This window comes from Bradyrhizobium sp. AS23.2 (assembly GCF_001908185.1).
Classification (GTDB): Bacteria; Pseudomonadota; Alphaproteobacteria; order Rhizobiales; family Xanthobacteraceae; genus Bradyrhizobium.
In genome coordinates, this window is sequence record NZ_LGHM01000148.1 from 1 (window position 1) to 54,513 (window position 54,513).

Sequence of the window (54,513 nt, forward strand, 5' to 3'; positions counted from 1 at the left end):
CCGAACACGACGGCGCCGATGCGGTCGCCGATGCCGCAGCACCCGCCACGCCCCGATCGCGGCGGCCTCGGCCGCCGTCACCGACTTCATTGCGCGGCGGCTGCCGAAGAACATCGACAGGCGCTGGTCGACCACGATGATCGTCTGCCGGTCGCGCTCCTCGTTGAAGACGCGGATATGCGGCTTGCGCAGGCGCGCGGTTACCTTCCAGTCGATCGAGCGGACGTCGTCACCTGCGCGATAGTCCCTGATCTCCTCGAAGTTCAGACCGCGGCCGCGCATGCGCGAGGCGAAGCGGCCGGAGAGCAGGCTGTGCACCGGCTGGCGCGGCAGGAACGAGACCTTGCGTCCGCGATATTCAAGCGCGATCAGGTCGTCGAGACCGACATAGACACCCGGAAATCTGACTGATGTCCCGGTCATGGCGGCCTCAGGCTGCTGCGACCAGCTCGGTGATCTTGTCGATCACCTGGTCGGGCGTGACCCCCTGGGACACTGCCTCATAGCTGAGGATGATGCGGTGCCGCAGGCAGTCGTGGATCACCGCGCGCACGTGGTCGGGTGTCACGAAGTCATACTCATCGAGCCAGGCGCGGGCGCGTGCGCAGCGGTCGAGTGCGAGGCTGCCGCGCGGGCTGGCGCCGACCTGGATCCATTTGCTCAAGGGCTCGCCATAGCGGTCGGGGAAGCGCGTCGCGTAGACGACGTCGACCATGTATTTTTCGGCGAGGTCCGACACGAAGATGCCGTCGATCTCGCCGCGCGTATCCAGGATCGCCTGTTGCGGGATCGGCGATGGCTCGGAGGTGTGGTCCTTCGGTGCCTGCGCGTTCTCGGTGCGGTTGAGCCTGATGATCTCGCCTTCCGTCGCTTCGTCCGGATAGGTGATGACAACATGCATCAGGAAGCGGTCGAGCTGCGCTTCGGGGAGGGGGTAGGTGCCTTCCTGCTCGATCGGGTTCTCGGTCGCGAGCACCATGAACAGCGCAGGCATCTTGTAAGTCTTGCCGGCGACGGTGACCTGGCGCTCCTCCATCGCTTCCAGCAGTGCGGACTGCACCTTGGCTGGCGCGCGGTTGATCTCGTCGGCCAGGACCAGATTGGCGAAGATCGGCCCCTTCTGGAATTGGAACTCGCCGCCCTTGTCGGTCTGGATGTAGATCTCCGCACCGGTCACGTCCGATGGCAAGAGGTCCGGCGTGAACTGCACGCGCGACAGGTCGGCAGCCAGATGCCTTGCCAGCGTCTTGACCGCGCGCGTCTTGGCAAGGCCGGGCAGGCTCTCGATCAGAAGATTGCCGTTGGCAAGCAGCCCGATCAGCATGCTCTCGACCAGATGATCCTGGCCGAGAACGGACTTTCCGATCCGCGACTTCAATTCGAGCACCGCGTCGCGGGCCGGCGAGCTCTTCTTACCTTCGGGCTCTGTCAAGACTTTCAACTGGTTTCCGCGGGAATCGGGCATGGCTGGAATGAATGGACTGGCATGAACTCCGGCCGCCGGGATGGGCGGACGGAGCGTACGTGCTCGTCGGATTATTTCGGCGCCGTCTTATCCAGAGTCTTCATCAGCGCATCGATCATCTGGTCGATGCTGAAGCTCGCCGGCCGCTGGCTCGGCGGATACTCCTTGAAGGTCTGAAGGAACGGAGCAACACGCCAGACGCCGTACTGGATCAGATAGGCGTTCTTCGCCAACCAATCGTAGTATTGATCGGAGACGATGTCGGCGCGCTCGAACGGATCCATTCGCAGGTTGAACACCTTGGGTGCGCGCAAGCAGGTGAACGGGTTCGCCCAGACCTCGAAGCCGCCCGGCTTGCGCTGTTCGCAGAACACGATCTTCCAGTCGTTGTAACGATAGGCGACCATGTTGCCGTCATCGTCGAAATAGTAGAACTCGGTCCGCGCCGATTTCGGCTGCTGCCCCGTCAAATAGGGCAGCTGATTGTAGCCATCGAGATGCACCTTGAAGGTCTTGCCGCCAAGATCGGCGCCCTTGAGCAAACGATCCTTGACGTCGGTATTGCCGGCCGCGGCGAGCAGTGTCGGAAACCAGTCGAGGCCGGAGACCATCTCGTTGGAGACTTCACCTGCCTTGATGTGGCCGGGCCAGCGGACCATCGCGGGAACGCGGAACGCGCCTTCCCAGTTCGTGTCCTTCTCGCTGCGGAACGGCGTCGTCGCCGCATCCGGCCATGACCATTGGTTGGGACCGTTGTCGGTCGTATAGACCACGATGGTGTTGTTGGCGATACCGAGATCGTCGAGCGCCTTGAGAAGCTTCCCGACATCTCCATCGTGCTCGATCATGCCATCAGCATATTCGTTGCCCGGCATGCCGCTCTGTCCCCGCATTGACGGGCGCACATGAGTGAACACGTGCATGCGCGTCGTATTCATCCAGGTGAAAAACGGCTTGTTGGCCTTCGCCTGCCGCTGCATGAAATCAATCGCCGCGTCCGTGGTCTCGTCGTCGACGGTTTCCATTCGCTTGCGGTTGAGCGGACCGGTATCCTCGATCTTGCCGTCGGCTGAGGCCTTGAGCACGCCACGCGGCGAATTACTCTTGGTGAAGGTGGTATCGTTCTTGGGATAGTAGGGACGCTCCGGCTCCTCCTCGGCGTTGAGATGGTAGAGGTTGCCGTAGAACTCGTCGAAGCCGTGCGTGACCGGCAGATATTCGTCACGGTCACCAAGATGGTTCTTGCCGAACTGGCCGGTCGCGTAGCCGAGCGGCTTCAGCGCTTGGGCGATGGTGATGTCGCGATCCTGCAGGCCCACGGCCGCCCCGGGAATCCCGACCTTGCAGAGGCCGGTGCGCAAGCAGACCTGCCCCGTGATGAAGGTAGACCGGCCGGCGGTACAGCTGTTCTCCGCGTAGTAGTCAGTGAAGATCATGCCTTCATTGGCGATGCGGTCGATGTTCGGAGTCTTGTAGCCCATCACCCCCCGCGTATAGGCGCTGATGTTGGACTGGCCGATATCGTCACCAAAGATGACGAGGATGTTGGGCTTGGCCGTGTTTGGCTGCTGCGCGATTGCAGGCGTCTTGGCGAAGGGAGACAGGCTTGTCGCGACCAGAGCCGCTGTCAGCAGGCCGCGAAGCAGCGGCGTCCGGCGGCCAGCGGCCTGTGCCCTAGCTCTTTTTTTTGTTTTTGACGTCGTCGCGCATTTCATACTCCCTGCTTACCGGAAAGTCCTTGTGACGGCGGAGGATCGGGCCGCCGCACCACACATCTGAACCCGACATGACTGGTCGAGGTATCGACAGGTTCGGCGTGACGCGCGGCCGGACGATAGCGGCGGCAGTAGTTCGGCGCGCAGAGATGCGAGCCGCCTTTCAGGACTTTCCGCGGGATGCGGACGTTCGGCTGACATGGATCAAAGCTCGCCTCCTCACGTCCCCCGCGCGGGTTGCGTGGAATGCAACAGGGCTTCGCAGCGTCCGCCTGGTGCTTCTCCGACCACCAGTCGGAGGTCCATTCCCAGACATTGCCGATCATGTCGTAGAGACCATACCCGTTCGGCGGGAAGGCCATGACCGGCGAGGTACGCTCGAACCCATCCTCGCCAAGGTTCTGGACGGGGAAGTTGCCCTGCCAGGTGTTGGCCATGTGCTTGCCGCCCGGCATCAGAGCATCGCCCCAGGCGAACTCCTCGCCATCGAGACCGCCGCGCGCGGCGAACTCCCACTCCGCCTCCGTCGGCAGATCCTTGCCGGCCCAGCGGGCGTAAGCCTCCGCGTCGCTGTAGGAGACGTGGACGACAGGATGATCGTCGAGCCCTTTGATGTTGCTGTGAGGACCATAGGGACGGCGCCAGTTGGCGCCGCGCATGAAGGTCCACCACTGGCTCCAGTCCTTGAGATCGGTGATGCGCGGCAGTGGCGAGAACACCAGCGAGCCGGCGTAGAGCATTTCCTTCAATGCGCCGGGATAGTTCTTTGGATCGGGAACGATTTGCGCTTCAGTGACATGGCCGGTCGCGTTGACGAATTGCTTGAACTGCCGGTTGGTGACCGGCGTGCGATCGATCCAGAAGCCGTCGACGGAGACGCGATGGCTCGGCTTCTCCTCGGGATAATGGTGATCGGATCCCATGCGAAACGTGCCGCCGGGAATGAAAACCATCTCGCCGGTCTTCACGTCATCCGGCAACCACTCGCAGTGATCGAGATCCGCCCTCAGCATGGTGGAAACTCCAATACGCGCATTCCACTTGGTGCTACGGCTCGGAATTCAGCAGATTTCGGCTACGGCACGTCACCCGGCACGTTGGACGCATTATCTGTTCCCCCTTCCTTAGTGCGCGGGTTAGAAGATCGAGATGCTGCATTGCGTCAACATGCCTTCCTCTTTCGCGCGCACGTCTTCGAGCACGCGGCAAACCCCTGCCGCGCGCGCTCTGCACCCGCAGAGCGGTTCCGATGAAAAACGCTAAGGTTGCAAACGGTATCCGAAGATAGGGCGGCTGTGATGTGCAGTTTGTGCCACTGCGCCGGAGGGGCCGGTGAGGCTTAACGCCCCATGTCGAAAACCGCTCAATCGGCAGCGTCGTGCGGATATCTGGCGTCAAATTCAGCAATGATTTGCCTCAAAGGTGAAGTCAGTTTGTCGTCCCCAATTCGCGTTGTGGTGGTATTGTACTCCCATCTGCCGCAGAATTGTCGCGCTTCAGTAACAGGGTACGACATGGGGCAATTTCTTCTCGTCGATTCGCGTAGGCTCGACGGCTTTGAAGGTCTTCGCGAGGCTGTTCACGGCTCGCATGTCGACGTGATGCAGCTCGGACGCGGAAGGTTGCGCGGGACGCTGTCCCATGTCGGCATCGGGGACTTCTCGCTCAGCATCGGCAGCTTCAATGTCGGCATGCGCACACAGCGTATCTCGAGCGATGACAAGCTGATTGTCGGAATGCTGCTGGCGGCCGAAGAGCGCGTCGCCCACTGGTCGTTCGACATGCAGCTCAACGACGTGCTCGTCATTCCGCCGCTGCTTGAGCATGACGGGGTCTTTCACGGCGCGTCCGCTTACGCCGCGATGCGCTTCGACCTCACCGAGGTCGCATCCCTGTTCGGCGGCGAAGCTCGGCTGAGCGATCCTGATACCTGGCGTAGCCGCGGCCATTTCCGCGCGGACCCCGAGACCGGCGCGATCGCCTCACGCCGTCTGGTCCGGATCATGTCGCATCTGCGCACCCATCAGCACCGACTGACGCCGTCGACAGCCGATTTCTGGAAGCGATCGATTGTCGAATGCATGGGGGCCAACGTCATGTCGTCGCTGCCGCCCGATGATGCGGGCTGGCTGCCGTCGGCAAGGCGGTTGATCCGCAGGGTCGAAGACTATCTCGACGAGGCCGGCACGCGCCCGGTGCATGTTTCGGAGATCTGTGCGGCACTCGGCGTATCGCGACGAACCTTGCATCGCGCTTTTCAGGAGGTGTTCGGCCTCGGCCCGGTCAGCTTCCTCAGGCACAAGCGCCTGTGTGCCGTTCATTCCATCCTGCACGAGAGTGCTCCGGGTTCGACTACCGTGGCGGCCGTCGCCATGGACCAGGGCTTCTACGAGCTCGGGCGGTTCTCGCAGTACTACTTTGCGATGTTCGGGGAGCGTCCGTCGCAGACCCTTGGAATTGCCACAGTGCAGACAGCTGGGACGACATCGCGAGAGCCGAGCGCGGTCGGCTGATCGCGCCCACGCCCGGTGTCACGACGGAGCGCGAACTCCCAGGCGTTCGACCAAGCGCACCAGGTAGCCATCCGGATCCTGCACGAGGAATTCACGCTGACCGTAGTCCTGGTCGCCGACCCGATACCAGGCTTCGTTCGGTTGCTCGTAGAGGGGCCATTTGGCATCGTCGAGAGCGTTCAGGACGGGTTCGATACGATCCACGACCATCTGGAAATTGATGCCGCGTCCGAACGGCCGCTGCATCTCGGCCGTCTCCCAGCGCCCGTTCAGTTCGCAGAGCATCAATTGCAAGCGCCCCCTGACGAGATACGCAAACCGGGCATCGGGGCGGTCATAAGCGACTTCGAAACCGAGCAGGTCCCGCCAGAATGACAGGCTGTCCTGAATGTTCGAAACGCTAAGTTCGGGCACGAGATCGGCAAAGCCGCCTTGCGGCGCGCGTCCCGTGCTGTCGGACGCCGCGCGAGCGCCGGGGTCTGAGAGCAGCGGCTTGTTCATTGCGGCATCGCCTGGTGTCATGATCGATATTCGCGGCGTTTATCGCAGCAAATTGGACCGAAGGCTAGCAGTGGAATGGGGCGGACGAATGCTCGCTGGGCAACGCCATCTCACGCAATCCGCAGCGCAAGGTCGTTGCCTTCCGTTTCGGCAAAGCCCGCCTGCAAGACCTCTTCGCGCTTGTGGCGAAGATGCGCACGCAGGATGTGCGAGAGGCCGGCGCCATCGCGCCGCTGGAGCGCGTTCAGGATCGCCTCATGCTCCTTCACGGCGAGCGCCCAGCGCTGCGGCGTCATCGGCGTGACGTAGCGGGCACGGCGAATGCGGGCGGTCACGGAGGCATAGAGCCCGACCAGTACCGGGTTTCCGGCCGCGGTGACGATCGCCTCGTGAATGGCGCGGTTGCCGCGGTAATACTGAATCAGGTCGCCCTCGCGATAGTGCCGCACCATGTCGGCGTGTGCGGCGGCGATCTCGTCGATCTCGGCATCGGTGATGCGCTCGCAGGCAAGCTCGCCGGCGAGGGCCTCGAGACCCTGGCAGACCTCGAACAGGTCGCGCATGTCCTTGTCGGTCAGTTTCGCCGCGCGCGAGCCGCGATGCGGCAGCAATTGCACCAAGCCTTCGGCGGCGAGCACCTTGAGCGCCTCGCGCAGTGGCGTGCGCGAGATCTGAAGCCGATCGCACAGCTCACGCTCGGGAATCCGTGCGCCCGGCGGAATTTCGCCGTCGAGCAGAATGGCGCGGATCCGGCCGACGACCTCCTCATGAAGCATAGGATCAGGCTCCATTTTGAATGCAAAACTAAAGTCATGTGCTGAAGATTGAAAGTTTCAGCTTGAATATCCCAGATTTTGCATTCAAAAATACAAAAAAGCAAAAGGGACGTGAGGAAATGGACCAGGCCGCGGAGGCGGAAGACCTCGTTTTCGAGCGCAAGGACGGCATCGGGCGGATCACCTTCAACCGTCCGCAGGCCCGCAATGCCTTCACTTTCGCCATGTACGAGCGGCTCGCGGCGATCTGCGAAGAGGCCAACCGCGATCATTCGCTCAAGGTGCTGGTGCTGCGCGGTGCGGGCGACAAGGCCTTTGCCTCGGGCACGGACATCAACCAGTTCCGCGAATTCAAGACGCCGCAGGATGCCATCGACTACGAGAACCGCATCGACCGGGTGCTCACCACGCTCGAGCAGTGCCGGGTTCCGACCATCGCGGCGATCAACGGGTTCTGCACCGGAGGCGGGGCGGGGATTGCCGCGGCCTGCGACCTGCGCATCGGTACGAGAAGCGCAAAAATCGGATTCCCGATCGCCCGGACGCTCGGCAATTGCCTGTCGATGTCCAATGTGAGCCGTCTCACCGCGCTCATTGGCACTGCACGTGTCAAGGATCTGATCTTCACCGCGCGTCTCGTCGACGCCGCGGAAGCCGCGAGCGTCGGCCTGCTCGGCGAGGTCGTCGAGGATCTTGCAACGCTCGACAGGCGCGCCGATGAGGTCGCCCGGCTGCTGGCCAGTCACGCGCCGCTGACGCTGACCGCGACCAAGCAGGCGGTCGCCCGCCTGCAAAGGCGGCTCACGCGAGACGAGGGGGAAGACCTCATTCTGATGTGCTACACGAGCCAGGATTTTCGCGAAGGGCTCGATGCTTTCCTCAACAAGCGCGCGCCGCAGTGGCGCGGCCAATAGGACAGGCCGATGCAAAGCGATCGATCGCAATCCACCTCCCGCCGTTCGGGCCCGCTTGCCGGCCTCAAGGTCATCGATCTCACCCACGTCATGGCCGGGCCGACCTGCACCTTGATGCTCGCCGATATGGGCGCCGACGTCATCAAGATCGAGAAATGGCCGAACGGTGATGACACCCGCCATTCGGTGCCGCCGAAGATCGGCGAGGAGGCGGCATCGTTCCTGATGATGAACCGCAACAAGCGCGGCATCGTGCTGGACCTGAAGACCGAAGGGGGCAAGGAGGTCTTGCGGCGGCTGATCGCGGACGCCGACGTGCTGGTCGAGAACTTTGCGCCGGGGGCCATGGAGCGCCTGGGCTTTGGCTACCAAGAACTCCACAAGCAGTTTCCGGCGCTGATCTACTGCTCGCTGTCGGGTTTTGGCCGCACCGGCCCCTACAAGCACCGCCGGGGCTTCGATCTGGTCGCACAGGCCATGAGCGGCATCATGAGCTTCACCGGCGAGCGTCCCGATGGTCCGCCCGTCAAGTGCGGTCCGCCGCTGTCCGACATCACCGCCGGCCTGCTCGCGAGCATGGGCATTCTCGCGGCCTATACCCACCGCCTCAAGACCGGCGAAGGGCAGTGGGTCGAGACCTCGCTGTATGAGGCGGCCCTGGTGCAGACCTATTGGCAGTCGACGATCGCGCTGGCCGCGGGCACCGCGCCGCGCGCGATGGGCTCGGCCCATCCGCTCAACGCGCCGTATCAGGCATTCGAGGCCTCGGACGGCTGGCTTGTGGTCGGCGGTGCCAACAAGAAGCATTGGCTGTTGATGCTGGAAGCGCTCGGTGCGAGCGAGCTTGCCTCTGATCCGCGCTTCGTTACCGGCGCCGACCGGATGGCGAACCTGAAGGAGCTCGAAGCCGTGCTGAGCGAGCGCTTCCGCACCCAGTCGCGCTCGCATTGGCTCGCAGCGCTGGACGAGAAGGGCGTGCCGTGCGGACCCGTGCACGACATGCTGGAGGCGTTGAGCGATCCGCAGACGCTGGCGCGCGAGATGGTCGTCGAGGTCGAGCACTCCACGCTCGGCCCCGTGAAGACGATCGGTCTTCCCATCAAGTTTTCGGAGACCCCAGGCAAAGTGTGCTCCGGCGCGCCGGTCTACGGTGAGCACACAAGCGAGGTGCTCGCCGAGCACGGGTTCGACCAGAAGCAGATCGAGGCGCTCGAAAAGGAAGGCGCAATCGTTACGGCCTCAGGAAGGCGCGAGGAGCGCGTCGCCTGACCGAACGTCGATACGACAAATAAAACAACACACAAAAAAGCTGGCAGGAAATCATGGGTCGCACGTCAACACTTCTGCTTTCCGCAGCCGCGGCTGTGCTCGCCGGCGCGATGCCGGCGGTTGCAGCCTGGCAACCGCAAAAACCGATCGAGTTCGTGGCCACCGCCGGGCCGGGCGGCGGGACCGACAATCTCGCGCGCGCCGTGCAGAACATCGTCACCAAGTACAAGCTGACGGAGCAGCCGATCGTCGTCGTCAACAAGGGCGGCGGCAGCGGCGCGGAAGGCTATGTCTACGGCAAGGCGTCCGCAGGCGATCCCTACAAGGTGATCTTCGGAACATCGAACGCCTGGCAGCAACCGCTCGTCTCCAAGGTCGCCTTCAACTACACCGACCTCACCCCGATTGCGGCGATGGCGCAGGACGAGTTCCTGCTCTGGGTCAAGCAGGACGCGCCCTACAAGACGGCAGGCGACTATCTGAAGGCGGCCGCATCGGGGGAATTCAAGATGGGCGGCGCGCAATCAAAGGACACCGACGAGGTGCTCACCCGCATGATCGAGAAGGCCGGTCACGTCAAGCTGACCTACATCCCCTTCAAGAGCGGCGCGGAGACCGCCGTGCAACTCGCCGGCGGACATCTCGACTCCCACGTCAACAATCCCAGCGAAAGCCTCGGGCAATGGCGCGGTGGAACGCAGCGCCCGCTTTGCGTCTTCAGCCCGAAGCGGCTGCCGCAGGGCGCCAAGATCACGGCGACCGAAGGCTGGGGCGATGTTCCGACCTGCACCGAGCAGGGGCTCGACATCAAGCAATACGAGCAGCCGCGGACGGTGTGGCTGCCCGGCAAGGTCACGCCGGACCAGGCCTCGTATTACGTAGACCTCATGAAGAAGGTGCAGGCGACGGCTGAATGGAAGGACTACATCGAGAAGACCTCTCAGGTCGACACGTTCCTGACCGGTGCCGAGTTCGACAAGTTCATCAAGGAGGACCTCGAGCACGTCAAGCGGGTCGCGGGCGAGCAGGGCTGGCTGGTCAAGTGAGGCGGGCAGGCACCGCGCCATGACGTCCTGTCGTCCCTCGCCACCAGGAGCCCTTGATGATATCGCGCCGCGCTCTTGAACTTGCGACCGCTGTCCTCACCGGCAGCTTTGGTGTGGCAGTCGTCGTTTCCAGCCTCGACAACGGCATCGGCTGGTCGAGCGCGGGTGTGGACGCCGGCACGTTCCCGTTCTTGACCGGTGTAATCATTGTGGTCGGAAGCCTCTACAATCTGGTGCGGGGTGTGCTGCCGGCTGCAACACTCGCAAACGTTCCCATCGCGATCACGCCGATCGAGCTGCGCCGGCTTGCCGGCCTGTTCGTGCCGGCTGCGATCTTCATTGCCGCGATCCCGCTGGCCGGGATGTATCTCGCCTCGGCCCTGTACGTCTTCGCAGTGCTGGCGATCCCCAGACACCAATCCGTGCCACGTGCGCTGGCCATGGCGGCAGCAACGGCGCTGGCGCTCTACGTCGTGTTCGAGCGCATCTTCCAGGTCAGCCTGCCGCACGGCGTGCTCGCCGCGGCGCTCGGCTTCTGACGGAGAGGCCGATGGACAATCTTGGGGAGCTTTTGCACGGCTTCACCATCGCGCTCACCATGCCGCATCTGCTCCTGATGGCGGTCGGCGTGCTGCTCGGCATTCTCGTCGGCGTGCTGCCGGGGCTGGGCGCGCCGAACGGGGTGTCGCTCTTGCTGCCGCTGACCTTCGGCATGCAGCCGGTGTCTGCGATCATCCTGCTCTCCAGCATGTATTGGGGTGCGCTGTTCGGCGGCTCGGTCACCTCGATCCTGTTCAATATTCCGGGCGAGCCGTCGTCTGTCGCGACCACCTTCGACGGCTATCCGATGGCGCGTGATGGCCGGCCGACGACGGCGCTCGCAACCGCCTTCGGCTCGGCGGCGTTCGGCGCGCTGATCGGCGTCATCCTGATTACCTTCCTCGCATCCTGGGTGGCGCAGGTCGCACTGGCCTTCGGGCCGCCGGAATATTTTGCGGTCTATTTCCTGGCCTTTGCCAGCTTCGTCGGCATGGGCGGTGCGGCACCGATCAAGACGGTCGTGGCCCTGGCCATCGGGTTTGCGATCGCTGCGATCGGCATCGACACCGTGTCCGGCAGCGTCCGCCTCACCATGGGAATCGACGAACTGGTCAAGGGCGTGAACTTCGTCGTCGCGGTGATGGGCCTGTTCGGAATCGGCGAGCTCCTGGTCGCCGTCGAAGAAGAGCTTCATGCCCGCGCGGTCTCATCGAGGATCGATTGGGGCGAGGTGTTTCGCGCCGTCGTTCGCCTGCCGCGGCATGGCGTTGCGCTGCTGCGCAGCGCCGCGATCGGGTGCTGGATGGGGATCACGCCGGGCGGCCCGACCGCGGCGTCCTTCATGAGCTACGGCATTGCCCGCCGCTTCTCGCGCCGGGGCCGGTATTTCGGCACGGGGGGAGGTCGAAGGCATCATCTCGCCTGAGACGGCCGATCACGCCGCTGGCACCAGCGCCCTGCTGCCGATGCTCTCGCTCGGCATTCCCGGCTCGGCGACCGCGGCCGTCATGATGGGCGGGCTGATGATCTGGGGCCTCAATCCCGGGCCGATGCTGTTCGTCGACCAGAAGGACTTCGTCTGGGGCCTGATCGCCTCGATGTATGTCGGCAACATCGTCGCGGTTGCGCTGGTGCTGCTGACCGTGCCGGTCTTCGCCGCCTTGATGCGGATTCCATTCGTGATCATCGCGCCCCTGATCGTGATCATCTGCGTCGTCGGCGCCTATTCGGTGTCGAACTCCTATCTAGACGTGGTCATGATGCTCGGCTTCGGGATCGTCGGCTATCTCTTCAAGAAGCTGTTCTATCCGCTGGCGCCGCTCGTGCTCGCGATCGTCATCGGCGACAAGGCCGAGGACGCGTTCCGGCAGTCGATGCTGATGTCGAAGGGATCGCTCGGCATCTTCTTTGCGAACAAGCTGGTGACGTGCCTGATCGTGGCCGGCATCGCGCTGTTGCTGCTTCCGCTCGCGTTGCAGCTCGCGCGCTTGCTGCGCAAGCCGGCGCCGCCCACCGGTGAGACGACAGCCCAGGAGAAGGCGATCATATGACCGCAAAGCCGCTGATTGCGCTGGCGATGGGAGATCCCGCCGGCATCAGCCCGGAGCTGACCGCGAAGCTCGCGGCGCAGGACGATATCCGTGCCCGCAGCCGGCTCGTCGTGATCGGCGACCACCGCGTCTTCGACGAGGGCGCGCGGATTGCTGGCGTCAAGCCGGAGCTGCGGATGGTGGAGCAGGGCGCTGACCTCCGGGCCGCCGATGGAGATGCGCTCTTTGTCGATCTCGGCCATCTCGATCCTGCCGATGTCGAGCGGGGAATAGCGAGCCTCGCCGGCGGACGCTTCGCGCTGGCGAATTACCGGCACGCGCTCGAACTCGGCCGCGATGGCCGCGTCGACGCCGTCTGTTTCACCCCCTTCAACAAGCAGGCGATGCGGCTCGCCCGCGCCGAGTATGACGACGAGATCGCGTTTTCGGCCGAGATGGTCGGTCTCAAGACCGCGGCGAGCGAATTCAACGTGCTTGGCGAGCTCTGGAATGCGCGCGTCACCTCGCACATTCCGCTCAGGGATGTCGCTGCAAAGCTGTCCAGCGAACGCATCCACCGCGCGCTGAAGCTGACTGATGCCTGCATGCGCAACGCCGGCTTCGTCCGCCCGCGTATTGCGGTCGCGGGTCTCAATCCGCATGCCGGTGACGGCGGCAATTTCGGCCGCGAGGAGATCGACGTCATTGCGCCTGTGGTCGCGGCCGGCCAGCGCGAGGGCATCGCGGCCGAGGGGCCGTTTCCCGCCGATACCGTATTCCTGCGCGCCAAGAGCGGCGCCTTCGATGCGGTGCTGACGATGTATCACGACCAGGGCCAGATCGCGATGAAGCTGATGGGCTTCGACCGCGGCGTGACATTGCTCGGCGGCTTTCCGTTCCCGATCTGCACGCCCGCGCACGGCACCGCCTACGACATCGCAGGACAGGGTGTCGCGTCGATCGGTGCGAGCCGCGCCGCGCTGCTGCTCGCGGCAGAGATGACCGCCCGCCGCGTCGACAGGGGCGGCGCTTGAGCCGCCCCGTGGCATCGTGCTGAATCTTACCGACAGACGTGCATCAGGCCGTCTTCGCCCTTGAAGGTGGAGCCTGGGGCGCAGACGATTCCGGCGCGCGCCTTATAGTCCGGCCATCCGTTGTAGCCGTACCAGGGGCCATTCCCGTAGTAGGCCCGATGCAGATAAAACTCGTTGGTCTGGATGGGGCCGTGTTGATTTACGTCAAGGGCACGCCGCCATCGGGGAGGCATGCGTCACTCAAGCCGCGCTACAGCAGGAGGCCTCGGTGCTTTTCGAACCTCACAACGAGCCAACACGCTCGACGCACTCCAGAGCATTCGAGCGGTGGACGGGACTCGCATTCTTTCTTGGAATTATCGCGTTCGTCCTGGCCTTGGTATATGTGATTGATCTCTAAGGATCGGTTGCTGGCCGTGCACGCTTGCGGCGGTTGCCTGCGCTCGATTGCTTCGTCAGCTTTGCGGCTGCCAAAGTGACCGGGACGACGCATGCTGTTGCGTCTCATTCATCGCGTTTCGCGACGATCTTGAGGCCCTCGGCCTCGAGCGCCCGAAGGATCACCGCGGTGAGGTGCGAGCATTCGTCGGGTTTGATCCAGCTGGGGCTTCTCCAATCGGGATCGTCTTCCCGTGGGTAGTTGACAAAAGCTGACCGAATAGCGGCGCTGATGATCTCTGTAGGATCTGGCATCGGAGTTACCGCCATCGTTCTCGAGGGCACCTGGTTCGTACATCGGATAACCATCAGCGCGGCCGTTGCGCTAGATCAAGGTTCGCTGGAGTGTTTCCGAACAACGCCAACATCGCTGACGTATCGAAGTGGCGGCACCTAGACCGGACCATGCGAACCCGGCGGGATCATGTAGAGGGTCATCGCGAAAATCGCATAGATGAAAAGCAGGAGAGCGCCGATGAACCAGGCCGATCGTCCGCTATTGGTGACGAAGCTTGTCACCACGGTCGCAATCATCACCATGGTCACCGCGCCGGGCCAGAACTGAAGATCCATGGGGTGCGGTCCGACCAAATAGCTTAGCAGCACGAGGACCGGTGCAACGAACAGCGCGATCTGAGACGCGCTTCCGAGCGCGATACTTACGCTGAGGTCGAGCCGGTTGCGACGTGCCGCGGAGAATGCCACCGCCATTTCGGCCGCTGCGCCAACCAGCGCCACGACGATGAAGCCGACGAAGGCGGGGCTCATGCCGAGCGTTTCGGCGGCCTTCTGCACCGATTCCACGAAGATCTCGCTCACGATCGCAACGAGCACGGTCACGAGCAGCAGGGTCGGAATGGCAACCCCGATCGGCAGCACCGGCCCGGCCGTTTCGCCATGATCGGCGCTGGCGAACAACTCCTTGTGCGTCTTCAGCGAGAACAGCAGGCTGAGACCGTAGGCCGCAATCAACAGGATCGCCAGGGCGAAGCTCAATCGTTGCACCGCGGTCTCCTCTCCGGGGAAGTCGAGGTCGGCGATGGCGGAGGGCGAGAGCAGGGCGATCGTCGCCATCAGCAGCAAGGCGGAATAGAGCCTGCCGCCGGCACGGTTGTACTCCTGTGTGGAGTATCTCAGCCCGCCCAGGAGCAAGGATGCGCCCAACATGAACAGCGAGTTGGTCACGATGGCGCCCGCAATGGAGGCCTTCACCAGCATATATTGACCGGCCTGCAGGGCCGCGATCGCGATGATGAGCTCGGTCAAATTGCCGAGCGTGGCATTCAACAGCCCGCCAATCGCATCCCCCGTCTTCTCGGCGATGGCCTCCGTCGCATGGCTGAGCAGGCTAGCTAGGGGAATGATGGCAATCACGGCCAGCACGAACAGCAGCGTGTGGGCGTCCGGCATGATCCGCGCGAGAGCGATCACCACCGGCACGAAGACCAGGAGCCAGAGCAACGGGGTATGCCGAATTTCCTTGAGCAGCAGATTCATGCGCCGTCCCCTGCGGGAATGCGTCGAGGCTGCCGTGAGGGCAGGAAGCGAAGGTTGATCTAGCTCAACGGTTGCTTCCGGCCGGAGATGAAGACCGCGCCTTTGCCAAGCCCGGCGGATAGGGCGCCCGATTGGCTCGGGCGGGCGCGTGCGCCGCCCCGACCTGATCTGGCAGCTCATCACGCCATCTGCATCGCAATTGTCTCCCCTGACTGTTTGAGATGGTGGGCGTGCATGCTCGACCGCTATCCCCTTACGCGCGGTAGCCTTGGCCGCTCTGGGAAAAACTGGAAACTTCCGCCGTCGAGGCGAGTTGCCATCTCGACGAACGTCTCTCCACGTCGGAGCCGGAATATGGTCGACGAGGATCCGCTGCGAGTGGCGGTGAAGACCGCCTGGCCCGTTGATCGGGCCCGGCAGTTCACCAGCATTTGCCTGGTCCTGACGTTGGCCTTGGCCTTCGCCCTGGCGGCCGTGCAGGCGTTCGCAGCCGGGATGGACGCGGCCGCGATCGATTCCGCCCAGCCATCGAAGAAGACCCTCTCGAACGAGAAGCCGACTCCGGCTGGGGTGCGCCTGCAAGTTCTGCTGGATAGAGCACATTTCTCGCCTGGCGAGATCGACGGCAAGTTCGGAGAGAACGCCAGGAAGGCGCTGCGCGCCTATGCGGAAGCGCGGCAGCTGCCGAGCTCGGACGAATTGACGGAGGACGTCTGGAAGGCACTGCAGGCGGACGACCGGCCACTGACGGCGAGATACACCATCACCGACAAGGACGTCGCTGGTCCGTTCCTGCGCATGCTTCCGTCAAAGATGGAGGACATGAAGAACATCCCGAAGCTTGGCTACACCAGCCCGCGCGAAGCATTGGCCGAGAAGTTTCATATGAGCGAGCAGCTGCTGGCGGCGCTCAACCCGGGCCACCAGTTCGATCGCGCTGGCGACACCATCGTCGTGGTCGATATCGCCGGCGGCGGTGCGCCCGCACAGGCCGACAGGGTCGAAGTCGACAAGCGTCGGCAGACGGTGAAGCTGTTCGACAAATCGAATTCACTGATCGGATTTTATCCGGCGACCGTGGGAAGCGAAGAGAAGCCGTCGCCCTCGGGCACGCTGAAGGTCACGGAGATCAGCCGGAATCCGACCTATCGCTACAATCCCGCTTATCACTTCAAGGGCGTCCATGCGCGCAAGCCTTTCACGATCAAGCCGGGTCCTAACAATCCGGTTGGCAACGTCTGGATCAACCTCTCCGCCGAAGGCTACGGCATTCACGGCACGCCTTCGCCGGACAAGATCTCCAAAGCGCAGTCGCACGGCTGCGTGCGTCTCACCAATTGGGATGCCGAGCGCGTTGCAGGCAGCGTCTCGAAAGGTACGCCGGTCGCGTTCGTGGAGGGCTCGGGATGACGTGAGGCCTTGATGCAGCGCTGCCCCCGTCGATCCGGCGTTACTTCACGATGGGCGTGGTCAGCTCTTTATCTGCTGTATCCACGACGAAGACGGCAAGCAGCTTCGCAGGCTCGGTATCGCTGGCATTGGCGCTGACGGCATGGCGGTCGCCGGGCTTTTCAAAGAAGTTCTCTCCCTTGTGAAAGACCTTGGCGGGACCGTCATTGACCTGACTGCGGATCGCTCCTTCCAGGACCGTGGCGTATATGAAGGCGGAGGGCGCGTGGATGTGGGCCGGTGAGGAGCCTCCGGGACCATACTCGACCAGCACGCCCTTCATGCTCTTGCCCGGGGCGTTCGGCAGCGCCTGGTCGAACACGACCGTCACCTTGGCCAATGGTGCTGCCGTCTCGGCTGCATGGGCCGTCAGGAAAGATGCGGCATAAACCGCCGTTGCGATCAGCAATCTGCGCATGGGATTCCCTTCATCGCCGTGGTTGTCGTGATTGCGGGACTGACGGGCCCTCAGAGCCTCGCGAGCCATGCTGCGAGCGACGTCTTCCCGAGCCGCGCCTCGCCGAGCGGGTTCAGCGATGTGTCGTCGATGGGGCCGCCGTAATACGGCGCCGATGGGTCTCCGACCACCGTACGCGTGTCGCCGGACGCCTTCAGGCGGCGTGCGATGAACTCATTGAACGGAGCTTTCTCAGGCCCTGCGATATCGATCGTGCCGTTGAGCGGCTGACCCGTTGCGACCTCCGCGAGGCGATCAACCACGTCGTCGGCTGCGATCGGCTGAAACAGCGCCGACGGAACAACGATCTTTCCCCCGATCGCACCCGTTTCAGCGATGGCACCGAGGAATTCGAAGAACTGGGTGGCGCGCACGATCGAATAGGGGACCGAAGAGGATTTGATGATGGTCTCCTGAGCGAGCTTGGCACGAAAATAGGCGTTGTCGGGCGACCGTTCGGTCCCCACGATCGACAGCGCCACATGATGCTTCACGCCCGCTGCGCCCTCTGTCGCGACGAGATTTGTGCTCGAACGCTGGAAGAAGTCGAGCACTGCGGCGGGCTCCCAGGACGGCGCGTTGGCAACGTCGACGACAATATCCGCGCCCGCCAGCGCTGCGGCAAGGCCTTCTCCGGTTACGGCGTTCACGCCTGATTTTGGCGAGGCTGCCATGGCCTCGTGGCCGGATTGCGTGAGCTTCGCCACGAGCTTGGATCCGATCAATCCGGTCCCGCCGATCACGACGATCTTCATGGTATGTCTCCTCGGCATTTTACGAGCGTGAGATGACCAAAGCCGAGTGGTGCTCACGCACTTCCGATGCGAGCCGCGTTTTACAGCAGCAATGGGGCAGGCTCTTGCCCGAAACCGGAAAATGCTCAAGACATTTCGTCGTGACGCGACAACAATTGGTAAGGGATCGTTCCGTTGTGCCTTGAACGCTCGCCTGCTCGCCGCAAGAAAAGTCGGCAAAATGCGCGTATGGTCTCGGGCGAGCAAGGTTGGACCGGCAGCGCCGTTACTGCTGGTCGGCGCGCGCCGTCGGCGGTATCACGGCGCAGTTATCCAACGGTGGACAGCTTGCGCTCGGCGCCGAGCGCGCAGGTCTTGGCGGCAATTTCGGGCTCTGGACCTACCGTGCCTGCGCATCGATCCCGTTCGGGGCCGAGTAGCAGCGGGGATCGAGGCCGCTGATGCGGTCGCATTTCGCGTGAGCTTACGCGCGACATGGGTGAGGGGGCGCCGACGGGCTGGGGCTCTTGCGCGAAATTGCAAACTTCGACAACGTTCCCTGTACCTAAGTCGATGCAGCTATCGCGGAGCTGCGAGGTGACGTGAGAGCTTGAAAGACCATGAGCGAACCGGTCCCCGAACGGTATCAACACCTCCGAACGTTCGCCTTCGGCGACAGCCCCGCGCTCGCGGATGAACTACTTGAGCTCGCCATCAAGGGCGACAAGACCGCGACTTGCAGCACGGAAGATGAGCCAAACACCTCTACGTCCGGTGAGCGCTGGGTCGTGCTCGACGGACGTGGAGAGCCACGCTGTGTCATCGAAACCACCGAGGTGACATATCGGCGTTTCAATGAAGTTGGGGCCGACTTTGCGTTTGACGAAGGAGAGGGCGATCGAAGCTTGGCCTATTGGCGTGACGCCCATCGGACCTATTTCGGCCGGCTCGGACGATTCAGCGAGGACATGATGCTCATGTGCGAGCGATTCCGGCTAGTCGAGGTCTTCGGCGATCTCTCGCGGAGCTGATATTTACGTGCTCCGTGAACGCTTTACCGCCTGCCATCGGGCACAAGTAAATTGCCAGGCCGACATATTACGCAATCATTGCAGATTGCCGGTGTTTTGCCCGACGAGTCAAACGATTTGGCTGGACGCAAAACACCAGCGAAAACAAACCTCCGGCTACTTTGCATGGGGTTGTTTTGCGGATTTTGTTTCAGAGCCTCACGCCCGGCAGACAATCACGCCGTACCAGCCGAGGCCCGATAGGTCTCGTAGTCCGGGGTCGCATGAAAGGCGACCAGCGCACGCGTGTGGTCGCGAGGGTTCCGCCCAACGCCCGTTTGATTCGCTGCTATGCGGAATGCCTAAATGGTAGCCAGCGGAGCGGCAATCCACTGCTTTGTGCAGCGCGGACGTTGCAAACTCCAGGGGATTCCGGGTCAATCGTCATTGCCGTGCCGATCGCCGCAACGCGCTGTGCCCGGCCCCCGGGGTTCCTCAAACCAGTCTCGCCGCATGCCGCCGCCCGCCACCGTCTTGCCCGTCGAAGTGCCCCAGGCGTTCCTGGGCGTGGCGCGCTCGCTCACCGACAAGCTCTGGCGCGACCGGCTGGATGCGCGCGGGGCGGCCAAGGCGCTCGCCATTGTGCAGCGGCACCAATTGCCGGAGCTGCTGGCGCGGGTGCTGGCTGGCCGTGGCGTCGACATCGACGCAGTCGTCGACTTCCTCGATCCGACCATCCGAAAACTCCTGCCGGACCCGTTCACGGTGACGGAGATGGAAGCCGCCGCAAAACGGATCGCGAATGCGGCGGAGAAGGGCGAGAAGGTCGCGATTTTCGGCGACTACGACGTTGACGGCGCGACCTCCGCGGCGCTGCTCGCCTGGCACTTGCGCCATTGTGGGCTCGATCCGCTGATCCACATTCCCGACCGGATTTTTGAGGGCTACGGCCCCAACGTCGAAGCAGTTCGCGGGCTGGCGGCAAAGGGTGCCACGCTGCTCGTCACCGTCGATTGCGGCACCACAAGCATCGAGCCGCTCGCCGAGGCGAAACGGCTCGGCATGTCCGTCGTCGTGATCGACCATCATCAGGCCGGCGCGGAGCTGCCGGAGGTTGATGCACTGGTCAATCCGAACCGGCTCGACGATCTCTCAGGGCTCGGCCATCTCGCCGCTGTCGGCCTCGTGCTGGTCACGCTGGTCGCGGTCAATCGTGAATTGCGCCAGCGCGGCTTTTGGAACGCTGAGATGCCCGAGCCCGATCTGCTCGGCATGTTGCATCACGTCGCGCTCGGCACGGTTGCGGATGTCGCACCGCTGATCGGTCTCAATCGCGCCTTCGTCGCCAAGGGGCTGATCGCGATGCGCCGGCGCGACCATGTCGGCCATACCGCGCTGATGGACGTGGCGCGGCTCAACGGCCCGCCGGAAGCCTGGCATCTCGGCTTCATGCTGGGGCCGCGCGTCAATGCCGGCGGCCGCATCGGCCGCGCCGATCTCGGCGTAAGGCTGCTGCTCGAAGGCGACAGCGTCGAGGCGGCGCGGATCGCCGCGGAGCTCGATCGTCTCAACAGCGAGCGCCGTATCATCGAGCAGGCGGCGGAAGCGCAGGCCGAAGCCGAGGCGCTGGCCTCGATCGGGCTCGAGGACAAGCTCGGCGTAATCGTCACGGCCTCCGAAGGATGGCATCCCGGTGTGGTCGGCCTCGTCGCGTCCCGCCTGAAGGAGAAATTTTCGCGCCCCGCCTTCGCCATTGCGCTCGAGCCCGGCGGCATCGGCACCGGCTCGGGCCGTTCAATCGCCGGCGTCGATCTCGGCAAGGCGGTGCGGCAGGCGGTGGCGGACGGCATCTTGCTGAAAGGTGGCGGCCACGCGATGGCCGCGGGCGTGACGCTGCGCAAAGAGAAGCTCGCCGAATTCCGCGCCTATCTCGAAAATGCGCTGGCGCGCGATGTCGCCGAGGCACGTCACGTCAACGAACTCTCTATCGACGGGGCGATCTCCGCACGCGCAGTGACGACGGAGCTTGCAAATACGCTCAACCGCGCCGGTCCCTTCGGCAGCGGCAATCCGGAGCCGGTGCTGGCGCTGCCGGCGCATCAGCTCGTCTATGCCGACGAGGTCGGCCAGGCGCACCTGCGGCTGCGCTTCAAGTCCGGCGACGGCGCGATCGTCAATGGCATCGCGTTCCGATCGGTCGGCCAGAAGCTCGGCAATGCACTCCTCGCCAATCGTGGCCAGCAACTGCATGTCGCCGGTTCATTGTCGGTCGATCGCTACCAGGGCGCCGAACGCGTGCAATTCCGCGTGATCGACGTTGCGCTACCGGACCAGGGGCCATCCGTGATTAGATAGCGCATGATCCGGACCCGAAGGGCCGCGCTAGCGCAAAGTGCGAAGCGGTTTTCCGACAAGATCGTGCGCAAAAAATAGATCGCTCAAACAAGAAAAAAGAGGGAGTGAACATGGCAGGGCAGGTTGAAGGCAAGGTCGCGCTGGTAACGGGCGGTGCCTCGGGCATTGGCGAGGCGATCGTCGAGCTGTTCGCGCGCGAGGGCGCGACCGTCATTGCGACCGACATCGATGAACTGCGAGGTCCCGAGCTCGCCAAGCGCGTCACCAAGGCCGGCGGCAAGGCAATCTTCCTGGAACAGGACGTCACCAGCGAGGAGCGCTGGATCGAGATCGTCGCCGAAATCGCAAAGCGCTATGGCCGGCTCGACATTATGGTCTCCAACGCCGGCATCGGCATTTCCGTGCCATCGATCGTCGACATGACGCTGGATGACTGGCGCAAGCAGAACGCGATCAATCTCGACGGCGTCTTCCTCTCGGTGAAGCATTGCCTGCCCTTGATGCGCAAGACCGGCGGCGGTTCGATCGTCATGATGTCCTCGCTCGCGGGCCTGCGCGGTGCGCCGGGGCTTTCCGGCTATTCGGCGACCAAGGGCGGCGTGCGGCTGTTCGCCAAATCGATCGCGATGGAATGCGCCGCAGCCGGCGACGGCATCCGCGTCAACTCCGTGCACCCCGGCATCATCGACACACCGATCTGGGGCAAGATCCCGACCGGTGCGACTGGCGCTGGCCAGAACGCACCGATCGATCCCGAGGAACGCGCCCGGCTTGTCGCACCGCTCGGCCGCGCCGGCCAGGCTGCGGAGATTGCCTCTGGCGTGCTGTATCTGGCCTCCGATGCCTCGCGCTACGTCACCGGCAGCGAGCTCGTCATCGACGGCGGCATCAATGCGGGCGGCGCGCCGCGACGGCAATAGGCCGCCGCGCAAGGCGCGAAGGGCAGGGTGGCGCCCGCAGGGGCTGACGCGTAGGCGCAGCCCCTGTACAACGCCGGGAGCTTCCGACCGACAGAGGTTTCCTTCGCCATGGCGCACGGCCTTCACTCTTCGTCGTCCACACCGGCGCCGTTCCGCTCGAACCGGCCGGACCTCGCGACCGATGCGATCCGCACGGCGCGCGAGGACCTCGCCGCCTGTTTCCGCATGGCCGCGCGCAACGGTTTCGAGGAGGGCATCTGCAACCACTTCTCGGCCGTGGTGCCCGGCCATGACGATCTCTTCCTGGTCAATCCCTATGGCTACGCCTTCCGCGAGCTGACCGCGTCAAAACTCCTGATCTGCGATTTCCACGGCAATGTGCTCGACGGCGAGGGCGTGCCCGAGGCGACCGCGTTCTACATCCACGCCGAGATGCACAAGCGCCTGCCGCGTGCGAAGGTCGCCTTCCATACCCACATGCCCTACGCCACCGCGCTGTCGATGACGGAGGGCGATCCCTTGATCTGGGCCGGCCAGACCGCCCTGAAATTTTACGGCCGCACGGCGGTGGACCGCGATTACAACGGCCTCGCGCTGGACAACCGCGAAGGCGCCCGGATCGCATCGGCTGTGGGTGATGCCGACATCGTCTTCATGAAGCATCACGGCGTGATGGTGTTGGCCCCGACCATCGCGGAGGCCTGGGACGATCTCTACTACCTCGAACGTGCCGCCGAGGTGCAGGTGCTGGCGATGTCGACGGGACGGAAAGTGCTGCCCGTTGATGCCGCGATTGCCGCCGAAACCTACCGGCAGATGCGCGAGGGCGATTCCGAATCCGCGCGTCTGCATCTCGCAGCCATCCGCCGCCAGCTCGATGCGGAGGAGCCGCAGTATAGGCACTGAACGCTCAGAGTCGTCATTCCGGGGCGCGCGAAGCGCGAGCCCGGAATGACGAAGTGAAACAGCCGGCTCTACGACCCCTGCCGCAGCTTCGCCAGCACCTTCAACCCGCCATACCCATCCGCGGGTGCAATTCCTGCGCGCTGCTGAAAATCCTTGATTGCCTTCATGGTGTCGTTGCCGACGCGGCCGTCGGTGCCGCCGGTGTCGAAGCCGGCTTTTGTCAACCGCGTCTGCATCTCCTGCATCTCGGCGAGCGTGAGCACGCGCTCGGAGCCCGGGAATGGCTGGATGAACGGCGGCGCACCGAGGCAGCGGTCGCCAAGATGGCAGATCGCCAGCGCATAATTCATCGAGGGATTGTAGCTCTTCACCGAGTAGAAATTCGGCCCCAGCAGGAACGTCGGTCCGCCCGCGACAGGTGTCCACATCTGCGCCGACGCGTTCGGCTGCGGAAACGGCTGGCCGTCGGCGCGGGTGACGCCGGCCGCCTGCCATGCCGCATATGTCCGGTTGCCACTCATGTCGCCGGACGCGCGCACCTCGTAGCCCCAATGCTCGCCGCGGCGCCACTTACCGCGGTTGACGAGATATTTTGCTGTCGAGCCCAGCGCATCGTCGGGCTTGCCGAACGGCGATACTTTGCCGTCGCCGTCATAATCGATGCCGACATTGAGCCAGACCTCCGGCATCCATTGCGAATGCCCCATCGCGCCGGCCCAGGATCCCCGCATCTCCTCCGGCGTGCTCCAGCCCTTGTCGACGATGCGCAGCGCGTTGATCAACTCGGTCTCCCAATAGGCCTTGCGGCGCGGCTCGTTCCAGGCGAGCGCGGCCAGCGAGGGAAACACCGGCGTCATGTGGTTCTGCTGTACCAGCGGATCGCCGTAGGCGGACTCTACGCCCCACAGCGCCAGCAGCGTGCCGCGCTCGACGCCGAAATCACGCTCGATGCGCGCGAACAGCGCCTCGTTGTTCTTCAGCGCGATCTTGCCGTTGATGATGCGCCAGTCCGAGACGCGGCGGTTGATGTACTGCCAGACCTGCTCGTGGAATTCCGGCTGGTTGCGCATCTGCTTGAACACGCTCATGTCCGGTTCGACCCGCGCCATCGCGCGCTGCCAGGTCGCCGCTGAAATACCCTTGGCCATTGCGCGTGCGCGAAAACCCTCGCGCCATTCGTCGAAGCCCGGAGGCGACGCGAGGACGTGCGCCGGGAATGCGAGGAGAGCGGCCGCACCGAGCGTCGATTGGAGCAGGGCGCGGCGGGTGAGATGGGCCGAGGAATCAGCTTGTTTCATGCAGCCATTCTAGCGGGAAACATGGTCCCTGTGAGTCGGTTCCTGGAACGCGAGGAATAGGCCCTCGACCCCGCGTTTCCCCGGAACAAAGTGTCGCATTGCTAATCGTCCTGCAACTCAGCCGCGATGCCGGCGAGCCAGCGCCGGATCGTGGCCTCCGCCTTCGCGTCCAGGCCTCGGGCGAGGCGCTTCTCCAATGCGATCACGCGTTCCCGGCACGCTTTCAGCAGCGTCGTGCCCCGCGGCGTCAGCGTCCATTGCTGGATGCGGCCATGGACCGGATGAGGCGTCATCTCGATTGCACCATCGCGTTCGAGGTTGCGGATAATCACGCCAACGGTCTGGGGGGTAAGGAAGGTGAGGCGGGCGACGTCGGCACCGGACAGGCCCGGATAGGCATTGAGCATGGTCAGCACCGCGAATTGCGGTGACGTCACGCCGAGGTCGGCGAGCGTTCGCTCCATCGTCAGCCGGACCGCGGCATGGGCCTGGCGCAGGAGGTATCCGAGATAGCCTTGCTCGCCGCGCTTGCCTTCGCCGGGCGCGGGCACGCGAACGGCGCCGTTGTCGGCATGCGCCGGCGCCTTGCCTGGGGCTTTCGATCTTGTGATGTCAGCGGACTTGCGTGCCATGTAAGAGCTCTTATACAGTATAAGTGCTCTTACAATAACACGAGGTGAACGGCAATGTCTCACGCCCGCAGCGAATACGAAGATTTCAAGAAGATCGCGCCCGATGCGTATGATCTGGTACTGGCGCTGGGACAGGTTGCGGCCAAGGCCGGCCTCGACAAGCAGCTTCTCGAACTCGTCAAGCTGCGGGCTTCGCAGATCAATGGCTGCGCCTTCTGCCTGCAGCATCACATCCTCTTCTCGGAACGCATCGGCGTTCCCGTGGACAAGCTCAACCTGGTCGCGGTCTGGCGCGAGGCGCCGGTCTTTTCCGCCCGCGAGCGCGCGGCGCTGGCCTGGGCTGAGGCGCTGACCTTCCTGCCCGACGGCGTCAGCGAGGAGGTTTATGCCGAAGCGTCCCGTGAATTCTCCGAGACGGAGCTGATGTACCTGACCTCGGCGGTCGCCTCGATCAATGTTTGGAACCGCTTTGGCGCGGCGTATCGCTGGACGCCTGCGGCGCGGCCCGCGGCAGCGAACGCCGCGGCTTCCTGATTGCAACGAGGGGAGGTTGTCATGACAGCAATGAGTGTGGCCACCACGCAGCGTCCAGTGCCATCGCGCTCGATGGCGCTGGCCGTCGTCGGCGGGCTTGCCTGTGCGCTTGCGATCGGAAGGGTGCTGCCGGTGGCGATGGACAGCGTGTCCGGCGCGCTGGCACCGCTCTGCGCCACCGCTGCCGAGAGCTCGCCACTCGACAAGGTCGAGCCGATCGCGTCCTATCCGCTGCCCAACGTGCCCGGCAAGCGCGTGACCATCGTGCGCGTCTTCTATGGTCCCGGCGGATTTTCGCGGCCACATCGCCATGCCGGCTCGGTCACCGCCTACATCACCAAGGGCGAGATCCGCTCCCAGCTCGGCGGCGGTCCGGTCGAGACGTTCGGGGTCGGCCAGTCCTTCTTCGAGCCGCCGGGAGCAACGCACCTGGTCTCGGCCAATGCCAGCGCGACGGACCCCGCGGAATTGATCGCGGTGTTCGTTGCGGACGAGGGCGCGCAGCTCACGACGTATCTGGAGTAGCTGGTAGCGAGGGCGTAGCCCGGGTGAGCGGAGCGACACGCGGGACCAATCGCGGCCGGATTCTACATGACCGCGTGAGCGCCCGGCCGCTCAATTCTCCTCGCTGCTCGCCCCTTCGCGCAGGTCCGGCTTGATCACGTCCTCCGGCGCCGCATGCGCCACCGGCTGCGCCGTGACCGCGATCTCCGGACCCACCTCGCGGCCGCGGCCGCCGATCAGGCGCTCATAGGCCGACACCAGCGTGACGTAGGGGCTCACCCAGATCCAGCCGTCGCGGGTGAACACCTGGACGTCGAAATGCAGGTGCATCGACGTGCCGGCAGGATGGTCGAGATAGTTCGAGACCACGCCGATCTTCTCGCCTTCGGTAACGATGCGGCCGTTGAGCACGCCGTCTGCGTTCAACGCCTGCGGGTTCATGTGCATGTAGCGGAAGCGGATATGCTCGGTGCGGCTGTTGACCTCGAGCGTCGCGGCCTGGTCCCTGGTATTGCGGATCACCATGGCGTCGCGGACGGCAACGACACCGCGGTGCTTGGGATCGCAGGGTTCGCGGCCTTCGCCGGGCGGCGGGCAGTCCGCAGCGCGAATGTCTTCGCCCTGGTGGCCGTAACCGCTTGCGCACTGCCAGACTTGGAAGCTGCGCGACTCGCAGAAATTGTCGCGCCAGGGATAGGTGGTCGGGCCATCGCTCTTGTCGCGCTTGCCGTAGGACTGTGAGTGGACGAATGCAGGCGCCTTTTCGAGGGGAAAGCGGATCTGCGCATAGGCCATCGCGTCGGGACGGCCGCCTTGCTTGCGGTAGCCGGTATTCGGGATGATGTCGCCGCTCGGCCGGTAGTTGAAATCGGGCGAATGCTCCGAGGGACGATCCATGATGTTGGAGGCGATGTCCATCAGCGGCCGCATGCGCTGGCCGCCCGCGATCCGCAGGGCCTTCAGGAAACGCTCGGCAACCGGATAGGCTTCCTTGCAGGCGAGCCGCCGCGGCTTGGCGACGCTGTCGAGACACTGGATCGACACCACATAGGCGACGCCGAAACGGGTGAAGGCGTAGCGCACATAGCCTTCCCGGATGAATCGGCGCAGGTCCGGATAGAGCGTTGTGAGCGGCTTAACCTGCTCACCTTTGCCGCCGGTGGGATCGGCGATGTCGTACACGAGGGCCGAGCCGGTGATCTGCACCTCGACCGGCCTGGCGAACACGCGGCTCGGCATGCCGTCGCCGGCCCCCGGCTCGAACGAGAAGGTCGCGCTGTAGCCGGCGGGACCGGCGTCGAACACGTCGACGGGATTGAAGTCGGCCTGGTAGCGCGACAGCGTCGGCGCGCCGTTGCGCTGTGCCTCGAGGTACGCCGCGGCGTCGAATGGCAGCAGCACGGGCACGGAGCTGCGGGCGATGCCGGTGAAGAACTGCGAGGAGATGGCGTTGAGCTGCACCAGCGCCGGCATCGCGCGCGGATCGTGGCGCGGCACCGAGCGGCGGGGTGCGAAGATGAAGTCGCCCGCGATCTGGGGACGGCTGTTGATTTCGGTGCGGAGCTGGTCAAGTGCTGCGCGCCAATCGACGCGCAGGGCCGTGAGCGAGGGGCTGCGGATTTCATCCGCAGCGAGCGGCGTGGTGGTGAGGAGCGAGAGCGACGCCAGAAGAAGCGAGACGAAGCGGAACCCCTTTCCAACCACTGTCTCGCTCCCCGGCGGCACCTGTTCCTATCCTTGAACTCTCGCTTAGTCCTTGGCGCGCTCGGAGTAGGAGCCGTCTTCGGTCATCACGACGATGCGGGTGCCGACCGAGATGTGCGGCGGCACGGTGGTACGCAGGCCATTGGAAAGCACCGCGGGCTTGTAGGAGGAGGAAGCGGTCTGGCCCTTGGTCACCGGTTCGGTCTCGACCACTTCCAGCGTCACGCGCTGCGGCAGCGCGATCGACACCGGGTTGGTGTCGTGCATGGACAGCTTGACCGTCATGCTCTCCTGGAGATACGCGGCCGCGTCGCCGACGACGTCCTTGGAGACCTGGACCTGGTCGTAGGTTTCCGGGTTCATGAAGTGGAAGCCGTCGCCATCTTCATACAGGAAGGTATAGTTGCGCTCTTCGATCGTGGCCTTCTCGACCTGGTCGGTGGTCTTGTACCGCTCGGAGATCTTTACCCCGTCCGAGATTCGGCGCATTTCGATCTGGCTGACCGGGGTGCCCTTGCCGGGATGGATGTTCTCGGCGCTGACGACGACATAGAGCTTGCCGTCTTGCTCGATCACGTTGCCTTTGCGAATAGAACTGGCGATGACTCTCAAAGTTATATTTCCTGCTTGCTTGGCCCGGCACCGGCCAGGACGTGGTCAAATGGATGGGGGACTGGGGGCCTCAAATCGGACCTCGGCGCCCGTTTCGGGCCGCAACATACTGATTTTGCGGTTCGATGCCAGCTTTTTGCTCAAGGTGGGAGCGGTCGGTTAATGGCTGGGGACAAGCCGATCTCGCCGTTCTGGTCGCCCGGGCGGCACCTCGACCGGAGGCCTTTCCTCCAGGCGAGGGGGGGCCGTGACCGGAGCAATACGGGGCTTTTTCGCCGAGCAGGGCTTCGTCGAGGTCGAAACCTCTGTCCTCCAGGTCTCTCCGGGCAATGAGACCCATCTGCACGCCCCCCGAACCGAGATCCTGCGGCCCGACGGCAGTCATGCCAGCCGCTACCTGCGGACCTCGCCGGAATTCGCCTGCAAGAAGCTGCTGGCGGCGGGCGAAGAGCGGATTTTCGAGCTCGCCCGGGTGTTCCGCGACCGCGAGCGTGGCGACCTGCATCTGCCCGAATTCACCATGCTGGAGTGGTACCGGGCGGGCGCGCCGTATGATGCCATCATGGCCGACACCGTCGTCGTCATCGCCCGCGCCGCGCAGGCGACCGGGATCGGGACGTTCTCGTTCCGGGGCCGGACCTGCGACCCCTTCGCCGAACCGGAGCTTTTGACGGTCGCCGGTGCCTTCGAGCGGTTCGCCGGGATCGACCTGCTGGCGACGATCCTGGGTGACGAAGGCGACCGTGAGGCGCTTGCCCGCGTCGTAGCCGGCAAGGTCCGCGTCGCCGGGGACGACACCTGGTCGGACATATTCAGCAAGGTCCTGGTCGAGCATGTCGAGCCGCATTTGGGGCAGGGTCGTTTGACCATTCTGTTCGAATACCCATCTCCAGAGGCGGCGCTGGCGCGGGTGAAGGCCGGCGACGTGCGGGTCGCGGAGCGTTTCGAGGTCTATGCCTGCGGCGTCGAGCTCGCCAACGGGTTCGGCGAACTGACCGATGCCGACGAGCAGCGCCGGCGCTTCACCGAGTCGATGGCGGAGAAGCAGCGCCGCTACGGCGAGGCCTATCCGCTGGATGAGGACTTTCTGGCCGCGGTCGCCGCAATGCCGGAGGCCAGCGGCGTCGCGCTCGGCTTCGATCGGCTGGTGATGCTGGCGAGCGGTGCATCGCGAATTGATCAGGTGGTCTGGACGCCGCCTGCAGATGAAGCGTTAAGTGAGACATGACGAAGACGAATCTTGCACGGACATTGCGCGAGCCGGCCGAACTGGTGGCCGAGCACCTTGCGCCCGCCACGGCGCTGCCTGCGCTCGAGCGCGTTGCTGCGCGCTATGCGGTCGCGATCACGCCGGCGCTGGTCGAGCTGATCGATACGTCCGATCCGGACGACCCCATAGCGCGCCAGTTCGTTCCGACGGACGCGGAGCTCGAGGTGCAGCCGGGCGAGAACGCCGATCCCATCGGCGATCACCCACACTCGCCGGTCCCAGGCATCGTGCATCGCTACCCCGACCGCGTCCTGTTCAAGCTCGTTCACGTCTGCGCGGTCTATTGCCGCTTCTGCTTCCGCCGCGAGATGGTCGGTCCCGGCAAGGATAGCGCGCTCTCGGACGACGCGTATCGCGCGGCGATCAACTATGTCCGGTCGCAAAGCGAGATCTGGGAGGTCATCCTGACCGGCGGCGATCCCATGATGCTGTCGCCGCGGCGGATGAGCGAGATCATGACCGATCTCGCCGCGATCGATCACGTCAAGGTCATCCGCCTTCACACGCGGGTGCCAGTGGCAGATCCGGCACGCGTCAGTAGCGAGATGGTCGCCGCGCTGAAGGTCGAGGGCGCGACCACGTGGGTTGCCGTGCATGCCAACCATGCGCGTGAACTGACCGGCCAGGCACGTGCGGCCTGCGCTCGGCTTGTCGATGCCGGCATTCCCCTGGTGAGCCAGTCCGTGCTCTTGCGCGGGGTCAATGACACCATCGCGGCTTTGTCGGATTTGATGCGAGCTTTCGTCGAATGCCGAATCAAGCCCTACTACCTGCATCACGGCGATCTCGCGCCGGGTACTGCGCATCTGCGCACCACGCTGGCGGAAGGGCAGGAGCTGATGCGGCAGTTGCGCGGGCGGATATCCGGACTATGTCAGCCTGACTATGTCATCGATATTCCCGGCGGCGCCGGCAAATCGCCGGTGGGCCCGAATTACGTGTTGGCGGCCCAAAATACCGCACCGGACGCGCGTGATGTGGCATCGGAAACGCGCTATCGTATCGTGGATTATTGCGGCGAGGTTCATCTCTACCCGCCCGGGGCCTGAGGTGCCGCGATGCGAAGAGACGCCGGTTTGAGGAATGGAGGAGCGAAATGAGAAAGATCGTCGTGACGATGTCGCTGCTGGTCTTGCTCGGTGGCACCGCGGTCGCACAGACCGGCGGCACTAAGGGGACGGGATCAGGATCCGGATCAGGATCAGGATCAGGCGGGGCCATGTCCGGCACCGTGCTGCCCGCGCCGGTTGGTCATCGTCAGCCGCGTGCAGACGAGGTGCCCAGCGAGAAGAGCCTGAGCGATCCGAACAATCCCGTGAACAAGGAAGACGCGGCGCTCGACAAGAAGATCAAGAGCATCTGCCGCGGCTGCTAAGCCGTGGCCGACGGCGGGCAGGGCGCGACAGCTCGCCCCGCCCGCGATTGCCGGTCAGGCCGAGCGCTCGCGCAGCCCTGCGCGCTGGGTGTTGCGTCGGATCTCGACCGCGTCGGCGAGCTGCTCGAGCACGGTGGCCGTGGTCGCCCAGTCGATGCAGCCGTCCGTGATGCTCTGGCCGTAGACGAGAGGCTTGCCCGCCACCACGTCCTGGCGGCCGGCGACGAGATTGCTCTCGATCATCACGCCCATGATGCGGTTCTCGCCGCCGGAAATCTGGCCGGCGATGTCGGCCATCACCAGCGGCTGGTTTTCCGGCTTCTTGCTCGAATTGGCGTGGCTCGTGTCCACCATCACAAGCGGCGCGACGCCGGATTTGGCCAGCTCGTTGCAGGCCGCCGCGACGTTGGCCGCATCGTAGTTCGGCTTGCTGCCGCCGCGCAGGATGATGTGGCAGTCCTCGTTGCCCGCGGTCGAGGCGATCGCCGAGCGGCCGAGCTTCGTCACCGCCATGAAATGATGCGGATGCGAGGCAGACTTCACCGCGTCCGCCGCGATCCGTACATTGCCGTCGGTGCCGTTCTTGAAGCCGACCGGGCAGGACAGCCCCGAGGCCAGCTCGCGATGGATCTGGCTCTCGGTCGTGCGCGCGCCGATCGCGGCCCATGACACGAGGTCGGCGATGTATTGCGGCGTCGTCATGTCGAGGAATTCGGTGCCGGCGGGCAGGCCGAGATTGTTGATCGCCGATAGCACATTGCGCGCCAGCCGCAGGCCCTTGTTGATGTCGAAGCTGCCGTCGAGATCGGGATCGTTGATCAGGCCCTTCCAGCCGACCGTGGTGCGCGGCTTCTCGAAATAGACCCGCATCACGATCTCGAGCTGATCGGCGAGGTCCTCGCGCAGCTTTGCCAGGCGTTCGGCATAGTCGAGCGCAGCCTTGGGGTCATGCACCGAGCAGGGGCCGACCACGACCAGCAGGCGGTCGTCCTGGCCGTTGAGGATGGCATGGACGGCGTTGCGCGCCGCCATCACCACACGCGTTGCGGTGAGCGTGCGCGGGACTTCCCGCATCACCTCTTCCGGCGTGCTCAGTTCTTTCAGTTCGCGGATACGAAGATCGTCGGTCGTGCTCAGCACGGCGGGCTCCTGTCTGTTTTCTAGAACCTGCCGGCCAATAAAAAAAAGCCGCCAGGTCTGGCGGCTTGTTCGGACGTTTGCTGCAATGTGTCAGATTGAGCGCGATCCTCCTGCCGCCAGCGAGCTGTCGTAGCTAAAGTACCAAAAATAGCTGGTGGCGACGGTGATCATGGAAAGCCATATAGCGCGCCACCGGCGGGTTGTCACCCCCCGAATCGGCTTGGCACGCGACGGGACCCCTCAGGTGTTGCTCTTGCGCGCCGCCAGCGCCATGCCGATCAGGGTGGCTCCGCCGAACAGGAGATTGATGCCGACGAGGATGCCGATGGCCCATTCCGCAGAGCTCGGCAGTCCCGTGATCACCATGAAGGAGATCGCGATGTCGACGAGGCCGGAGATCAGGAGCCACGACCAGCGGCTGCTCAGCTCGCGGCGGTGCTCGAGCGCGTACATGATGGTGGCGAACCCTCGGCAAGGAAGTAGGCGCCGAGCACGATGGTCAGCGTCAGCACGGCCTGCATCGGCCGGGCCAGCAGGAGCATGCCGGCGAGCACGGCCAGCGCGGCCGAGATCAGCGACCACCAGAAGCCCGGCGTGCTGCGCGCCCAGTAGGTCGCGATCAGTCCCCCGATACCGCTGATCAGGAACATCCAGCCGAGAAAGATCGTGATCGCAAGGCTTGCGAGCGGCGGCAGGATCAGCGCGGCGACGCCAAGAACGGCGAGCAGGATGCCTTCGAACAGGAAAGCTTTCCAATGTGCCTTGACCGTCTGGCTCATCGCGGATTGCAGCCGTGAAAAATCCTCGGGCGATGTCATGGTGATCCCTCATTGGAAGCAGATGAGGCCAAATCTAGTACGCGCGTAGCGCGCTTGCCATCCCGCGGCTCAGCCGCCGCCATGCGCTGATGAAAAACCCTCGCCACTGGTGCGAATGCGGTTGCGGCCGAGAATGTAGATCGCCGTGGTGACAACCAGCAGCGCAAGGCCCAGCAGGATCGAGACAAAACCGATCGGGATCAACGCCAGCGTCAAGTTGCGCTCGGGGTTGATGAGCCAGTGATGGATCGAGGTCAGCACGAAGGCGAGGCCGAGAAAGCCGACGCCGCCTCCGGCGAGCCACAGTGCCCACATCCGGCGCAACTGGCTAAGTCGTTCGCGCGCGACGTCGGTTCGGGGCGCGTGATGGCGCGCGACCCGCCGGACCAGGCGGATGGCGAAGGCAATCGAACTGAAGCCGATCAGCAGGCTCGCCGCGCCCAGCCACATCCGGAGCGTCGGATCCAGATCCGGCATGCGTTGCAAGGTCAGCAGCGGGAAGTCGAAAGCCGCATGCAGCGCTAGCGGCCCTGCGAGCATTAGAAGGCGGCTGGAAAGACGGGCCCAGTCGCGATGATGGCGGTTCGCGCCCAGCGCCGTGCCGGCGCGGGCGATCGTGAGGTAAGCGCCGGCAATGATGCCGAGAGCACCGTGGAACGGCACGGTCAGGACACTGCGCAGGGCAGCGAGCGAGCGCCACATCTCGGCGTGCTGGACGAGATAAGCGAGGTTCTCGTAAGCGGCGAAACCGAGTCCGACCGCGGCGCCGTAAACCACGGTGTCCATCGGATTGGCGAAGGTCCGCCGCTTGGTCGAGGAGATCAGCACGATGGCGATCACCTTGACGGCTTCCTCCGGCAGCGCGACCCCGAAGATCGAATGCATGGCCAGTGCGGCCCAGGGGTTGTCGGGGGCAGCGACCATCTTGGCGAAGGGGGCACGGGCGAGGCCGAGCAGCGAAATGCTGGCTGCGCCAAGCAGGAACGCGGTCCAGACCTGGGCCGGCGGTCCCGGGCGCTCCTCGGCGGCAATGACAAGCCACAGCATCAGCAGCGCCGGCGCGATGGCGGCAGTTCCGATGACAGTGGGTAACGCTTCAATCAGGTACATGGGCGTCGAAAATAGGTTCCCTTGCCCGGCTTTGCTACGTCCACCGATGCGACCATCTGTCATGCGCTTGCTGTCCTGCCGCTTAACAAGCGCGACAGCCAGCATTCATCGGTGCCGCCACCGAACGTGTAGAATTCGAGCGCAATCAATTGCATGACAGAATCACTTCGTCATCAATGACAGCGGTCGCGCCTCGCGTCGGATTGCGATTGGCAAGTCAGATCAAGGCAATGCGCGGATTTCTTCGATTAACGATGCATGTGTCCCGGTGGCGAGTCCAGAGCCAGGCATTCGCTGGACAAGCATGGCCGTGCGAACCACGCTGCGCAGCGGCGCCTCACAGGAAGCGCAGCTTGCGCAGGTTCGAATCGTCGTCTCCGGCAGGACGATTGGAAGCGCCGTTCGCTGCCTTCAGTGCGTGGTGAACGGCGGCCGCGCGTCGGGCGCGATGTCGAAGGCGCCGAGATGGAATTCCTCTCCGGCGGAAGCGCCCGGTTCGGGATGTTGCGCCAGCAGCGTGAACGCCGCTTGCGGGTATTGCTGCCAGATCTCGAGATCGCCGGCGGTGATGGTGAGCCAGCCGAACGTGTACATGTAGCGTCCGGGCTCCGTGACCCAGCCGACCCTGTCCCAGGTGATCTTGTTGACTGCCATTCGGTCCCCCGATCGCAAGTCTGCAAATGAAGTCCGGCACGAGGCACAGACCCTCAAAAGCTGATCCCGCAATGGGGCCGCGATAGGGCGGCGATGCGGAGGCAAGTCGGCCGCTGGGCCGCCGCCGACCGCGAGTCAGCGCGCCGTCGAGGCCGCCTGTGCTTCCGCCGCCCGCTCCAGCTGACGGTGCGAGGCGTGGAAGACGTCATGGACGAGGCCGATCTTCTCGAGACCCAGGATGATGAGGCCGTTGAGATCGATCTCCCACCAGGCGTGCGAGATATAGGCGTCCCGCGGGAAGCGGTGATGGTTGTTATGCAGACCCTCGCCGAAGGTGAGGATCGTGGTCACGAACTCGTTGGTCGAGGCATCGTCGACCTCGAAGCGGCGATAGCCGTAAGCGTGGCAGACCGAGCCGGTGAGCTGGCTGACGAGGATGAGCAGATAAGCGCGGAACAGGCCGGAGAACAGTATGCAGCCGATCATCGTATGCAGCCCGCCGAAAACGTAGCCGATCACGCCCGGTATGAAGACTGCCGACATCCCGTACCAGACCCAGCGTGTTCGCACGAAGAACATCGCGATGGGATCGGCCAGGATGTCCTTGGCGTAGTATTCATTGTCGGTGGTTGCCTGGTCGAACACCCAGCCACCCTGGGCATGCATGAAGCCCTTGAACAGGCTGACATAGCGATTGCCGAAGCCATCAAACTGCGGGCTGTGGGGATCGCCGACGTCATCAGCATAGAGGTGGTGGCGGCGGTGGTTGGCGACCCATTTGGCGATCGAGCCCTGCACCGCCATCTGGGCGATGGCGCAGAAGAAAGTGCGCATGATCGGGCCGCAGCGGAAGCTGCGGTGAACGAACAGGCGGTGCATCCCAGCACCGATGCCGAAAGTCGTCAGCGCGAACATCCAGGCAAACGCAAACCATTCCACTCGACCGAGGCCTTGCGTGACAGCCCAAATGATGCCCGCGACAGCGCCGACATAAAGTATACCGAGCAGGAGATAGCTCTCGCGCAGCTTGGCCTGGACGAGGGGGCCTTCGGTGACGACACCGGGTGGGAGCTGCGGCTTGGCGGTGGCGGGGGTGCTCTGGGCGATCTCTGCCGGGGCGAACTCGGCGTCAGCGGTGGACATTCCAGGACTTCCAATACTCGGAGCCCGCAGTGATTGCGGACGTGCTCGGCCACACCCTATCGCGCGCGGGCCGCCACCTCCAGCATTTAGTTAAAATTGAGTTAAAATTGGTCCGGCCGGGTTCAGGCCGGCTGCTTAAGCCATTCCGGCATTTGTCAATGATGCCGTCTGCGCGGCGGATGTCATCGAGGGTCGAGTTGCCGAGCAGCGTGATGATCGCCTCGCGTCGGTAAAGATGCCGCTCGCGCCTGGAAGTCTGCCGGTAGTCGACGCCGTCCCGACGTGGCGGCGCGCGCGACACGATTGCGATCTGTCGCAGCTTCTGCGGCTCCAAGAGGCTCATGTCTCACCGCGTGGCAACGCCTTTCGCTGCTGGAGGGCAGGGTCCGTGAATCGGGTGCCCTGAAGCTAGCTGTGGCGGCTTACGGAGATCTGACGGCGCGTTTCCTCATGCGACCTGAACGGTGCGTTCAGTGAGCCCGAGCAGCACCAGCAGAACCAGCACGCAGATGGCAATGAGCAGCTTGATCGTCGCCCAGGTGGACTGTCCCGCCTGATTCCCATTCCGCGCCACGGCAATGCGCGCCGCTTGGCGCCATAATCGGCCGGTTCGGCCCGATTTAGCAGGTTGGGCGAGCCCAAATTGGCGCCATGGTCCCAAAATCGGCGCCGGAAGCGGTTCCCAAGCACGGAACTGTTGCATTTCTGCACTAGGCAGCCCGGTTCCCCGCCTCGTACAAGTACTGACGATTGAATGACCATTTCATCAGAATTTTCGGATCGAGTGAGGAAATCATGAAGACTAAACTAGCCGCCGCCGCCCTTCTTCTTGCTTCAACGAGCCTGAGCTTCGCGGCTGATCTGGCCACCAAGGCGCCGATCTACGCTCCCGCCCCCGTGTGGTCCTGGACCGGGTTTTATCTCGGTGCCCACGTCGGCGCCGGCTGGGGAACCACGGAATCGACCGTGACCTCACTCTCGGCCGGGGGCATTGTAGCCCCCGTAAGCTTCCCGATTGCCCAGAACAGCCGCAGCGGTTTTCTTGGTGGTGGTCAGCTCGGGTACAACTGGCAGAGCGGCTGGGCCGTGTTCGGCGTCCAGGGTGATATCGCCGGTATGGACGTGAAGGGCACGACCCCGTGCATCGTCCTGGCCTCGTGCACCGCGAATAGCGACTGGCTGGCAACGGTGACCGGCCGCTTTGGTGGTGTCGTGGCTGATCGCACCCTGGTCTACGTGAAGGGCGGCGCGGCGTGGATGCATACCGACCATACGTTCAGCGTATCTGCTGTTGGTCCCCTCGGAGGAGGTGTGGGCGGCTCGGTGAGCTCCAGCAGCAACGCCTTCGGCTGGACGCTCGGTCTCGGCGCCGAATACGCCTTCGATCACAACTGGAGCGCCTTCATCGAGTACGACTACATCGACTTCGACAAGAAGAACATCGGCTTCGACTTCGCGGCGGCGGCCGGGGGCCCCGCGGGCGCGGCGATTGCGAATGTCGATATCAAGAACAAGCTGTCGATTGCCAAGGTCGGTCTGAACTATAAGTTCGGCGGCCCGGTCGTCGCGCGCTACTGATCTTCTGAAGCTACAGTTCCAGTGGAAACTGAGCCCGGCCGCTAGCGCGGTCGGGCTTTTTTCCGTCATCCGCCAGGGGCCGCCGGGATCAAGCTGCCGCGCTGACGGCAAAAACGGCTGTCAGCTCGACATCTACGAAGCGATCGCATGAGACAAAGCAAGGGGTGAGGGGATCAGCGCAGCGGAACGGTTGGCATGTCCGCCTCGAGGCTCACACTGCACACTTGTAGTGGGCATTGCGTCAGGTCCGAGAGGTGCGCAACAGCCGGAGTCACGGTTGCTCGCGAACAGACTATTCCGGTCTCGCGAAAAGTGATCTTGTGCGAGGCATCTAGACTAGAATAGCTCGGATGAGACATTCCTTGCCGAATGGCTGCTGGTCGCCTCACCGTGAAGAGTCGGGGTAAGATGTGCAATCAAAGCGGGAGAGACGATGAAGACTAACGAGCAAATCGTTCGAGATTTCATTGCGGCGTGGTCGCGGCTCGACGTCAACGAGATCGTCGCGTTCTTTGCGCCCGATGGCACCTACCATAATATGATGAACAAGCCGGTTACCGGTCACGACAACCTACACAAGTTTATCGGGGGCTTCATCAAGGATTGGACGCAGACCACCTGGGATGTCTTGAACGTTGTGTCTCGCGGGGACGTCGTCATGGCCGAGCGCCTCGACAGAACCCGCATCGCAAACAACAGTGTCGATCTGCCTTGCTGCGGCGTGTTCGAACTGTCGAATGGCAAGATCAAAATCTGGCGTGACTACTTCGACCTGGGGACCTACATGCGCGCAATCGTGCCCCAGAAATAACGCTGCTGATCGCGTCACCTCGCCGAGTCTCCATGTGCGGGATGAAATTCCCGTTGGGGCAGGTTTGCCAAATCGGCCAAAAACCAAAATCAATCTTGGGATTTTGGCGCTCCCTAGCGGAATCGAACCGCTCTCTCCACCGTGAAAGGGTGGCGTCCTAACCGATAGACGAAGGGAGCAAACGCAGAGCCCCGCCGCTTTTGGCGGCACGGCCGCCGCCGCCCGAGTCGTGCCCGGCGGCTTGCAGCGGGCGAACGTATAGTGACCTTTGCGCCCGCGGGCAAGCCGTTCGGAACGCTCTTTTGGCGTCGGTGGACAGCGCCGCCCCGGGGATCATTCGGGGCCGATTTCAACGGTTTCTTAGGGTTCCCTGCGATAGCGCTGGAACGGGAGAGTTTTCAGCAATGCCACCGCCCAAGAAGCGCGCAGCCCGCAAAATGCTGTCGCGGCACGCCTGGATCACGCTCGACGGCGGGTTTGCCGCGCGGCATTGCGTGGTCCAGGACATCTCTGATACGGGCGCGAAGATCACGCTGGATGACGATGCGAGCCAGCTACCGGGCGTGATTCGGATGGCGTTCGCGCGCGACGCCCGCACCGGGCGAAGCTGCCAGGTGGTCTGGCGCCGCGGCAAGTCGGCCGGCGTCAAGTTCCTCTGACACGAGCGGCGCCTCTCCCGGATGGCGCGCAAGGCGCCTGCGGGCTACAAAGCCGGCATGCGTGCGCCGCTCCTCATCCTCCTCTCGTTGCTAGTCACGTCCGCGGCGGCGGCCGAGGCCCTGCGTCTTCCGCCCGCCGAGCGGCCGCAGGCCGGCAAAACCCTGCCGCTGAAGGGCGCGGCCGGCACCGCGAAGGCGAACTCGTGCGCGTCTTATGGCCGAGGCTTCTACATGGTCGAGAGCACCGGGACCTGCGTGAAGATCGGTGGCTCGATCAGCGTCGACGCCACGGTCCGGCGCTAAAAGCCCATGCCGCCGGATCTGTTGCGGCTCGAGATCATCGCTCCGCTCCTGATGTATTGCGCGCTGCTGTGGTGGGTCGGCCGCGGCCTGAGCTGGACCGCGTGGTTTGCCACCGTCGCTGTCACGCTGGTGCTCATCGCCTTCGTGGTACTGGTCGAACGCGGCTGGCGCTAGATTCTTGTTTTGACGCGTTTTCTTTACGCGAAGCGGTATCCACTTCGCTCGAAAACGATCTAGGCGCGCCGCTTTCGCTGTGCCCAATGCAAAAACGCGAAAACAACCCCATGCACAGCAGCCGTCAAGTGCTCTCGTCACGCCGGACGCCGGCGGCAGAATCGCGATTCACCGCGACATCATCGCGCCTTAAGCCGCGCCAGCGGGTCAGGACATCGGCGGGGCGACATGCTGCGCGAATCCGGGCCGCCGGCCAAGCTCGGCGAGCCAGCGCGTCAGATGCGGCTGCGCCGGCCGGGTGATGCCCTCGACGCCGAGCCAGCGCCGCGCATAGCAGCCGATCGCGATGTCGGCGAGGGTGAACTGGTCGCCCTCCATGAAGCGGCGCGTGGCGAGCAGGCGGTCGGCGATCGCCCAGACCTCGGCGGCCGCATCGGCATCCTTCTGCACCTTGACCATGTCGCGCTCGGCGGGCGGCGTGCGCACGATGCCCCAGAACACCGGACGGTCGGCCGGCTGCACCATCGACAGCGTCCAGTCGAGCCAGCGGTCGACCGAGCTGCGCAACTTCGGCGCCTCCGGATAGATCGGCGTGCCGCGCGCATGCGCGAGGCAGAGATAGCGCAGTATAGAATTGGATTCCCACAGCACGAAGTCGCCCTCGACCAGCGTCGGGATCCGCGCATTGGGATTCATCGCCAGATACTCGGGCTCGCGGGTCTTGCCGTAACTCATGCCGGCGTCGATGCGCTCATAGGGAAGGTTGAGCTCGGTCAGGCACCACAGCACCTTCTGCACGTTGACCGAATTGGCGCGGCCCCAGATCGTCAGCTTGGCATCAGGCATGAAGCTCCTCCCGCGGCGTTGTTGCTTTCGCGCGGGTGATAGCGGAATTCCCTGGGGCAAGCGAGCCGCGATTGCGGCGCGCCCCTCATGCAAAAAGCTCCGCCATCGGCGGAGCCCTCATTGCAAAGTAAGCCTGATCATCAATGGCCAAAGAACAGCCAGAGCAGAAGGATCACCGGGATCGGCACGCCCAGCAACCACAGCAATATTCCTCGTCCCATGCGTCCTCCTCCAACCGCATTGTCGGAGGGTGAACGCCGGCCGTGAGGGCTTGTTCCTACGGCGTGGGGCCTACCAGTGGCCGGTGTTGGGCATCGACAGCCAGGGCTCCTGCGGCGCCTTCGGCTCGCCCTTCTGCAGCAGCTCGATCGAGTGCAGGTCCGGCGAGCGGACGAAGGCCATGTTGCCGTCGCGCGGCGGCCGGTTGATGGTGACGCCGGCCTTCATCAGCTTCTCGCAGGTGGCGTAGATGTCGTCGACCTCATAGGCGAGATGGCCGAAGAAACGGTCCTCGCCGTATTTCTCCTCGTCCCAATTCCAGGTGAGCTCGACCAGCGGCGCGCCGCGCGTCTGCGGCTGCTTCTTCAGCGCGTCGAGATCATCCGCCGAGCACAGGAACACCAGCGTGAAGCGCCCCTTGTCGTTCTCGATCCGCCGCACCTCCTTCAAGTCCAGCGCATCCTGGTAAAACTTCAGCGCGACATCGAGATTGCGCACGCGCAGCATGGTGTGGAGGTAACGCATGTTTCTTGCTCCCTAACGTTCGGAGGGTTTTTGGGGCGGCGGAGCCGGCGGGAGCGAGAGATAGCAGGAAAATGGGATGAGGGGCAGGGGGGCGGGTGCACGTGAGGACGAGGCAGCTGGTGAAGTAAACCGGCTAAGCGTGGCCGAAGCCGCGGAGCCCGCACCGTGACGATGGCGAATGAATTAATGCACCGTCACCGTAACTTCAGCTTTAAGTTCGATGACGTCGAGGTCTTCTTCAAGATCGACTACGACGATGCCAATCTAGAATTCGGCTCGCCCGACCCAGCCGTCACCCGGCAAGTGATCACCCTCATGCTGACTCAAGAATATTAGACGGCCGCAGGGCTGAACGACGTACCAACGCTAATCAGAAAGAAGCTTGGTTATAGGCACGGAGAGCGCTTGTGCCATGCGCACCATCACCAATAGAATACCCTTTTCCTCGTTCTATCCCCCCACATACGTCAAGTCGATCTCAACCTCAAAGCCAATCTCTCCTGTGTCATCCGTCGCTGTTGACGGATTCTGCGAACGTTCCTGCCGCGTCCAGTTCTGTATCGCAGGATCGAGCACCCCCGGGGCACATAGTCTCAAGGGAATTCAGTCCATATGATTGCGTTGCTTAGAGGAGCCATGGCTCCCCCAAAAGTATCCGACGGAATGAGGCGTGAATGCCGTTCATTAATGCTGTACTTTCAGTGGAGGTATCTGTGGTAAAGAACCGTTCTGTCTGGGCCGTTCTATTCAGTGCCGCACTTTTCACCGCTATTACCGACAGCGGTTCGCGGGCAGACAACGCTCAGATCCCTTCCTCGTTGGAATGTTCACCTGTTTCAACCAATCCAAAATCTAAGAGTTTCACTACAACGTTTCCGCTTTTCTTTGCCGATGGCTCATTCAAAGGTGAGCGAAGAACCGAGGCGCGCCCAGGCCGGGAAGTGTACTCCGGGTCTATTGATCAGAACAAAGCTATAAAAATCATCGGCCGAGGCGCTTATGAAGACGGATCGGATACTTGGCACTCTGGGTTTACTGGATCGTTGAGCTATGACGGCACGACCGTTCTCAGAGGATACGTCGATACCACGCGGAGAAAGGGTCGGAGAGATTGTTCAATTACGTTCTTGCTGTCTTCAGATAGGCGAGCATCCCTGTTTGTGTCGGTGGGTGCGCTCGCCGCATCTCCGCAGGCTACGAAAGAAGAACCTCACACTCAATCTTCCAAACCAGAACCCCAAGCTACGGCTGCCAGTGAACAAGTCGGACCGACGCAAACCGCACAAGCAAAACCCCAAGATCAACCATCCAAAGCTTCGGACGCAACAGCGTTAGCTCGGGAAGAGAAAACCAGAAAGCAGTTGGAGGATTTGGTTGAGGATTTGCAGAAGGAATTAAACGCTGCACGAGAGGAGTTGAAAAAGCAGCAGGGCCAACAGGCCGCCGCAGCCGGTGATCTAGCGGAGAAGCAAAGAGCACTGCAGACGGCACAAGAACAATTGAAAAAGCAAGGTGACTTCCAGAAGGTTACAGCGAATAACCTGTCGGCTAAACAAAAGGTCCTACAAGCAGAACAAGAAACATTTCTAGCAGCGCAGGCCGCCTTTAACGATCAACGGATAGCCGCAGCAAACGACCTGAGGGAGAACCAAAGGGCATTACAAGGCGAGCAAGAACGGTTGACGTTTGCTGCTCAGGAGTACGAAGTATGGAACTGGGTGGCACGGGTAGCGATGGCCCTTGGAGTTTCGGGACTCCTTTATTGGCTGTACTGGGTGCGCCGTCATTCGCTTATGAAGCCCAAAAGCATTCTTAGCGCGCCTTCCGAAGTGATTACGCCTTCCTCCGTACTAGCAAATATTTCGGACGATCAAGGCAAACGTGATTCTGAGATCACTGCCGATCAGCAACTCGGCGGGCTTTCCGAAAGGTCTGCAACATCCGTAGCGACCGACAGGCCGGACAATAATTTGCGAATCTCCACAGACCATCAGGAGGAGGACGTGTTGCCACCACCCCTGCCGATTGCCCCGGAAGTGCAGCACGAGATGAGTCGAAGTGAGGAGCGCGCTGAGGTCGGCGCGTATGAGGCGACAGCCGAATCAGACAGTGAGGGTGTCGAAGCTGTGGTCGATCAGATCTCAATAGAGACAGATCGGATAGTCGATTGGTTGAAGGTCTGCACCACACCAATCCTGATCGCCTTCAATGCCTCAGTCGTCTTTGTAGCTCTTGGTGGAACGCTTTCGCCTATATTAGGAACGATAGGATTTGTTGCTGTACCGGTAGCTTTTGTTTCAGCTTTAGCGTCTCATCTCATGGGTACTCATTTTGACGTCACCCGTGATCGTCTCTCTTATCCTTATTTTGCGTGGCGATTAGGATTACGTCTGTCTGGCATCGACGACGCCAATGCACAGACCGTCAACAAGCGCGGTGTCGATGTTCTGGCGAGTCTAGGTGAAAAGAATCCCAAATACAAAACCGTCCACCACTACAACGTGAACCTGTCGGGAGATTTTCGTGCGCGACGCTTGATGTTTCGTTCCAAATTCAAGCGCGACCAATTTCTGAGCATTCTGCGAGCGGCTCGACCTGACGTGCGGATCACGCGATGGTCTTAATACGTCAGGTCGGGATTACGGTGACAGTGCACTCAACTGGCGCTGTCCGGCTTGCAGGCATGCCGTGGCATGGCCGTCTCGTCTGCGTCGTCGTCCTCGGTTATCCCGACCATGTCACCCAGCGCGGCAACGGCCGGGGCGCGCACGTTCTTTGATGACGGCGAATGAATTTAGCACTGCCACCGTAATTCCATCCCAAGGCCACGCCACCCACGTTCGGTTACGCTGGCGCAACTCTGGTAAAATTCCCTACGACTATTCGAGTTGCTCTTTAAGCGCCTACCGCAAACCCGCGCCGCAGTCAGGGGCGCGTATGAGGTCCGCTCTGCCCCTGATTGCGGCGCGATAGCGGATCTCACCAGAGGTCCGAGTTGGGCCAAAGGCTAGTCTAGCTCGGAGCCGAGCCGGCTTCTTCCGGAGTTCCTGCAGGCGGCGGAGATCCTTTGGAGCGCGTAGAATCCGCGCAAGCGAGGAGGAGGCTGTGGACGAGTTCCAGTACTCTGGCGCCTCGGGGCCGGCAGAGCCCGGGAGCGCGGCAGTCACTCAATGAATCCGGGGCGCAGGCACTGAATGCCCGCGCCCCGGATGTTCATTACTCGCGTCCGGCGGCAGCTTTCTGCTTAGCTGCTTCCAGCTTCTTGACATCCTCCGGCGTCAGCTTCGGCCGCTCGATGGTCAAGGTCACCTTGTTGAGCTTGCCGCTGAAGGCGAACGGCGGCTGATAGTCAGCGTCGTTCACCCCCGTCAGTGTATCGGAACCGACGTCGAGGCTTTCGTCGAATTGCAGGATGAACGGGATCGTGTGCTCCATCTTCTGCGTCGCCACGTCCTTCCCGTCCACCTTCAGCACCCCGGTGCCACCCTGGCCGATGCCGGCGTAGCTGCCGAAAGCCATCGTCGCCGCGCCCATCCCCTCGTACTTGAAGTCGAACTCGAGCGTGTGCTTGCCCGGCGCCAGCGCATCGGGGCCCTCCCATTGGACTTGCTTCAGACCGACCAGGTTCCAGACGAACTTCGGCTTGCCCTTGAGCAGATAGAAGCCGTAGCCGCCGAAGCGACCGCCCTGCGTGATCACCATGCCTTCGGCGCCGTCCTGCGGGACCTCGATCTCCGCCTTGAAGTTATATGACGCATTGAGCACCGACGGCGCATCGCCGTTCGGCGTGCCGGTGAGCGGCGCCGCCCAGGTGAACGCATCGCGGCCGGCGGTGATGCTGGGCTTCGGCACGATCGCGCGGGCGACGAACGAGTTGTCGAGCGGCAGCACCTGATACTTCTTCGCCGCCTGCTCGAATACCGCCTTCAGCTCCTTCAGCTTCGCGGGGTTCTTCGCCGCAAGATCGTCCGACTGCGTCCAGTCGTTGCGCAGGTCGTAAAGCTCCCACGGCGTGGCGGCAAGATTGAGCACAGGCGCTGTGTTTTCCCACGGCTTGCGCCCGACCTTCGTGGCAGCGAACCAGCCCTCCTGGTAGATGCCGCGGTCACCCATCATCTCGAAGTACTGGGTCTTGTGCGCCGACGGCGCGTCCGCGTTCTTGGCGTCGAACGTGTAAATCATGCTGACGCCCTCGATCGGGCTCTGCTTGATGCCGTCGACCATGGTCGGCTGCTTGATCTTCGCCGCCTCGAGGATCGTCGGCGCAATATCAATCATGTGGTGGAACTGATTACGGATGCCACCCTTGTCCTTGATTACCGCCGGCCACGAGATCGCCATGCCCTGGCGGACGCCGCCGAAGTGCGACGCGATCTGCTTGGTCCAGGAGAACGGCGTGTCGAAAGCCCATGCCCAAGGCACCGCCATATGATTGTACGTCCGGTCGGTGCCCCAGACGTCGTAGAAATGCTTGAGCTGCTCCTCGACGTTCGGATTGACGCCGTTGAACATCGCAATCTCGTTCGGCGTGCCGATCATCGTGCCCTCGGCGCTCGTTCCGTTGTCGCCTTCGATGTAGATGATCAGCGTGTTGTCGAGCTTACCCATGTCCTCGACGGCCTGGATCACGCGCCCGATCTCGTGATCGGTGTAAGCGGCGTAGGCGGCGAACACGTCGACCTGCCGCACGAACAGCTTCTTCTCGTCGGCCGAAAGCTGGTCCCATTCCTTCAACATGTCGCTCGGCCACGGCGTGAGCTTCGCGTTCGGCGGAATCACGCCGAGCTTCTTCTGGTTCGCATAGATCTGCTCGCGCAGCTTGTTCCAGCCTTGGTCGAACAGATGCATCCCGCTGATCTTGTCCACCCATTCCTTCGTCGGGTGGTGCGGCGCGTGCGTGCCGCCCGGCACGTAATAGACGAAGAACGGCGTCTCGGGCGTGAGCGCGTTCATTCGCTTCATGTATTCGATTGCGTCGTCCGCCATCGCGGTGGTCAGGTTCCACGTTCCCGGCGGCTGACCCTGGAACGGGTAGATCTGTGTCGTGTTGCGGAAGAGATTCGGCTGCCACTGGTTGGTATCGCCGCCGATGAAGCCGTAGAAGTACTCGAATCCCATGCCGATCGGCCACTGGTCGAACGGGCCCGCCTGGCTCGCCTGGAATTCCGGCGTGTTGTGGTTCTTGCCAAACCACGACGTGTGGTAGCCGTTATCTCGCAGGATGCGGCCTACCGTCGCCTTGTCGCGGGTAATGATGCTGTCGTAGCCGGGGAAGCCGGTCGCCTGCTCGGAGACCACGCCGAAGCCCGCCGAGTGGTGGTTGCGGCCGGTGATGAGCGCCGCCCGCGTCGGCGAGCAAAGCGCAGTGGAGTTGAAGTTGGTATAGCGCAGGCCGTTCTGCGCGATGCGGTCGAGTGCGGGCGTAGGGATCACGCCGCCGAACGTGTTCGGCACGCCGAAGCCGGCGTCGTCCGTCATAATGAGCAGAACGTTGGGCGCGCCCTTCGGCGGCACGACCCGTGCCGGCCAATAGGGCTTCGACTGGGGTGCGAGCTCTTCGATCTTGCCGCCGAATTTCTGCGGTGGCGGAGGGAGCTGATCGCCCGGAATGGTGATGGTCGCAGCCGGCGAGCCCGGCGGCGGTGTGGTGGGTTGCGCTTGCTGTGCAGGCGCAGGGGCTGACATCGCCGATGTCAAAAGTAGTCCAGCAACAACCGTGCGAAAATTCATTGCAAGCCCTCCCGAGAGGTGCGCAAACGCGCGGAGGTTGCCATTGGGGAAACTTCACAAGATGCCGCGTTGATGCAGATCAAGGATCGTCTGCTTGACTGTCTCGTAAATTCGGCTTCGGGGCAGGGCGGTAATGCTCTGGCTGATCGCAAGATTTCCGCTTGACCGTCAGAAGCTGACGTCTGCGCCTTTATGAGTACACGCCTTAGTGCAGCGCCTCGACCTCTATCTCCTTAACTTTTGATTTGCTCAATATGCTTTGGATTGAGGTCCTTCCTGTCACGACGTCGTCTTCCAGGATGTAGGTGACCTTGCTCGAATAGGGTGAGCGGCAGTTGACTTGCGCCTCGTATTCTTCGCAGAGCTTTTTCCAATTGTATCCCGCAACGTCGATCAATCGACTCCCGACGCTGACGCCCGCAGCGTCGCTGATGTTGGGAGAGCTCACCGTCAGCTTCGTCATCCTGGCGCCTCGGCGTCGATCAGACTGATCAACCTCCAGGTGGTAGATGTCTTTGCCGTTGAATGTGAAGATCATGTTGTAGGTGAGAATTTGCCTGGTCGATTCTTCCTGTGCCGTTGTCACCTTTCGCTCCGCGAATACGGCGCGGGCGGATCTAAGACCTTCTTCAGGATCCTGGATGGAAAGCACAAGCTTCTTCTGATTTGTGTCGTAGATTCCGCGCTGATCCACTCGCCAGAATCTTGCCCAATACGACTCGTCCAGATAGCTGCGTAACGGGCCCACGAGGCGTTCGACAGTCGCCGGGCAGAGCAGCTTGAATTGTTCCGTGATGGGAGGCGCTCCTGACGCGCAACTTCCGTCGAGGAGCTTGCCCGACCGGACATGCTGCCATGTGAGGGAATAACCCCCGTTCAACCAAAGACCGCCCAGGCCGCGTAGTTGATATTCCTTTTCGTCGGTCGTTTTTATCCGGCCCGCGCTGCAGTCAGCCGTAGATGTCAGCGAAAATTCACCTCTCAATCGCGTGGCTTCTTCCTTCAGGCATGCTGCTTGCTTGGCTTCATCGTCACCCTGCATTCGAGCGCAATACTCCAGAACATCCTCTCTCGTGACGACCCCGGACATGCTCGCTTTGCTGGTGTTTGCTCCGCCGATCTCTGTGATTGTGCCATTCCATGACTTGCAGGAAGCCAATGGAAAGCTGCCGGACTTGTATATCGAATTGGGTTTCGGAAACTCGGATTGAGCAGAGGCTGTAGCGCTTCGAAACGCGACAGCCATGAGCAGAAGTCCCGAAATCAAAACGAGTTTTCTACGCGTCTTTCCGAGCAATGGTTCTCGATCGGCACAAGACGTCAGCAAAGATCTCCTGACTTGCATTCAGCCCCCAAGCATTTCTCTTCTCAAATTCGAATTCGTTCAATCTCGGCCAAACTAATAGCGTCGCTTCTCCGGTTCTAGAGATTTGTCGTTTGAGGCGCCTATCGCATATGACGGTTGAGAGGCTGCCGACAGTACTCGGCCTGCATGGTTCTCGCGGCGATGCGAAGCATCGTCCGCTACGCCCCGCCTACGGCGTGCTCCTCACCATGAGGGTTTGATATCTCGCCGCGAGACGCGTCCTCATCCTGAGGGCCCGCCATAGGCGGGCGTCTCGAAGGATGGCCGCAGGCGAGCTTCCCGCCACGTTTCTCTTCATATGCGATGGGCCTGTCTCCGGCACCGGCGGGCTGGGGCGCGGACTCGCGCGGTTGCGCCATCCCGGCTGCCGCGCGGAAAAGCAAAATCATCATTGCAAATCACATAAGTGTATGCTTATGTGTCGTCATGATACAAAATGACATCTTCCGGGCTCTGGCCGATCCGACCCGGCTCGCGATTTTCGAGAAGCTGGCGGCGGGCGGAATGAATGCCAGTGCCTTGCGCGAGGGTATGGAGATCAGCCAGCCGGCGATGTCGCAGCATCTTGCGGTTCTCCGGGGCGCCGGACTCGTCAAGGAGCAACGGCAGGGGCGTTTCGTGAACTACGAGGTCGATCCCGACGGGCTCACTCTCATCGCGCAGTGGCTGGCGAAATATCGCGCCTATTGGCCCGCACGCATCGAAGCTCTCAAGGTCTTGCTGAAGGACATGGACCAATGAACGACGAACCCACCGGAGATCGGAAAGTCGGCTTCGAACTCGAGTACCAACTCGACGAGCCCATGGAAAAGGTCTGGCGTGCGATCAGCATCCCGGAGTTTCGGGACCGCTGGCTGCCGCAGGAAGCGCTGGCCGATCCCGATGCGACTTCCGTTACGCCCGGCGAGGAAGTCAGCTACAGGATGCGCGACGACGCGCCGCCCTTCCTCGAAAGCGTGGTAACGTTCAGGGTCACTCCCAACGCATCCGGTGGGACCAGCTTGCGGATCATCCACGAAGCGACCGACATGCGGATCGCGCGGATGACGAGGGCGGCGGCCAACAACAACAGTCCGACTGTCATGCTCGCCGCCTGACGCGCGACCAGCTTACCGACAAAACAAAATCCGACGAATGGAGTTCGCCGATGCGCGAAGCGATGCAACTCGTCCCTGTGGTCATCGAGCAGTCGAGCAGAGGGGAACGGTCCTTCGACATCTATTCCCGCCTTCTGCGCGAACGGATCATCTTCGTCAACGGGGAGGTGAACGACACCGTTTCGGCACTGGTTTGCGCGCAATTGCTGTTCCTGGAAGCGGAGAATCCCAGGAAGCCGATCAACATGTACATCAATTCTCCCGGCGGCGTCGTGACCAGCGGCTTCGCCATGTACGACACGATGCGCTACATCCGCGCGCCGGTGCATACGCTCTGCATGGGGACGGCTTGTTCGATGGGGTCGTTCCTGCTGATGGCGGGCGAACCGGGCCATCGCGCCGCGTTGCCCAACGCCAGCATCCTGATCCATCAGCCGTCGGGCGGCTTTCAGGGGCAGGCTTCCGACATGCTCATTCATGCCGAAAATATCAAGCGGACCAAGCACCGTATGACGCAGCTCTATGCCGAACACTGCAAGCGGAGCTACGAGGAGTTCGAGCGCGCAATGGATCGTGATCGCTTCATGACGCCCGAAGAAGCAGTGGAGTGGGGCCTCGTCGATCGCGTTCTGCCGGTTCGACAGGACGAACGGGACGCTATGGGCCACGAGCGGGACTGACCTCCGTATTGTCACGAGATGTCGGAAGAGCGAAGAGCCGCGGCCGCGCGAATGTGCTCCGGCTCTCGCGGCGAGCACCGAGCACACGCCGATCGGTATGTCTTCCAACGGCCCACAAGCCAACTTCGGGCTATGAATGGTGACGTTCGCGGTACTTCGTTGCCATCGCGTCGATCGGTTGAGACGACCTGCGAAATCGTCTTTTGCACGCGCGCTGGCTGATGAATCTTCCAGGCGAGCCGCCAACGAGGTGTGCCGAAGCCTCGTCAGTTACTGGCGGCGTTTGTGCCCACGGATGCGCTCAGCAACTTCAGAGGCTACGGCCGAGGCCGACACGGTCGCCGTCTGCAGCTAGGCTGCAATCCGTTGCTCGACGGGGGCCGTCAGGTACTTGAGCATTTGGGCATGCTCCAGGTCGGGCACCGCGATGGCCGTGTGGCTGTAAATCGCATGGGTCCGTGATTTTGCAATCTTGTCCAGGATCTGACTGCCTTTGATGACGTGGAGGCCCATACCCTCTTCTGAAGGGAAGATCGCCAACACCACGTCATAAGCCGCGATGACGGTTCTAAGCGCTTCAGCCTTGTCTTCGGCAACGTCGACAAAAACGCGCACATCAGCCGCGAGTTCACGCAGCTCGTGAAAATCCAACATTGTGGGTTTACTCCAACGCAACGATACTGACGGAAGCTTGGAGGCGTTGGGTTACCGAAGTATGAACAACACATGCCGAGCCACAGGTTTCACGATGAGGTGACTCTGGCGCCGGATCGAGAAGGGCCGCGGGACATCTCGGGGCACCGCGCTCCGCTGTGCTCTGCTCGGATTTCAGCCTCTGGATTTTCGAGGGATCATCGTCCAGCCTGGGCCTCCGACCGGCATCAAGAAAGCGAACACCCCGCCGGGGGGAAGCGGGGCTCTCTGACGGGGGGGAGGCTTGGGGACCTTCAATAGTTGGACGCGCCAGCCGGAGAATGGTTCAAAAAGAAAATCCCGCATAAGTACGGAACCCCCGCCGAGCCGCGGCTTGTGTTTTGGGCGTCGATAGGTTCTAAGCCCCGTGACTTCATGACCGTTGGGCATGAATCGGCAGCGCGCTGCGTGGTTCAAATCGCGTCCTGAGCAAGCGTTGCTCGCGCGCACAAAAGGAATTCAGACATGGCGAAGATGACGAAGACTCAGTTGATCGATGCAATTGCCGAGGGCACGCAGCTCTCGAAGAACGACGTGAAGTCGGTCATCGAGTACATGGCGACTGTCGGATACAAGGAGCTCAACGAGTCCGGCGAGTTCGTCATTCCAGGCTTTGTGAAAATGTCGGTCGTGAACAAGCCTGCGACCGAAGCCCGGATGGGCGTTAATCCCTTCACGAAGGAGCCGATGCAGTTTGCGGCAAAGCCGGCGAGCAAGTCGGTCAAGGCATCGCCGCTCAAGGTGGCCAAGGACGCTGTCTAAGGGCTGGCGACGTCGTTGCGGCGGTCTCCTCAGCGGAGCACCGCAACGACCGCCGCGGCGAACTTCGGGAAACGGACTCTTTCCCGGAGGATGACGCTTTTGGGGACGGTCGCCAGCAGGACTGAATTCGGCCGGACAACATGCGGAACGAAAACTCGTTCCAGCGCGGCTGACGCGCCGACGGCCGAGGATGCCTATTCTCGCGGCGATCGTGGTTGCCGCCCCGATCTGTGGGTTTCTTTTGCACCGATAGCGAGGCGCCGCTCGTAGTGGCGGGCCAACTCAAGGAGCCGCTTCTTGATGACGGGATCTGCCTTCTCGGCGAGGTCCCGAACCGTCCTGAGGCGTTCTCGGCAAAACTCATCATCCATCGGCGCAAACTCGGTTAGACAATGCCGAGTTTAGTTTTGCGCATCCAGGCGACGTATGAAGAAGCTCACACGTGCCCGGAAAGTTGTGAGTTCCATGCCGATGTCCGGATGAAGGCAGGAAGCGGCTGCGTCGGCCAAGAGATTCAGGACGCGCCAGGCAATCAGAAGCGCAAAGAAAAACCCCGTGCTTTCGCACGGGGCTCTCTTGCCGACGGCGATGGGATTTCAGCGCCTAGCCGTCAGCAGTGCCTCTAACTTAAGGTTGAAAATCCAGAGATCAACAGCGCCGCGGTGACGTAGTATGTTCGTCATGCGGCGCTGCCATGTGACCGGGCGCTGAAATCCCCAGCCTTCATGTGTCCTTGCAGCGCCGGAAAGGTTCAAAGCGAGTGCCCAGGAAATCCTGGAACGGGGGGGCTGGACTTTTTGTTCTCATTTTGTTCTAGTGAGTCACGTTGCATGTTGGAGGTGACTTATGACCATCGAGAAACAGCGCGAAGTGATCAGGCTCTGGAATCAGCTCAGGAAGGTCGAGGGCCCGGCCGCAGAAGAACTCCGCATCCAGATCCTCGAATGCTTTTCGGAGAAGGCTGGCACGAAGCGAGCGGCTTGAGGGGCGGCGGCTGATATCGACGACATGCGGCAGCCGCCAAGCGCACTCTCACTCTGGTGGCGCACGCATGATCGGCGTCTTGCGAAGAGCTGCGCGCGAGGAGCAACGACGTCGTCAATTCCGAAGCAGTCGTGGTTGGCGACGTTGCGCTCACGTATGGTTGCCGCCGATGGCCGAGGAACAAACCGTTGCGATTAGCGTTCGCGCAGCATGACATGTCCGCAATGCTCCAAGCCGATGACCGCGAACTCCAGCAACAGCTTTCGATGCGAACCTTGCCGCGAGATCGTCATCGTGTTCGCGGTCGTCTCGAAATTCCTGCCAGCGAAGAGTCCTGCCGCCGAAGACGCGATAGCGAGCGTCTTCATCGATCGTTAGGAATCGCTCCGCCCTGATTTTCTCGACTCCGATTCGTTCTTTGAGAACGAAATGGAGTCGGATGTAGAACAAGTCGTGGCCCAGCCGATCTCGATGCGGACGCGCTTGTCAGAATGATTCAGCGTGATGCTTCGCACAGCCCTGTCCTCATGCGCGCGGCTGCGCAAACGCAAGCCGCCGGTGCCGCCGCCAGGATCGAAGTCCGACGACGCCATGTGATGTAGGTTCATTGCGATCGTGCGTTCGTTCGCGCGATCGATACCGCTTGTTAAGGGACGACCCGCGCCGATTTCTTCGATTCCGATTCGTTCTTCGAGAACAAAATGGTGTCGAAGCTGGAACAAAGCCGATCGGCCGAGCGCCAGAACCTTCTCGTCGCCGTCTCGACGCTCGCCCTGTCCGGCGCTATCGTCGCACCGATGGCGGGCGGATCATGAAGAACGGCCTCTATTCCATCCACATCCACATGCTCGACGGCGTGAGGGGCCGCGACAGCGGCGTGCTGATCTTGCGGGATGGCGTGCTGCTCGGCGGCGGGCCGTATTTCTGGTCGCGCGGCTCCTACACGGTCGGCAACGGCACCTGGAAGGGCGAGCTTGCCACCAACCAGCATTCGCCGTTCCCCGACGCCTTCGTACGTCCGCTGTTCGGCGGGCAGGAGGTGACGAGCGGCTTTTCCGGGACGTTCAGCGACGACGAAGCCGAGGTGTTCGGCACCGTGCTGGTGGCGGGCCATCGCAGCCTCAGCTTTCGCGCGACCCTGAAGCGGCTCGTCGAGATCTGAGGCGCGCGAACCCCTAACGAATGCTTGCACGGAGGCCGATAATCCAATTGGGTTAGGTTAAAAGCCCAATCGCGTTGCGCTCGCCGCGGGTTAGGATAGGTGTCTGGCAAAGACGAGCAAGAAACAACTTTGCCAAGAAGCAGCTTTGTCATGACACCTTTTTCAGAACCGACTTTTTATCAAGGTGACCGGCACACCTACCGGCGCGTCGCCGTCGTCGGCTCGCTCTTCTGTCTCGCTTTCGTGGTGATCAGCTTCTCGCTGCGGCCGCAGCTCGAGGACACGCGTGTCGCGGTCAAGGCCGACAGGCTGGTGCGCACGGCCGGCCAGGCGTCGCACGCGAACTAGCGCTCGTCGCTATTGATGTGATCGTCGGCAGCCGTGTCCCGGCAAGTGGTGCCGCGGGTCGCGAGCGCGACGAAGCCGGCAAAGCCGGACAGGTTCAGCAAGACTTCGAGCCACGCGGGCATGTCGGGTCTCTCCTGCGCGAGGACGATGTCAACGTGCTCGCGCGGCTCCAGTTCCGGGCTTTCGAGTTCCCGCTTAGCCTGGCGTCGGATGCGGGGAGGAGGGATTGAGCCGCCGGCTGAGGGTCGCAATGGACTGGCTCGACGGCGTTTCCTCGAGGAATTCGGCGATCGCCCGTGCCAACTCGACGTCGCTCATCGGCGACGGAGGTTGGCGCAGCGCACCGACACCGAAGTAGCCGACGATCTCGTCGTAATGCTGATCTCCGGATTTGGTAACGAGCCTGCGGATACGGGCCGGCAACGCGGATATCGGCAGGCGGTCTTTCCTCCCTGGCATACGCCCCGTTGGCAGCCATGACTGTCTACTGCCATTGGCTCCCGCGAAACTGAAAACCCCGCCAGCATCGCAAGGACGCTGACGGGGTTCTTCGTGCTGTCGCCTCACCCGGATGGCGGAGGCTCCCGCACTTGAAGGTTCAATACATGCGAGGCGATTTCGTTCCCTTCGCGTCGAAATTTATTCGACCGCTTTCGGTTCCGCGCCGCGCGCAACCATCACCCGGCGCCGGCGTTGTTTTCGAGTTGCGAAGGA

55 protein-coding genes, 1 tRNA gene and 4 pseudogenes are annotated in these 54,513 nt (G+C 62.8%); 33 read left to right on the plus strand and 27 right to left on the minus strand.

What is annotated here, in order from left to right; all coding sequences use genetic code 11:
* The 4 genes and pseudogenes from AC630_RS29445 to AC630_RS29460 all read right to left on the minus strand — a co-directional run.
* A pseudogene (locus AC630_RS29445) lies at positions 1-423 on the minus strand (DUF58 domain-containing protein); the annotation flags it as partial.
* Between the two features lie 7 nt (positions 424-430).
* Complete coding sequence (locus AC630_RS29450; RefSeq protein ID WP_083636442.1) at positions 431-1,441, minus strand: AAA family ATPase; 1,011 nt, start codon at positions 1,439-1,441, stop codon at positions 431-433.
* Between the two features lie 95 nt (positions 1,442-1,536).
* Positions 1,537-3,180 carry an arylsulfatase gene (locus AC630_RS29455; protein WP_074121952.1) on the minus strand — a complete coding sequence of 548 codons (1,644 nt, stop codon included), beginning with the start codon at positions 3,178-3,180 and terminating at the stop codon, positions 1,537-1,539.
* On the minus strand, positions 3,177-4,193 hold the full coding sequence (locus AC630_RS29460) for a formylglycine-generating enzyme family protein (protein ID WP_074121953.1): 1,017 nt from the start codon (positions 4,191-4,193) through the stop codon (positions 3,177-3,179). Before AC630_RS29460 ends, AC630_RS29455 begins: the two co-directional genes overlap by 4 nt.
* A 501-nt stretch (positions 4,194-4,694) precedes the next feature.
* Here AC630_RS29460 and AC630_RS29465 point away from each other — a divergent pair.
* On the plus strand, positions 4,695-5,693 hold the full coding sequence (locus AC630_RS29465) for a helix-turn-helix domain-containing protein (RefSeq protein WP_074121954.1): 999 nt from the start codon (positions 4,695-4,697) through the stop codon (positions 5,691-5,693).
* A gap of 18 nt (positions 5,694-5,711) precedes the next feature.
* Here the strand turns inward: AC630_RS29465 and AC630_RS29470 are convergent, their stop codons facing one another.
* Entirely contained in the window at positions 5,712-6,194 is a 483-nt protein-coding gene (locus tag AC630_RS29470) for a bleomycin resistance protein (RefSeq protein WP_074122062.1), read from the minus strand.
* A gap of 110 nt (positions 6,195-6,304) precedes the next feature.
* Positions 6,305-6,970, minus strand: a complete 666-nt coding sequence (locus AC630_RS29475; RefSeq protein ID WP_245330553.1) for a GntR family transcriptional regulator — start codon at positions 6,968-6,970, stop codon at positions 6,305-6,307.
* A gap of 119 nt (positions 6,971-7,089) precedes the next feature.
* Here AC630_RS29475 and AC630_RS29480 point away from each other — a divergent pair, with 119 nt between their 5' ends.
* From AC630_RS29480 to AC630_RS29505, 6 genes and pseudogenes are all read left to right on the plus strand, one after another.
* Positions 7,090-7,884, plus strand: coding sequence for an enoyl-CoA hydratase/isomerase family protein (locus AC630_RS29480; protein ID WP_074121956.1), 795 nt, complete (start codon positions 7,090-7,092; stop codon positions 7,882-7,884).
* A gap of 9 nt (positions 7,885-7,893) precedes the next feature.
* Positions 7,894-9,153, plus strand: coding sequence for a CaiB/BaiF CoA transferase family protein (locus AC630_RS29485; protein WP_074121957.1), 1,260 nt, complete (start codon positions 7,894-7,896; stop codon positions 9,151-9,153).
* 53 nt (positions 9,154-9,206) lie between these two features.
* Positions 9,207-10,199, plus strand: coding sequence for a Bug family tripartite tricarboxylate transporter substrate binding protein (locus AC630_RS29490; protein ID WP_074121958.1), 993 nt, complete (start codon positions 9,207-9,209; stop codon positions 10,197-10,199).
* Positions 10,200-10,255: 56 nt separating this feature from the next.
* Positions 10,256-10,738, plus strand: a complete 483-nt coding sequence (locus AC630_RS29495; protein ID WP_074121959.1) for a tripartite tricarboxylate transporter TctB family protein — start codon at positions 10,256-10,258, stop codon at positions 10,736-10,738.
* Positions 10,739-10,749: 11 nt separating this feature from the next.
* Positions 10,750-12,289 (plus strand): annotated as a pseudogene (locus AC630_RS29500) (tripartite tricarboxylate transporter permease).
* Positions 12,286-13,302 carry a 4-hydroxythreonine-4-phosphate dehydrogenase PdxA gene (locus AC630_RS29505; protein WP_074121960.1) on the plus strand — a complete coding sequence of 339 codons (1,017 nt, stop codon included), beginning with the start codon at positions 12,286-12,288 and terminating at the stop codon, positions 13,300-13,302. The pseudogene AC630_RS29500 and the gene AC630_RS29505 overlap by 4 nt, the downstream one beginning before the upstream one ends.
* An 831-nt stretch (positions 13,303-14,133) precedes the next feature.
* Here AC630_RS29505 and cax read toward each other — a convergent pair.
* Positions 14,134-15,237: a calcium/proton exchanger gene (gene cax, locus AC630_RS29515; protein ID WP_074121961.1), complete on the minus strand. Its 1,104-nt coding sequence runs from the start codon at positions 15,235-15,237 to the stop codon at positions 14,134-14,136.
* A gap of 495 nt (positions 15,238-15,732) precedes the next feature.
* Here cax and AC630_RS29520 point away from each other — a divergent pair, with 495 nt between their 5' ends.
* Entirely contained in the window at positions 15,733-16,647 is a 915-nt protein-coding gene (locus tag AC630_RS29520) for a L,D-transpeptidase family protein (protein ID WP_245330558.1), read from the plus strand.
* A 40-nt stretch (positions 16,648-16,687) separates the two neighbouring features.
* Here AC630_RS29520 and AC630_RS29525 read toward each other — a convergent pair whose 3' ends face one another.
* Both AC630_RS29525 and AC630_RS29530 read right to left on the minus strand, forming a co-directional pair.
* Positions 16,688-17,104, minus strand: a complete 417-nt coding sequence (locus AC630_RS29525; protein WP_074121963.1) for a cupin domain-containing protein — start codon at positions 17,102-17,104, stop codon at positions 16,688-16,690.
* A gap of 50 nt (positions 17,105-17,154) precedes the next feature.
* Positions 17,155-17,898 (minus strand): SDR family oxidoreductase, encoded by a 744-nt coding sequence (locus AC630_RS29530; protein WP_074121964.1) that lies wholly within the window; start codon positions 17,896-17,898, stop codon positions 17,155-17,157.
* A 248-nt stretch (positions 17,899-18,146) separates the two neighbouring features.
* On the opposite strand from AC630_RS29530, the gene AC630_RS45705 reads away from it, so the two are divergent.
* From AC630_RS45705 to AC630_RS29550, 5 genes are all read left to right on the plus strand, one after another.
* On the plus strand, positions 18,147-18,317 hold the full coding sequence (locus tag AC630_RS45705; RefSeq protein ID WP_167561306.1) for a hypothetical protein: 171 nt from the start codon (positions 18,147-18,149) through the stop codon (positions 18,315-18,317).
* 180 nt (positions 18,318-18,497) lie between these two features.
* Positions 18,498-18,908, plus strand: coding sequence for an ASCH domain-containing protein (locus AC630_RS29535; RefSeq protein ID WP_074121965.1), 411 nt, complete (start codon positions 18,498-18,500; stop codon positions 18,906-18,908).
* A gap of 492 nt (positions 18,909-19,400) precedes the next feature.
* Entirely contained in the window at positions 19,401-21,242 is a 1,842-nt protein-coding gene (gene recJ / locus AC630_RS29540; RefSeq protein ID WP_074121967.1) for a single-stranded-DNA-specific exonuclease RecJ, read from the plus strand.
* Between the two features lie 110 nt (positions 21,243-21,352).
* A complete protein-coding gene (locus tag AC630_RS29545) occupies positions 21,353-22,162 on the plus strand; it encodes an SDR family NAD(P)-dependent oxidoreductase (protein ID WP_074121969.1) in 810 nt (269 codons plus the stop codon).
* Between the two features lie 108 nt (positions 22,163-22,270).
* Positions 22,271-23,068 (plus strand): aldolase, encoded by a 798-nt coding sequence (locus AC630_RS29550; RefSeq protein WP_074121971.1) that lies wholly within the window; start codon positions 22,271-22,273, stop codon positions 23,066-23,068.
* 68 nt (positions 23,069-23,136) lie between these two features.
* Here AC630_RS29550 and AC630_RS29555 read toward each other — a convergent pair whose 3' ends face one another.
* Both AC630_RS29555 and AC630_RS29560 read right to left on the minus strand, forming a co-directional pair.
* Positions 23,137-24,366 carry a lytic murein transglycosylase gene (locus tag AC630_RS29555; RefSeq protein ID WP_074121972.1) on the minus strand — a complete coding sequence of 410 codons (1,230 nt, stop codon included), beginning with the start codon at positions 24,364-24,366 and terminating at the stop codon, positions 23,137-23,139.
* A 101-nt stretch (positions 24,367-24,467) separates the two neighbouring features.
* Entirely contained in the window at positions 24,468-24,998 is a 531-nt protein-coding gene (locus tag AC630_RS29560) for a MarR family winged helix-turn-helix transcriptional regulator (protein ID WP_074121974.1), read from the minus strand.
* Positions 24,999-25,052: 54 nt separating this feature from the next.
* On the opposite strand from AC630_RS29560, the gene AC630_RS29565 reads away from it, so the two are divergent.
* Together AC630_RS29565 and AC630_RS29570 are read left to right on the plus strand one after the other, a co-directional pair.
* A complete protein-coding gene (locus AC630_RS29565) occupies positions 25,053-25,532 on the plus strand; it encodes a carboxymuconolactone decarboxylase family protein (RefSeq protein WP_074121976.1) in 480 nt (159 codons plus the stop codon).
* A gap of 21 nt (positions 25,533-25,553) precedes the next feature.
* Positions 25,554-26,057 carry a cupin domain-containing protein gene (locus tag AC630_RS29570; RefSeq protein WP_074121978.1) on the plus strand — a complete coding sequence of 168 codons (504 nt, stop codon included), beginning with the start codon at positions 25,554-25,556 and terminating at the stop codon, positions 26,055-26,057.
* 90 nt (positions 26,058-26,147) lie between these two features.
* On the opposite strand, the gene AC630_RS29575 is transcribed toward AC630_RS29570, so the two are convergent.
* Positions 26,148-27,761, minus strand: a complete 1,614-nt coding sequence (locus AC630_RS29575; RefSeq protein ID WP_074121979.1) for a peptidase M23 — start codon at positions 27,759-27,761, stop codon at positions 26,148-26,150.
* A gap of 24 nt (positions 27,762-27,785) precedes the next feature.
* The gene (gene efp, locus AC630_RS29580) at positions 27,786-28,352 is read right to left on the minus strand and encodes an elongation factor P (RefSeq protein ID WP_074121980.1); all 567 of its coding nucleotides are present in this window, start codon (positions 28,350-28,352) and stop codon (positions 27,786-27,788) included.
* 162 nt (positions 28,353-28,514) lie between these two features.
* Between efp and epmA the strand changes: the two are divergent.
* From epmA to AC630_RS29595, 3 genes and pseudogenes are all read left to right on the plus strand, one after another.
* A pseudogene (gene epmA / locus AC630_RS29585) lies at positions 28,515-29,580 on the plus strand (EF-P lysine aminoacylase EpmA).
* Positions 29,577-30,671, plus strand: a complete 1,095-nt coding sequence (locus tag AC630_RS29590) for a lysine-2,3-aminomutase-like protein (protein ID WP_074121981.1) — start codon at positions 29,577-29,579, stop codon at positions 30,669-30,671. Before epmA ends, AC630_RS29590 begins: the two are co-directional and overlap by 4 nt.
* Positions 30,672-30,718: 47 nt before the next feature.
* A complete protein-coding gene (locus AC630_RS29595; protein ID WP_074121983.1) occupies positions 30,719-30,997 on the plus strand; it encodes a hypothetical protein in 279 nt (92 codons plus the stop codon).
* 54 nt (positions 30,998-31,051) lie between these two features.
* Here the strand turns inward: AC630_RS29595 and AC630_RS29600 are convergent, their stop codons facing one another.
* The 6 genes and pseudogenes from AC630_RS29600 to AC630_RS47890 all read right to left on the minus strand — a co-directional run bounded on the left by AC630_RS29600 (position 31,052) and on the right by AC630_RS47890 (position 36,436).
* Positions 31,052-32,137, minus strand: coding sequence for a 3-deoxy-7-phosphoheptulonate synthase (locus tag AC630_RS29600; protein WP_074121984.1), 1,086 nt, complete (start codon positions 32,135-32,137; stop codon positions 31,052-31,054).
* A 240-nt stretch (positions 32,138-32,377) separates the two neighbouring features.
* Positions 32,378-32,955, minus strand: a pseudogene (locus tag AC630_RS29605) (HdeD family acid-resistance protein).
* 69 nt (positions 32,956-33,024) lie between these two features.
* Positions 33,025-34,065 carry a PrsW family intramembrane metalloprotease gene (locus AC630_RS29610; RefSeq protein ID WP_074121986.1) on the minus strand — a complete coding sequence of 347 codons (1,041 nt, stop codon included), beginning with the start codon at positions 34,063-34,065 and terminating at the stop codon, positions 33,025-33,027.
* 411 nt (positions 34,066-34,476) lie between these two features.
* Positions 34,477-34,719, minus strand: a complete 243-nt coding sequence (locus tag AC630_RS45710; protein WP_074121987.1) for a hypothetical protein — start codon at positions 34,717-34,719, stop codon at positions 34,477-34,479.
* Between the two features lie 135 nt (positions 34,720-34,854).
* Positions 34,855-35,862, minus strand: coding sequence for an acyl-CoA desaturase (locus AC630_RS29620; protein WP_074121989.1), 1,008 nt, complete (start codon positions 35,860-35,862; stop codon positions 34,855-34,857).
* Between the two features lie 448 nt (positions 35,863-36,310).
* On the minus strand, positions 36,311-36,436 hold the full coding sequence (locus AC630_RS47890) for a hypothetical protein (protein ID WP_283808462.1): 126 nt from the start codon (positions 36,434-36,436) through the stop codon (positions 36,311-36,313).
* A 221-nt stretch (positions 36,437-36,657) separates the two neighbouring features.
* Here AC630_RS47890 and AC630_RS29630 point away from each other — a divergent pair, with 221 nt between their 5' ends.
* Together AC630_RS29630 and AC630_RS29635 are read left to right on the plus strand one after the other, a co-directional pair.
* Positions 36,658-37,440 (plus strand): outer membrane protein, encoded by a 783-nt coding sequence (locus tag AC630_RS29630; RefSeq protein ID WP_074121992.1) that lies wholly within the window; start codon positions 36,658-36,660, stop codon positions 37,438-37,440.
* A gap of 433 nt (positions 37,441-37,873) precedes the next feature.
* The gene (locus tag AC630_RS29635) at positions 37,874-38,251 is read left to right on the plus strand and encodes a limonene-1,2-epoxide hydrolase family protein (protein WP_074121994.1); all 378 of its coding nucleotides are present in this window, start codon (positions 37,874-37,876) and stop codon (positions 38,249-38,251) included.
* A gap of 104 nt (positions 38,252-38,355) precedes the next feature.
* On the opposite strand, the gene AC630_RS29640 is transcribed toward AC630_RS29635, so the two are convergent.
* Positions 38,356-38,430: transfer RNA gene (locus AC630_RS29640), tRNA-Glu, on the minus strand.
* 225 nt (positions 38,431-38,655) lie between these two features.
* On the opposite strand from AC630_RS29640, the gene AC630_RS29645 reads away from it, so the two are divergent.
* Genes AC630_RS29645 through AC630_RS44410 form a run of 3 tightly spaced genes read left to right on the plus strand, consistent with a single transcriptional unit; the run spans position 38,656 to position 39,387 of the window.
* Entirely contained in the window at positions 38,656-38,910 is a 255-nt protein-coding gene (locus AC630_RS29645; protein WP_074121996.1) for a PilZ domain-containing protein, read from the plus strand.
* A gap of 57 nt (positions 38,911-38,967) precedes the next feature.
* Positions 38,968-39,213, plus strand: coding sequence for a hypothetical protein (locus AC630_RS29650; RefSeq protein ID WP_074122064.1), 246 nt, complete (start codon positions 38,968-38,970; stop codon positions 39,211-39,213).
* Positions 39,214-39,219: 6 nt separating this feature from the next.
* On the plus strand, positions 39,220-39,387 hold the full coding sequence (locus AC630_RS44410; RefSeq protein ID WP_143198415.1) for a hypothetical protein: 168 nt from the start codon (positions 39,220-39,222) through the stop codon (positions 39,385-39,387).
* A 207-nt stretch (positions 39,388-39,594) separates the two neighbouring features.
* Here the strand turns inward: AC630_RS44410 and AC630_RS29655 are convergent, their stop codons facing one another.
* Both AC630_RS29655 and AC630_RS29660 read right to left on the minus strand, forming a co-directional pair.
* Complete coding sequence (locus AC630_RS29655) at positions 39,595-40,233, minus strand: glutathione S-transferase family protein (RefSeq protein WP_074121998.1); 639 nt, start codon at positions 40,231-40,233, stop codon at positions 39,595-39,597.
* 291 nt (positions 40,234-40,524) lie between these two features.
* Positions 40,525-40,977, minus strand: a complete 453-nt coding sequence (locus AC630_RS29660; protein ID WP_074121999.1) for a VOC family protein — start codon at positions 40,975-40,977, stop codon at positions 40,525-40,527.
* A gap of 171 nt (positions 40,978-41,148) precedes the next feature.
* Between AC630_RS29660 and AC630_RS44415 the strand changes: the two genes are divergently transcribed.
* Positions 41,149-41,313 carry a DUF3768 domain-containing protein gene (locus AC630_RS44415; protein ID WP_143198426.1) on the plus strand — a complete coding sequence of 55 codons (165 nt, stop codon included), beginning with the start codon at positions 41,149-41,151 and terminating at the stop codon, positions 41,311-41,313.
* 338 nt (positions 41,314-41,651) lie between these two features.
* Positions 41,652-43,601: a coiled-coil domain-containing protein gene (locus AC630_RS44425; RefSeq protein ID WP_143198416.1), complete on the plus strand. Its 1,950-nt coding sequence runs from the start codon at positions 41,652-41,654 to the stop codon at positions 43,599-43,601.
* Positions 43,602-44,193: 592 nt separating this feature from the next.
* On the opposite strand, the gene AC630_RS29670 is transcribed toward AC630_RS44425, so the two are convergent.
* Together AC630_RS29670 and AC630_RS29675 are read right to left on the minus strand one after the other, a co-directional pair.
* Positions 44,194-46,707 carry an arylsulfatase gene (locus tag AC630_RS29670; RefSeq protein WP_074122002.1) on the minus strand — a complete coding sequence of 838 codons (2,514 nt, stop codon included), beginning with the start codon at positions 46,705-46,707 and terminating at the stop codon, positions 44,194-44,196.
* 205 nt (positions 46,708-46,912) lie between these two features.
* Complete coding sequence (locus AC630_RS29675) at positions 46,913-47,953, minus strand: hypothetical protein (RefSeq protein ID WP_143198417.1); 1,041 nt, start codon at positions 47,951-47,953, stop codon at positions 46,913-46,915.
* Positions 47,954-48,499: 546 nt separating this feature from the next.
* On the opposite strand from AC630_RS29675, the gene AC630_RS29685 reads away from it, so the two are divergent.
* Genes AC630_RS29685 through AC630_RS29695 form a run of 3 tightly spaced genes read left to right on the plus strand, consistent with a single transcriptional unit; the run spans position 48,500 to position 49,850 of the window.
* Complete coding sequence (locus AC630_RS29685) at positions 48,500-48,814, plus strand: ArsR/SmtB family transcription factor (RefSeq protein ID WP_074122007.1); 315 nt, start codon at positions 48,500-48,502, stop codon at positions 48,812-48,814.
* A complete protein-coding gene (locus AC630_RS29690; RefSeq protein WP_074122009.1) occupies positions 48,811-49,170 on the plus strand; it encodes an SRPBCC family protein in 360 nt (119 codons plus the stop codon). The genes AC630_RS29685 and AC630_RS29690 overlap by 4 nt, the downstream gene beginning before the upstream one ends.
* 50 nt (positions 49,171-49,220) lie before the next feature.
* Positions 49,221-49,850, plus strand: coding sequence for an ATP-dependent Clp protease proteolytic subunit (locus tag AC630_RS29695; protein WP_074122011.1), 630 nt, complete (start codon positions 49,221-49,223; stop codon positions 49,848-49,850).
* A 351-nt stretch (positions 49,851-50,201) separates the two neighbouring features.
* Here the strand turns inward: AC630_RS29695 and AC630_RS29700 are convergent, their stop codons facing one another.
* A complete protein-coding gene (locus AC630_RS29700) occupies positions 50,202-50,504 on the minus strand; it encodes a hypothetical protein (RefSeq protein WP_074122013.1) in 303 nt (100 codons plus the stop codon).
* A gap of 504 nt (positions 50,505-51,008) precedes the next feature.
* On the opposite strand from AC630_RS29700, the gene AC630_RS29705 reads away from it, so the two are divergent.
* From AC630_RS29705 to AC630_RS29720, 5 genes are all read left to right on the plus strand, one after another.
* A complete protein-coding gene (locus tag AC630_RS29705) occupies positions 51,009-51,305 on the plus strand; it encodes an HU family DNA-binding protein (RefSeq protein ID WP_018323108.1) in 297 nt (98 codons plus the stop codon).
* Positions 51,306-52,151: 846 nt separating this feature from the next.
* The gene (locus tag AC630_RS45720) at positions 52,152-52,289 is read left to right on the plus strand and encodes a hypothetical protein (protein WP_167561307.1); all 138 of its coding nucleotides are present in this window, start codon (positions 52,152-52,154) and stop codon (positions 52,287-52,289) included.
* 701 nt (positions 52,290-52,990) lie between these two features.
* Complete coding sequence (locus tag AC630_RS47295) at positions 52,991-53,104, plus strand: DUF790 family protein (protein WP_245330554.1); 114 nt, start codon at positions 52,991-52,993, stop codon at positions 53,102-53,104.
* Positions 53,101-53,451, plus strand: coding sequence for a GrlR family regulatory protein (locus tag AC630_RS29715; protein ID WP_074122016.1), 351 nt, complete (start codon positions 53,101-53,103; stop codon positions 53,449-53,451). Before AC630_RS47295 ends, AC630_RS29715 begins: the two co-directional genes overlap by 4 nt.
* Before the next feature lie 150 nt (positions 53,452-53,601).
* Complete coding sequence (locus AC630_RS29720) at positions 53,602-53,799, plus strand: hypothetical protein (RefSeq protein ID WP_074122018.1); 198 nt, start codon at positions 53,602-53,604, stop codon at positions 53,797-53,799.
* Here the strand turns inward: AC630_RS29720 and AC630_RS47895 are convergent.
* Together AC630_RS47895 and AC630_RS29725 are read right to left on the minus strand one after the other, a co-directional pair.
* Positions 53,796-53,921, minus strand: a complete 126-nt coding sequence (locus AC630_RS47895; protein WP_143198418.1) for a hypothetical protein — start codon at positions 53,919-53,921, stop codon at positions 53,796-53,798. The genes AC630_RS29720 and AC630_RS47895 overlap by 4 nt on opposite strands.
* 73 nt (positions 53,922-53,994) lie before the next feature.
* A complete protein-coding gene (locus tag AC630_RS29725; RefSeq protein WP_245330555.1) occupies positions 53,995-54,222 on the minus strand; it encodes a hypothetical protein in 228 nt (75 codons plus the stop codon).
* Between the last annotated feature and the right edge of the window lie 291 nt (positions 54,223-54,513).

Coding starts and splice junctions, on each gene's coding strand:
- AC630_RS29645 (WP_074121996.1), top strand. CDS start 38,656: ATGCCACCGCCCAAGAAGCGCGCAGCCCGCAAAATGCTGTCGCGGCAC.
- AC630_RS29470 (WP_074122062.1), bottom strand. CDS start 6,194: ATGAACAAGCCGCTGCTCTCAGACCCCGGCGCTCGCGCGGCGTCCGAC.
- AC630_RS29720 (WP_074122018.1), top strand. CDS start 53,602: ATGACACCTTTTTCAGAACCGACTTTTTATCAAGGTGACCGGCACACC.
- cax (WP_074121961.1), bottom strand. CDS start 15,237: ATGAATCTGCTGCTCAAGGAAATTCGGCATACCCCGTTGCTCTGGCTC.
- AC630_RS29485 (WP_074121957.1), top strand. CDS start 7,894: ATGCAAAGCGATCGATCGCAATCCACCTCCCGCCGTTCGGGCCCGCTT.
- AC630_RS29715 (WP_074122016.1), top strand. CDS start 53,101: ATGAAGAACGGCCTCTATTCCATCCACATCCACATGCTCGACGGCGTG.
- AC630_RS29655 (WP_074121998.1), bottom strand. CDS start 40,233: ATGCCTGATGCCAAGCTGACGATCTGGGGCCGCGCCAATTCGGTCAAC.
- AC630_RS29455 (WP_074121952.1), bottom strand. CDS start 3,180: ATGAAATGCGCGACGACGTCAAAAACAAAAAAAAGAGCTAGGGCACAG.
- AC630_RS29535 (WP_074121965.1), top strand. CDS start 18,498: ATGAGCGAACCGGTCCCCGAACGGTATCAACACCTCCGAACGTTCGCC.
- AC630_RS29490 (WP_074121958.1), top strand. CDS start 9,207: ATGGGTCGCACGTCAACACTTCTGCTTTCCGCAGCCGCGGCTGTGCTC.
- AC630_RS47895 (WP_143198418.1), bottom strand. CDS start 53,921: ATGCCCGCGTGGCTCGAAGTCTTGCTGAACCTGTCCGGCTTTGCCGGC.
- AC630_RS29590 (WP_074121981.1), top strand. CDS start 29,577: ATGACGAAGACGAATCTTGCACGGACATTGCGCGAGCCGGCCGAACTG.
- AC630_RS29685 (WP_074122007.1), top strand. CDS start 48,500: ATGATACAAAATGACATCTTCCGGGCTCTGGCCGATCCGACCCGGCTC.
- AC630_RS45710 (WP_074121987.1), bottom strand. CDS start 34,719: ATGGCAGTCAACAAGATCACCTGGGACAGGGTCGGCTGGGTCACGGAG.
- AC630_RS29495 (WP_074121959.1), top strand. CDS start 10,256: ATGATATCGCGCCGCGCTCTTGAACTTGCGACCGCTGTCCTCACCGGC.
- AC630_RS44415 (WP_143198426.1), top strand. CDS start 41,149: ATGGCGAATGAATTAATGCACCGTCACCGTAACTTCAGCTTTAAGTTC.
- AC630_RS29595 (WP_074121983.1), top strand. CDS start 30,719: ATGAGAAAGATCGTCGTGACGATGTCGCTGCTGGTCTTGCTCGGTGGC.
- AC630_RS44410 (WP_143198415.1), top strand. CDS start 39,220: ATGCCGCCGGATCTGTTGCGGCTCGAGATCATCGCTCCGCTCCTGATG.
- AC630_RS29700 (WP_074122013.1), bottom strand. CDS start 50,504: ATGTTGGATTTTCACGAGCTGCGTGAACTCGCGGCTGATGTGCGCGTT.
- AC630_RS29620 (WP_074121989.1), bottom strand. CDS start 35,862: ATGTCCACCGCTGACGCCGAGTTCGCCCCGGCAGAGATCGCCCAGAGC.
- AC630_RS29530 (WP_074121964.1), bottom strand. CDS start 17,898: ATGAAGATCGTCGTGATCGGCGGGACCGGATTGATCGGATCCAAGCTC.
- AC630_RS45720 (WP_167561307.1), top strand. CDS start 52,152: ATGACCATCGAGAAACAGCGCGAAGTGATCAGGCTCTGGAATCAGCTC.
- AC630_RS44425 (WP_143198416.1), top strand. CDS start 41,652: ATGCCGTTCATTAATGCTGTACTTTCAGTGGAGGTATCTGTGGTAAAG.
- AC630_RS47295 (WP_245330554.1), top strand. CDS start 52,991: ATGGTGTCGAAGCTGGAACAAAGCCGATCGGCCGAGCGCCAGAACCTT.
- AC630_RS29630 (WP_074121992.1), top strand. CDS start 36,658: ATGAAGACTAAACTAGCCGCCGCCGCCCTTCTTCTTGCTTCAACGAGC.
- AC630_RS29545 (WP_074121969.1), top strand. CDS start 21,353: ATGGCAGGGCAGGTTGAAGGCAAGGTCGCGCTGGTAACGGGCGGTGCC.
- AC630_RS29560 (WP_074121974.1), bottom strand. CDS start 24,998: ATGGCACGCAAGTCCGCTGACATCACAAGATCGAAAGCCCCAGGCAAG.
- AC630_RS29610 (WP_074121986.1), bottom strand. CDS start 34,065: ATGTACCTGATTGAAGCGTTACCCACTGTCATCGGAACTGCCGCCATC.
- AC630_RS29465 (WP_074121954.1), top strand. CDS start 4,695: ATGGGGCAATTTCTTCTCGTCGATTCGCGTAGGCTCGACGGCTTTGAA.
- AC630_RS29635 (WP_074121994.1), top strand. CDS start 37,874: ATGAAGACTAACGAGCAAATCGTTCGAGATTTCATTGCGGCGTGGTCG.
- AC630_RS29565 (WP_074121976.1), top strand. CDS start 25,053: ATGTCTCACGCCCGCAGCGAATACGAAGATTTCAAGAAGATCGCGCCC.
- AC630_RS29460 (WP_074121953.1), bottom strand. CDS start 4,193: ATGCTGAGGGCGGATCTCGATCACTGCGAGTGGTTGCCGGATGACGTG.
- AC630_RS29570 (WP_074121978.1), top strand. CDS start 25,554: ATGACAGCAATGAGTGTGGCCACCACGCAGCGTCCAGTGCCATCGCGC.
- AC630_RS29525 (WP_074121963.1), bottom strand. CDS start 17,104: ATGCGCAGATTGCTGATCGCAACGGCGGTTTATGCCGCATCTTTCCTG.
- AC630_RS29695 (WP_074122011.1), top strand. CDS start 49,221: ATGCGCGAAGCGATGCAACTCGTCCCTGTGGTCATCGAGCAGTCGAGC.
- recJ (WP_074121967.1), top strand. CDS start 19,401: ATGCCGCCGCCCGCCACCGTCTTGCCCGTCGAAGTGCCCCAGGCGTTC.
- AC630_RS29505 (WP_074121960.1), top strand. CDS start 12,286: ATGACCGCAAAGCCGCTGATTGCGCTGGCGATGGGAGATCCCGCCGGC.
- AC630_RS29650 (WP_074122064.1), top strand. CDS start 38,968: ATGCGTGCGCCGCTCCTCATCCTCCTCTCGTTGCTAGTCACGTCCGCG.
- AC630_RS29690 (WP_074122009.1), top strand. CDS start 48,811: ATGAACGACGAACCCACCGGAGATCGGAAAGTCGGCTTCGAACTCGAG.
- AC630_RS29705 (WP_018323108.1), top strand. CDS start 51,009: ATGGCGAAGATGACGAAGACTCAGTTGATCGATGCAATTGCCGAGGGC.
- AC630_RS29480 (WP_074121956.1), top strand. CDS start 7,090: ATGGACCAGGCCGCGGAGGCGGAAGACCTCGTTTTCGAGCGCAAGGAC.
- AC630_RS29550 (WP_074121971.1), top strand. CDS start 22,271: ATGGCGCACGGCCTTCACTCTTCGTCGTCCACACCGGCGCCGTTCCGC.
- AC630_RS29555 (WP_074121972.1), bottom strand. CDS start 24,366: ATGAAACAAGCTGATTCCTCGGCCCATCTCACCCGCCGCGCCCTGCTC.
- AC630_RS29660 (WP_074121999.1), bottom strand. CDS start 40,977: ATGCGTTACCTCCACACCATGCTGCGCGTGCGCAATCTCGATGTCGCG.
- AC630_RS29675 (WP_143198417.1), bottom strand. CDS start 47,953: ATGGCTGTCGCGTTTCGAAGCGCTACAGCCTCTGCTCAATCCGAGTTT.
- AC630_RS29670 (WP_074122002.1), bottom strand. CDS start 46,707: ATGAATTTTCGCACGGTTGTTGCTGGACTACTTTTGACATCGGCGATG.
- AC630_RS29475 (WP_245330553.1), bottom strand. CDS start 6,970: ATGCTTCATGAGGAGGTCGTCGGCCGGATCCGCGCCATTCTGCTCGAC.
- AC630_RS29520 (WP_245330558.1), top strand. CDS start 15,733: ATGGACGCGGCCGCGATCGATTCCGCCCAGCCATCGAAGAAGACCCTC.